We start from the raw sequence: 57,671 nt of genomic DNA on the forward strand, positions 1-57,671 counted from the left end.
TGCACGGTACACCTTGAACCTCACCTGTCCCCGACAGCTCCACTCAACCACCACCCGCTCTCCCTCTACACGAGCGCTGAAACCCTTGACCCACGGCTCGGACAGAAAATCATCCGAATACCGAGCCCAGATGTCATAGTCGCTCCCACTGGGACCACCGCTCCGCTCCCACACTACCCATACCCTCCCTCCTGCACCTACACCAACCTCAGGACACTCGTCCACTGCAGTGAGCTCGCTGTCAGGCTCCGTCACCATCTCCTCCCCCTTCCACCAGCAACCCGACCAACGGCTTATGTACACGTCCCCACGATACACGTCGTTATGATCTTCCCTCGCCCACACAACTACCGGGCCGCTACTCTCTACACCACTCATCCTAGGCCAGTAATCTGACTGACTAGGAAGATCGAGCGGCAAAGGAATAGGACCACTGAAACTCCAATCCTCACCATCCCAGAAGGCACCGCAAATATCAGAAGTGCTGTCAAAATACACTATCCAAGGTCCCTCACCACCACTGAAACATATCGAGGGGGCCGCCCCCTTAATGGAGAGAAGGGACTCCGACCAACCTGTGTCACCCCGATAAATGCAGTGAAGCGTATCTATATAGTCCATCGCTTGCCATACAACCCAAGGTACACCTGCGTCAGATACCGCTATGTCAGGACTCACGTCCTCGATCTCCGGGTGATCGATGTGCTCCAATGATGACCAAACCCCATCCACACGACTACGAAAGAAAAGGTCACCATCGTAACCAGGGTGCCTGGCCACATAAGTGCTTATGACAGCCCAGACCAAGCTCGTGTCCCTGCTGGCTATCTCATACATCTGTCCTTCCCCGCCTCCCGCATACAGCGTCTCAGGCTCACACCAAGCATCACCAACCCAGTGCGTCGTCAACACGTCACAGTACGGCGACGTCCCACCTCGATACCGCTCCCACACTACCCACGGAATACCATCCCGCCCCATGGACGCTCCCCCCAACCACGCATCCTTCTGCACGTTGTCCGGGTGCACCCTCTCCTCGGGTGTCCAACCTTCCCCTGTCCAACGAGAGTACATAATCTCAAAATCACCCTGACTAGCGTCAATACCCATCCAAAACACCCAAGCCGTCCCTGCACTGTCAACAACCACCATGGGGTTCCAATCAGCAGACGTATCCTCCACATTGACCTGCATCTCAGGACTCCACGTGGCAGCAAAGGCAGGCGATGCTGTTGGAAGGAGAAAAGCAGAAGACAGAACAAAGATCGTCAAGAGCAGTACTGTGCGGTCGAGCAGATGTGTGCGGCTAACACCGCACCCAAGCCAGTGGGCACGCCCATGGCCGAGACCACTCAAACTTAGCCTCCCGCCTTGCCTGCGTGAAATAGCCCCCTGACGACCGGACCACATCTGACAGACCTCGAGTGAAACCAGGGTGCACTTCGTCGTAACCAAACTTCTGCCGCAGCACAAAGCTACTGCCATCTAGCCCTCCTGTCAACACATTTTTGCGAGTGCAGCAGGAATGGCCTGGCGTGTGTGTCGCTACCGGTGATGTCGCGGTCACCCAGGACCCTTGAGCGGGACGAGGATTCAGAAATCACACAACCTTGGTAATTGAGATGTCATACCACAACAACCCCCCGAACTTGACACTCCGAACCCCGCTGTGGTAGCATCTCGACGGCTGGCTCTGGTCACGCCTGTTTCTTCGCAAGGGATTCTTCCCGCACGCTTTTCTTGTTTTCTTGCGACGGTTGTTGGTATGCGGAGGTGCGATTTTGAAAGAATACGATGTGGCCAAACTCAGAAACGTAGTGTTCGTTGGTCACGGAGGGGCAGGGAAGACCTCGCTCTGCGAGGCTCTTCTGTTCAATGCTAAGGCCACTAAGAGGCTCGGCAAGGTCGATGACGGCACTTCTGTTCTCGACTACACGCCCGAGGAAATTCAGCGAAAAATCACCATTTCGCTTTCTCTGGGACACCTGGAGTGGAAGGATCATTTTTTCAATCTCGTTGACACACCTGGGTACGCCGACTTTGTGGGCGACGTGAAGGCCGGTCTTTCCGTTGCGGACAGCGCCATGATCCTTCTGCGGGCCGCGGGAGGCGTCGAGATCGGCACGATGAAGGTCTGGGACTTTGTCGAGGAGAACTCGCTCCCCGCGTTTGCCTGCGTGACCATGATGGATAAGGAACACTCGGATTTCTGGGCGTGCGTGGAGGGAGCGTCTGAGTCGTTGTCCAGAAGAGTGATTCCGGTGATTCTGCCCATCGGAACAGGCGATTCTTTCGCGGGAGTTGTGGATGTTCTCTCGATGAAGGCATACCTGTATGACGATCAGGGGCAATTTACCGAACAGAAGGACATTCCTGCCGATGCAAGAAAGCGCGCCGAAGAGGCCAGAGAAAAACTGTTAGACGGGATCGCGGAAAGCGACGATGGCCTTCTCGAGAAGTATCTTGAGAAGGGGACGCTGGAGCCGAAGGAGATAGTCGAGGGGCTGCGGAAAAGTCTCGTGAAAAGGGCCATACTTCCCGTGGCTGCCGTTTCGGCGCACAAAGGGATAGGCATTCCTCAGTTGCTCGACCTGCTTGTCACCGTTCTCCCTTCGCCGGTAGATAGGGGGGTGATCAAGGGCACGGTTCCCGGGACCGATAGGCAGGTTGAGAGAAAGCCGCTCGTCAGCGAACCGCTCTGCGCGATGGTCTTCAAGACGATTTCGGAACCACACGTGGGAGAGCTTTCCCTCATGAGAGTGTTCTCAGGCACGCTGGAAGCCGGTTCCGAGGCCCTCAACTCCAGAAAGAGCAAGAGCGAGAAGATCGGCCAGCTCTTTAGGCTCCAGGGCAAGGAACGGACGGAAGTGACTTCCCTGAAGCCGGGAGAGTTTGGTGCGGCAGTCAAGCTTAGAGACACCTCGACGGGAGACACTCTGTGTTCCTCGGCGAGCCCGATTCAGCTTGAACGTATAAAGTTTCCCGAGCCCGCACTTTCGGAGGCGCTGAGACCGAAGGCGAAGGGCGACGAAGAGAAGATAGCAAATGGACTCTCGCGTCTCAAGGAAGAGGATCCGACTTTCACGGTCTTTGTCGACCCGGAACTCAAGCAGACTCTTCTGAACGGCATGGGCGAGCTACACCTCGAGGTCATCGTGCGCAAGCTGCGCGACCGCTTCGGCGTAGAAGTGGACATCGTCAAGCCCAAGATACCTTACAGGGAAACCATAAAGGGTAAGGCAGAAGTCCAGGGCAGGCACAAGAAGCAATCCGGTGGCAGAGGTCAGTTCGGAGACGTCTGGATAAGGATAGAGCCGAGAAAGAGGGGAGAGGGGTTCGAGTTCGTGAACGAAGTCGTGGGAGGCTCCATACCCACGAAATATATTCCTGCGGTGCAGAAGGGAGTCGAGGAGGCGTGCAAGGAAGGAGTTCTCGCGGGCTACCAGATCGTTGATTTCAGAGTCTATCTGTTCGACGGTTCATATCACACGGTGGATTCTTCTGACCTTGCTTTCAAGATCGCGGGTTCCCTGGCCTTCAAGAAGGCGGTGACCGAGTCCAAGCCGATTCTGCTTGAACCAATAATGGAAGTGGAGGTCACCGTTCCCGATGATTGCATGGGTGACGTGATGGGCGACCTGAGCAGCAAGCGCGGCAGGATTCTTGGGATGGATTCTTACGGCAAGATGCAACGTGTGAAGGCGCTGGTCCCTCAGGCTGAGCTTTACAAGTACTCCACGAACTTGAGGTCGTTGACGCAGGGAAGGGCATCTCACACTGCGAAATTCGCTTCCTACGAAGAGCTTCCTCAGGAGATGACCGAGAAAGTAATCGCAGAGGCCAAACAAGAGAAGGAGTGACGGCGCATGTCTGGTCATTCAAAATGGAGCACGATAAAAAGGAAGAAAGAGAAGGTCGATCAGCAGCGTGGTCGGCTCTTCGGTAAGTGCATCAAAGAAATCACCGTTGCTGCCAGACAGGGCGGCGGCGACATGAACGCGAACGCCCGGCTGAGAGCAGCCGTGCAGTTGGCGAAAAGCTTCAACATGCCGGCCGACAACATTGAAAGGGCCGTCAAGAAGGGTACCGGCGAACTGCCTGGCGTGAACTACGACGAAATTTCCTACGAGGGATACGGTCCCCACGGTATAGCCATCCTGGCTGAGACCGTGACGGACAACAGAAACCGGACGACCTCCGAGATAAGACACATTTTTTCCAAGAACGGAGGCAACCTCGGCGAAGTCGGCTGTGTTTCTTGGATGTTCGACCTGAGAGGCCTCATTACTGTTGAAAGAGGTTCTGCCGACGAAGAAAAACTGATGGGTGTGGCGCTCGACGCAGGGGCCGACGATGTCAATGACGAATCGCCGGAGTACTACGAAATAACGACAGAGCCTTCCAAGCTTGACGCCGTGAGAGATGCTCTCAAGAAGGCCGGCATCGCTCTTACCGGAGCAGAACTCTCGCGCGTCCCGCAGTCGGCCATCACGGTCGGCGAGAAAGAGGCGGAACAGATCCTCAAGCTGATGGAGGCACTCGAAGAGCACGAGGACGTCCAGAAGGTTTTCGCAAACTTCGACATCCCTAATGAAATCATGGCGAAGCTTGGAAAGTAGTGGCCAGGCCAGAGAGTTCACGGTACTCGGGATCGATCCGGGAAGTCTCGTCACGGGCTACGGCTTGATCCACAGAGTGCAGCCGGCGCTCGAATGCCTCGATTTCGGATGCGTGCGGCTTCCTCCAGAACACTCCCTCACACTCAGACTGGAACAGATTTACGATAAGCTTTCAGAGATTGTTGCCGCGTTCAAGCCCGACAGGATGGCCGTGGAGACGATATTCCACAGTCGCAGCGCCAGGTCGGCTCTCATCATGGGTCACGTGAGAGGGGTGGTGCTCCTCGTCGCTGCGAAGGCGGGCCTCGAGATTTTTGAATATACGCCCTTGGAAATCAAGCTATCGGTTGTGGGCACAGGGGCCGCATCAAAGAAGCAGGTGCAGTTCATGGTTTCGAGGATACTCTCGATCTCAGGGAAGCTTCCTCTGGACGCCTCCGACGCTCTGGCCGTGGCGCTCTGCCACGTCAACAAGTGTGCGAGGGGACACTACAGTGGCGTGTCCCGTGTAGGAGCCTCGGGGATGTGGGCCGCCTTGGGAGTGAACGGAGAAAAGAGCGCGAAGGGTGGACTGTGAGAAGGGCGCGTGAAGGGTACGCGAGGTCGCGCGAGAAATAGGGAAGGGTCATCATGATATTCTGTCTCAAAGGCACGCTGATGGAAAAGACCCCCACCAGGGTCGTCCTGGACGTGGGGGGCGTGGGCTACGGGGTCAACGTGCCGCTCTCGACGTACGAGAAGATCGCCGACGTCGGTAGTCCCGTCGAGCTTCTCACGCATCTACACGTCAGGGAAGATTCCCTGGATCTCTATGGTTTTGCGACCCCGGAAGAGAAAGAACTCTTCGAGCTCCTCATTCTTGTTTCGGGAATAGGGCCAAGACTTGCGCTGGGGATACTTTCCGGCAGTGCAGTCCACTCGTTCGCGGAAGCCGTCGCCTCTGCAAACACGGCCATGCTGACAACGATTTCGGGCGTCGGAAAGAAGCTGGCGGAGAGGATTGTCGTGGAGCTGAAAGACAAGATTGCTGCTCTTGTCCACGTGCGTGAAAGGGCAGTCGCCTTCGGCGGCGAGTCTCCTCAATTCAACGACGCTATCCTCGCTCTGGTTTCGCTCGGCGTCACGAGAGCTTCAGCCGCAAAGGCCCTGAAGCGGGTTGTCGCCGAGGCCGGAACCGACCTCACACTGGAAGAGATGGTGCGGCGCGCGCTCTCCCTTGCCGGGGGATAGGGTTTTTCGGCACGCCGCCGGCGAAGCGACTCTTGGCCACGTCCCTACGACGCCTGGTCGGCAAACTGAAGCTCCCACAGTCTCGAGTAGATGCCGCGCTTTTCCATGAGCTCTTCGTGTGTGCCTTCCTCTTTGACGCTTCCCTTGTGAAGTACGATTATTCTGTCGGCGCTTCTTATCGTGGAAAGTCTGTGAGCGATGACGATTGAAGTTCTACCCGAGAGAAGAGACTTCAGGGCCTCTCGTATTCTGAACTCAGTCTCCGGATCGACGCTGGACGTGGCCTCGTCGAGTATGAGAATCGTTGGCTCGTGAAGAAGCGCGCGGGCAAACGAGATTAGCTGTCTTTGTCCCGCAGAAAGCGAGATTCCTCTTTCTCCAACCTCTTCGTCGTAACCGTGGGGGAGTCTCGATATGAACTCGTCGGCCTGCACTCTACGCGTCGCTTCGACGATCTGCTCTCTTGTCAGGTGTGTCTTTCCCAATCTAAGGTTTTCTTCTATTGTAGCGGAGAAGAGAAACACGTCCTGCGGAACGATTGCTATGTTCCTTCGAAGTTCCCTCTCCGGGATCTTCCGAATGTCAATATCGTCCACCCTGATCGATCCTTGCCGTAACTCGTAGAATCTGGAGAGTAGGCTCATGAGAGTGGTCTTGCCCGCGCCCGTGGCCCCCACGATGGCCAGCGTCTTGCCTTCTTCGACTTTGAACGAGACGTTTTTCAAGACTTCCTCGCCCCTGTCGTAGGAAAAAGTGACATCATCAAATTCCACTTTCCCTTTGAGCCTATCAACGTGGATAGGAGTTGAGGCGTCCTTGATTTCTGGCTCCGTATCGAGCAGGTCGAATATTCTCTCCGCCGAGGCCATCGCCGCCTGCATGGTGTTGTATTTCTCGCTCAGGTCGCTGATCGGTCTGAAGAACCTCTGCGTGTATTGAAGGAAAGCAACGAGGGCGCCGATTGTCAAGGCGCCATGAAGTGCTCTCCCCCCGCCGTACCACACGATCAGCGCGACCGCCACGGCGCCGACGAGCTCCATCACGGGAAAGAAAATGGAGTGATAGAGAACGGACTTGAGGTACGCCTCCAGGTGCGATGCGTTCAGCCTGTCGAATTGAGCCATGCTCCTTTGTTCGCGCACGAAAACCTGGACGATCCGGATGCCGCTCAGAGTCTCCTGCAGAAACGCATTCAAGCGGGCGATGCGAGCCCTCACCATGCTGTAAGCCACTCTCACTTTTCTTCTGAACACCATGGTGGCCACAAAAATGCAAGGCACGACTGTGAACACCACCAGTGCCAGCCTGAGATTCATCGCGACAAGGACGACGGCTATTCCGATGAGCGTGAAGATGTCGCCGAATATCGCGACCACTCCGCTCGTGACCAACTCGTTCAGCACCTCGACGTCGTTTGTTACCCTGGTGAGAAGCCTTCCTACGGGGTTCTTGTCGAAAAAGGAAATCGAGAGCCGCTGCAAGTGCGAGAAGATCTCCGCTCTTAGGTCGGCCATGACCTGCTGCCCCGTCTTGTTCATCATGTAGACCTGCCAGTAGCGGAACAAGAAGCCGACGATGAGAGAGAACACGTACAAAGCTGAAAGAAGTGGGAGCCCCCTTGAATTCCCCGCTGAGATATACTTGTCTATGCCAATCTTCACGAGATATGGTCCGACCAACTCCGACGCCGACACGAGAAGGAGGAGCAAGACCGACACGGCCACGACGGCCTTGTATGGAGCCAGATACCCGAGCAGTCTTCTTGCGAGGCGCGAGTCGTAGGCCTTCAGCAGGATTTCCTCTTCTTCATGAATGCGCGGCGGCATGTGTTGGTTACCTTCCAGCGTTCATCATGTGCGAAGTGTCCGTTGGCTTCCCTGTGCCAATCCTGACGAGTCTATTCAGTCGGTTTCGAGCTCTTCCGTGAGTTGCTGTCTTCTGTAGAGCTCCTTGTATAGTCTTCCGGTTCTCAGAAGCTCCGCGTGGGAGCCCCGTTCCGCTATTCTTCCGTTCTCCAAAACGATGATCTCGTCGGCCTCGTTGATCGAAGAGATGCGATGGGAGACGATGATCCAGGTCCTGTCTCCGAGTCTGTCTCTCAGGCGCCTCAGGATTTCCCTCTCGGTGGCCGCGTCCACGCTGGAGAAGGCGTCGTCGAGAAGGAGAATGGCCGGGTTGATGATGACCGCCCTCGAGATGGCAGTCCTCTGTTTCTGACCTCCCGAAAGTGTGATGCCCCTCTCGCCGATCAGTGTGTCGAACTTTTCTCCGAACTCCTCAACTTCCTCGGTCATTCTGGACATGACCGTCACCTCGGCGATCTCTTCGTCTCTTGCGGAAGGCCTTCCGTATGCGATGTTTTCCCTTATCGTGTCCGAGAAAAGAAACGACTCCTGCGGCACGTAGCCTATTCTGGTCCTCAGAACGTGAAGCGGAATTTTCCGGGCATCGACGCCGTCTATGAGTATTTCGCCGGACGTTGGGTCGAACAATCTCGGCAACAGATTGATGAGGGTGCTCTTCCCCGAGCCGGTCCTGCCCACGACCGCCACCTTTCTCCCGCGAGGGAGCTTGAAGCTTACGTCCTTGAGTATCGCCGGACCTCCCTCGAAGTAGGAGAACGACACGTTTTTGAATTCCACCTCGCCGGCTATCTTTGTGATGGAGAGAGCATCTACGTCCGAGATTTCGGGCTTCTCGTCGAGAATCTCCGCCACCCTTTGCATCGAGGCCGAGCCTCTCTGTACAAGATTCACGACCCATCCGAGCGATATTGCGGGCCAGGTCAACATTGCGAGATATCCGCTGAAGGCCACGAAATCTCCCAGCGAAATTTTTCCTCTGACTACCTCCGTCCCTCCTATCCACAGCACTATGACGGCGCCGAGACCGCCGACGAGTGCGATCAGCGGGTGGAATACTCCCCATATCTTGACGAGTCCGAGGTTCTTGGAGATGTATTCCTCGTTCAGCTTTCCGAATTGCTCTTTCTCGAACTCCTCGTTCCCGTAAGCTTTCACTATTCTGATTCCCGACAGATTCTCGTGCACCCTCGCCGTGAGCTTCGAGAATTGTCGCTGTACCTGTTCGAACCTCTCCCTCACGAGCCCTCCGAATCGATTCACAAGCAGGGCGAGGGCGGGGATGGGTAGAAGGGCGCAGGCCGTGAGAAGGGGATCTATGTAAAGCATCAGCGACGTCGCGGCCGCAAACGTGATGACGGTGTTTATCGAGTACATTATCCCTGGGCCGAGAAGCTCTCTCACGGCGTTCACGTCGTTCGTCGCCCTGGCCATGATGTCCCCTGTCTTGGTGCGCGTGAAGTAGGAAGGAGACAGTCGAACGAGGTGTGCGAAGAGATCGTTCCGCAACTCGTATTCCATTTCGCGCGACGCGCCGATCATCAGCTTCCTCATGTAGAACCTGAAGACCCCCTGCACCGCCGCTGCGGCCACGATGAGAAGGGCGTATCTCAAGAGAACTCCGGGGTCGGCCCTGCGGGAGATGCTGTCCACGGCGAGCTTGCTGAGCCAGGGGATGAGAAGGGCAACGGCTTGAAGGGCCGCGATGCATAGAGAGCCGATGACGAGAACCTTCTGGTGTCTCTTGACGTATTTCGAAAGCCTGAGCAGTGCCCTTGACGACTTCATGGTCATGTCTTTGTGGTCAAGAGGAGGGAGCGCTCGGGAGAGCGGGATTCGTTGATGTTGGTCACGTATATGGCAGGCTCGTCCGAAACGGGGCACTTGTACTCGCAGATTCCGCACCCTATGCAGAGACCGGGTACCACGACCGGCAGCTTCAAAGTGATCTCCTCTCCGTCGGGGCCGACTTTGTTCACTTCTTCGAAGACTATCGCCTTCTTGGGCGTGGGACAATGTTCTTCACACACTATGCAGTTTACGTTGAACGCGTGGGGGAGACACCGATTCTTGTTGATGAAGGCGAGACCGATGATCGTCCTTCTCTTTTCTTCGACGGGAAGTTTCTTTATGGCCCCGGTGGGGCAGATCTGCCCGCACAGCGTGCAGGAATACTCGCAGTAACCTATTCTCGGAACCAGCACGGGAGACCACATCCCCTCCAGTCCGGCCTCGAGGAGGGTGGGTTGAAGCCCGTTCGTAAGACACACTTTCATGCATTCCGAGCACTTCACGCACCTTTCCAGAAATGCCTTTTCCGGAAGGGCGCCCGGCGGTCTTATGAGACGAGGATTAGGTTTCACAAGACTGGGAGAAACTCGTAGAAGGGGAATTGCCAGCACTCCCGCCCCCGCGGACCAGAGAAAAGCACGCCTGCTCAGGTCTATTCGTCCCTCCTCCCTGCGCGGCAAAGCAATGCCGAAAGAGGCGGCTCCCTTTGGGCAGGCTTCCACGCAGTTCCAGCAGAAGATACATTCCGCCTTTCTCCATCCGTCGCCCATCGCGGGGGAGGCACCCGTCGGGCATGCCCGTACGCACTTTCCGCATTCGTCACACGCGTTGCTGACCCGGAGCCTCACGAGCGATGCCTTTGAGAACACCCCAAGCAGTGCGCCGAGAGGGCACACGTATCTACACCAGAACCTGCTTCTCGAGAGATTGAGGACGAGTAGCCCGACAAAAAGCGTTCCCAGCAGGGCCCCTTGCAGAAAGCGGGGCTGGTTAAACGCAAGTACGTGTTGCCGCAAGAATGCGTAGATCGTCTCGGTGAAGCGCGAGATCCACAGGGGACCGCGAGCGTAGATGCCGTCGAAGACACTGCGCGTCAGAAACTCGATGGCGGGCCCGATGCCCGCGGCAAGAGAGCGCACAGTGAGAGAAAGCGGATCCAATACCCCAAGAATAGACATCGAAAAAAGCCCGCTCAGGACGACGGCGACGAGCACCACGTACTTCCACCTGAGGCGACTGGTGTAGAGTCCGTGCTCGATCTTTCTGGGTCTGCGCGCGACCTCGCCCGCCGCGTTGTGAAGCGTTCCGAAAGGACAGAACCAGCCGCAGAAAAATCTGCCGAATAGAAGAGAAATACCGACGGTGACAAGGCTGAGCAGCAAGATGGGCTTTATCGAAAAGGAAGACAACAGCAGGAGACCCGCAAAGAGAGGGTCGAGATCCAGAAAGATTTTGACGGGATAGCTGATTTGATCCTTGCCCGAGTACTGGGTCTGTGTCAGGAGAAAGAAGAAGGCAATCACAAAAACTACTTGTGAAACTCGCCTCAGGTTCGCCATCAACCTTCCTATGTCACCTCAATTGAGGAGAACCGCACCTTCTTGAGATCGATTTCTCCGACTCCGGCCTTCGCAGCCTTGACGAGGTAGCCCAGATCGGATCCCTTCAGGCCGAAGAACGTGGCTCCGTAGGAATCAACCGCCAGTTGGTCCGTCCCCACGACAAGAGTGTTCAGTCTCCGCACGTCCTTGATGTTTCCTCCCTGGGGGCCGTTCGCGACCAGAATCCGAGTCGCATCCAGAACTGTGAGCGTGGGCTTGAAGAAATGCGCCAGGTCGGCAAGGCTGAGGTCTATTTGTTGATGAAGCTTGCCTCGGGGGTCCCCGATGACTCCCATCCAGTTCTTCACGGACATCGACAATCGAGACATTCCGTGCTGCTTGGCCACGGGGACGTTTATCACTTTGTCACAATCCAAGACTGCTGAATAGATGGGCCATTTATCTAGCACGGCACCGTGCATGTTGATTTGTCTGAAGTCTCTCTCGTCCACAAACTTGACTTCCGCTCCCGCCTTTCGGGCGGAGTCGGCGATTCCGCTTTTCACGTAGCAACGCCTGGGGTCGTCGCAGCTCCTGTCAAAAACCTTCACTTTCTTGGCACCGGCCTGGAAGCACATTTCAACCATGGAGTAGACGAGAGCAGGATCTGTATTTGCGGCCTGTTCCGGCACGCGGTCCCAGCCGATGTTGGGTTTTACGACGACGACGTCTCCCCTGGAAATGTACCTCGAAATGCCTCCGAGGGCGTCGACGGCCGAACGAAGGTTCCGCGCCACAGACGGGCCGTGCGCGACGACAAACGTGGGAGGAGGCGCCTCCTTCGCGTGTGCGAGAGGGCCAGCCGAGGCCAGAGTGGCAGCGGAAGTGAACGGCGCTCGCAGTCCGGCAAGAACACTTCCTGCTGCACCGGCCATGATCAGTCGTAAAAAGTCTCTTCGGTCCATGTGACGCGCTCCGTGTGTTGATACGCTCCGTCTGTTGATGCGCTTCGAGTGTGTTTGGCTTGAGTCAGGATACCACTTCGCCGTTCCCCGTGTCAAATGACCGGACTCCGCCGAAGCCTGCCCCGCGCCCGTTTTCTCTTTGCAGACGTGAGTTTGGTGTGCTAGTCTACGACCTGAAGGGAGAGAGACTGCGTGGCTGAAAAACATCTCACTTCCCCGGCCCTGGTCGAGGAAGAACTGGCCATTGATAAGGCGCTCAGGCCCACAAGCTTGGACGAATTCGTGGGCCAGACTCAGCTCAAGGAAAACTTGAAAGTATTCCTGCAAGCTGCTGTACAGAGAGGAGAAGCGCTCGACCACATTCTCTTTCACGGTCCTCCGGGGCTTGGGAAAACCACCCTCGCCAACATCATGGCGAACGAGATGGGCGTGGAAATCGTCCATGCCACGGGACCCGTCATCGAGAGACCCGCAGATCTCGCGGGTCTTCTTACAAACCTGACCGAGAGAGCCATTCTCTTCATCGACGAGATTCACAGGCTGAACCACGTTGTGGAAGAGTACCTCTACCCGGCGATGGAGGATTTCAAGATTGACATCATGATTGACAGGGGTCCGAGTGCCCGTTCGGTGCGCCTCAAACTCCAGCACTTCACCCTGGCGGGCGCCACAACGCGCGCAGGTCTCATCACTTCGCCCTTGAGAGCCAGGTTCGGCATGATGTGCCGCATCGGTTATTACAGCGCCGAGGAACTCTGTCAGATTGTGAAACGCTCCGCACGAATCATGGAAGTTCCCATCGACGAAGAAGGGGCAAGAGAGCTTGCCGCGCGATCTCGAGGAACTCCCAGAATCGCAAATCGTCTCTTGAGGAGGGTTCGCGACTTCGCGCAGATAAAGGCGAGTGGGAAAATCACAGGACGAGTGGCCGAAGATGGCCTGCAAATGCTGGAAGTTGACAAACTCGGGCTTGACGACATGGATAGGAGAATGCTGGAAGCCATTATTATGAAGTTCGGCGGAGGTCCCGTGGGGCTCAACAACCTCGCAGTCGCGGTCGGAGAGGAAGCAGAGACGCTTGAAGACGTGTACGAGCCCTTCCTGATACAGGAAGGGCTTATCAAGAGGACGCCCAGGGGAAGGGAAGCCACGAGTCTCGCCTACGAGCACTTGGGCATTGCTGGCCGCGACAAAGAGACGGAACAGAACGGCACTCAGAAAGAGCTCTTTAAGGAATAGCTGCGTTCGCGACTCGCTGCGCCCCAGGTCATTCATACTGTCAAGCACTCTTCCAGATCGAACTGACGCGTTGGAGGACGATCGGCGCTGACGGAATAGCTGTGTCCGTGTTGCGGAGGGAGATTGGCGGAAAAAATCCTGCTCCATGCCTGCTGCGCTCCCTGCTCGACTGTTCCCGTCCCTGCACTTACGGAGGACGGGTTCGAGGTGGTGGCCTTTTTCTTCAACCCGAACGTCCATCCCCATTCGGAGTTCGTAAATCGGTTGAGGTCAATGCAGCAATTCGTTAAAAATAGGGAGATTAGCGGTTTCTTCTACAAGGGCTACCCTCTCGAGAGTTTCCTGCGGATGCAACTGTCGCAGCTCGAATCCAGATGCGAGGGTTGCTACGAACTGCGCCTCACGGCAGCAGCGAGAAAGGCGAAGGAAGAGGGGATAAGGGTATTTTCCACCACCTTGCTTGTCAGCCCGTACCAGAAGCACGAGTTGATCAGAGATCTGGGAAAGAGCGTTCAGAAGGAAAGCCGGATAGAGTTTCTCTACAACGACTGGCGGCCTCGGTGGCACGAGACAAGAGATCTGGCGAGAAAGGAAGACCTCTATCTTCAGAAATACTGCGGCTGCATTTTCAGCGAGACCGAACGATACCTGGAAAAAGAAGGACGGCAGCACAAGAGAGGAAAAGCTGCACAAGCAGATTCATGAGTAACAATGAGCTTGCTGCCTTTGAATTCGAGCTTCCCGAGAGCTTCATAGCCAAGAGGCCTGCCGTCCCTCGCAGTTCGTCCAGGCTGATGGTTCTGGATCGGGCCGCCCTCAGTATTGAGCATTCTGTGTTCGAATCGTTTCCCTCCCGTCTTGAGGAGGGAGACTGTCTGGTCTTGAACGAGACGAAAGTACGACCTTGTCGAATGTCAGGAGTGCGGAAGGAGACGGGCGGGAAACTTGAGCTACTGTTCGTGCGCGAGAATGAGGGAACCGGGGACGAGAGACCTCGATGGGAAGCGTTGGTTAGACCCGCCAGACGTTTGAAAGACGGCACGGCGGTCTCTCTCAGCGGTGGGGCAAGCGCAAGGATAGTGGAGAAGCTTTCTGGAGCCTCCTTTCTTGTCGAAGTACCCGAGCAGTTCGAGGACTACCTCGAGAAGCATGGGCAGATGCCCATTCCTCCCTACATAAGACGCAAGGCGGACGCGGATGACAAGGAGCACTACCAGACCGTCTACGCTCGCGTTGCCGGATCTTCGGCCGCGCCGACCGCAGGCTTGCATTTCACACGAGAAATACTACGCAAACTCGAGGCTAGAGGCGTTGGAATCGCAACGCTCACATTGCACGTGGGTCCCGGAACATTCAGACCCCTGACGCCGGGCACGCTCTCTTCTCAGAAACTGGATCCCGAGTCCTACGAAATAACCGCCGAGGCCTGCCAAATCATCAACAGAACCAGGGGAAGGGGAGGGAGAGTGTTCGCCGTGGGCACCACGAGCGCACGCGTGTTGGAAACGGTTGCGAATAGCGCCGGCGGCGCGAGAGGGGAGGCTCTTGGCCCGGCCAAAGGATGGACGGACAGGTTCATCTATCCGCCCTACGATTTCAAGAGCGTGGACGCCCTTATCACGAATTTCCACCTTCCGGGTTCCAGCGTCCTGCTTCTGGTCTGTGCTTTTGCCGGGCGAGAGTTTATCCTCAAGGCCTACGAAGAGGCAAAGAGGGAGGGATATAGGTTCTATAGTTACGGCGACGGAATGCTCATCGTCTGAGTCTTTCAATCGAGTCTGTCACACACGTGCTTGTTCTTGGGAAGTGGATTAGAAATGGAATTCCGTCTGGAAAAAAGCGACGGCGAATCAAACGCCAGGGCGGGCGTTATCGTCACCGGCAGAGGCGAGATAGAGACTCCCATTTTCATGCCCGTAGGTACCCAGGCGACCGTCAAGACAGTCTCCCCTCAAGAGCTGGCCGAGATAGGCGCCCAGATCGTGCTTGCCAACACGTATCATCTTTACCTGAGGCCGGGGCATGAGTTGATTCGCGAAATGGGCGGACTTCACAAGTTCATGAGCTGGCCCAAGGCCATCTTGACGGACAGCGGAGGTTTCCAGGTCTTCAGTCTTTCGAATCTCCGCGTCGTTAGAAGAGAAGGCGTGGTTTTTCGCTCCCATCTTGACGGATCCGAGCACTTCATTTCGCCGGAAATTGCCGTGGAGATACAGAGAGCGCTTGATTCGGATATCGTGATGACGCTGGACCAGTGTGTCGGGTATCCCGCGGACATGCCGTCGGCCAAGCAGGCGATGGAGAACACGCTCGATTGGGCGGAACGCTCGAGATCGGCTTGGAAAGACCTGGATGCTCCTCCTTCTCGTGCTCTGTTCGGGATTGTCCAGGGAAGCACCTACGATTGCCTCAGAAGGCAGTGCTCAAAAGCGCTTGTTGGAATGGAGTTTGACGGATATGCTATTGGCGGACTTTCGGTGGGAGAGCCGAAGAGTGCGACTTTTGAGATGACGGCCGTCACCGTAGATGAACTTCCTCGGCAAAAGCCCAGATATCTGATGGGGGTGGGTTTTCCGCAAGACATCATCGCGGCCGTTTCCCTGGGAGTGGACATGTTCGATTGTGTGATGCCGACCAGGAATGCAAGAAATGGTACGGTGTTCACCTCCACGGGGAAGCTGGTCGTCAAGAACGTCGAGTACGCAAAGGACGAGAGACCCCTCGACCAAAACTGCGATTGTTACACGTGCAGAACATTCTCGAGGGCATATCTGAGACACCTTTTTCAGGCCGGAGAACTGTTGGGGCCGCGGCTCGCTACAGTTCACAGCCTCTGTTTCTTTTTGAGAATGATGAAGGAGATGCGAGAGAGTATACTGGAAGGGCGATTCTCCCACTGGAGCAAGGAGTTTCTGGAAAGATACGAATCGGGCGCAGAAGCAAGAGCAAGTTGAGCCGGCCGGCCAATCAGAAAGGGCCGGGCGGGCAATGAGCTTGGCCGGTAGGCACTCGAGATGAATCACGAGAGCAATCGTGGTTCCGATGGTGAATCCGAGCTGGACTCGGGCGTCTAACAAGGAGGGTTTGATGCTAGACGTAGCTTACGCGATGGGTACTTCTGGAGGAGGTCAGGGGCAGTCAGGCAGTCCTTACGGCGGCCTCCTGATGATACTTGTCATTTTTGGCATTTTCTACTTTCTTCTGGTGCGGCCACAGATGAAGCGGCAGAAACAACACCAGACGATGGTGAATTCTCTGAAGAAAGGTGACAAGGTTGTGACTACCGGCGGCATTCACGGCACGATAGTGGGCATCAAGGACGACGTTGCGATCATAAAGATAGCCGAGGAGGTAAAGATCGAGGTGTCCAAGAGCTGTGTGGCCGCGATAAAGGAGCAAGGCGAGTAAATGGCTCCCAAGTCCGTCGTCACCTACGGAAACCCGCTTCTCAAGCGACGCGCGAGAGAGATAACCGAAATTGACGACTCGGTAAGGAAACTTGCGGAAGAGATGTTCGAAACGATGGAGCGCTCGCGAGGCGTAGGACTGGCGGCTCCTCAGGTGGGCGTTCCACTGCGAGTCATTGTGTTGAGTGTCCCGATGGACGATGGGACACGATGGAAGTGTGCTATCGTGAACCCCGAGCTGGTGTCGAAGAACGGGAAGATGACGTCGGAAGAAGGATGTCTCAGTGTACCTGGTATCTACGAGGAGATCACGAGAGCCGAAGAGATCGAGGTGAAGGGGCTCGATCTTGAGGGGAAGGAAATAAGGGTCAAAGGGAAGGGGCTCTTGGCCAAAGCCGTCCAGCACGAAATGGACCACATCGATGGCATTCTGATTGTAGACAGGCTGAGCGCAATAAAGCGGCACGTGCTCCAGAGGCGCCTTCGTAAACTTGAGGAAAATGCCAAGGGGAGGGCGTCTTGAGAATCGTCTTCATGGGCACGCCGCGCTTTGCGGTTCCATCGCTTTCCAAATTAGTGAGCGACGGACACGACGTAGTGGCCGTCGTGACGCAGCCCCAAAGACCCAGCGGAAGAGGCCTCGAGCCGACTCCACCCCCGGTCAAGGTCCTGGCGGACGAAAAAGGGCTGAGGATTCTCCAGCCGGAGAACGTAAACCTCCCCGAGTCCATCCAGGAGCTCACTGCACTGGAGCCGGAGCTCATAGTCGTCGTGGCGTACGGCGCCATACTTCGCAGGCCACTCCTCGAACTCCCCTCCTTGGGGTGCGTCAACCTTCACGCTTCTCTGCTTCCGAAGCTGAGAGGAGTCGCCCCCATCAACTGGGCCATAATGGAAGGCCACAGGGCAACGGGCGTGACGACCATCTGGATGAACGAAAAAGTCGACGCCGGCGAGATCATTCTGCAGAGATACGTCGCGATACTTCCCGAAGAGACCGCTGGTGAACTTGAAGAGAGGCTCTGTCACGCGGGAAGTGAGCTGCTCTCCAGGACGCTCCTCGCGATCAAGGACGGAAATGCACCCAAGATTCCGCAAGACGCCGCGCTTTCAACGTACGCGCCGATGCTCAAGAAAGAGGACGGCGTCATTGATTGGAGCAGGGACGCCGAGGTGCTTTCGGATCACATAAGAGGCGTGACTCCGTGGCCGAGCGCTCAGACGACGATTCACGGCGAACCCCTCAAGATTCTCAAGGCCAGAGTGATTGAGCCGATGAGTGCGTATCACGCGGGCAGCATCCTCAAACTCGACGAGGATGGCGCGATCGCCGTTGCTGCAGGCCACGGCGTACTTCAAGTCATTGCGGTTCAGCCCGCAGGAAAAAAGCCCATGGCCGCGGTCGACTTCGCCCGAGGAAGGCGACTGCGCGAGGGCGAAAGATTTGGGACGTGAGATGCAGTCCCGTGGCCACAGAGGTAACAGGCGCCACAGTAGCGCAAGCGGCGACAACATGGCCAGACGCCACACGGGCCGCAGGCGAAAGACGACTCGCGAGACAAGCGCGAGGGAAATCGCTGCTTCAATACTCTCCGCAGTAGATTCACGCAGTGCCTTCAGCGATCGCCTTCTGTCTTCCTACCTCAAGAAAGTCGAACTGAGTTCTGAAGACCGCGGCCTTCTCACGTATCTCGTCAAGGGAACACTCCGATGGAGGGGACGAGTTGATTGGGTGCTTTCGGGCGTTCTCAAGACTGAGCTGGCCGAGCTTCCCACGTGGATTCGGAACGTTCTTCGTCTTGGCGCATTTCAGATTCTTTTCATGGACCGCATCCCGGTCTCGGCGGCAACAGACGAAAGCGTGAAGCTCGCCCGAAAGAGAGGGCATCCCGGTACCGCCGGGCTTGTCAACGCGGTGTTGCGCAGACTTGTGAGCACGAAAGACGCCATCGAGTACCCTTCCGTAGAGAAGGGCGACGTCGGCGCCGTCTCGATTCTTTACTCTCACCCGGAGTGGATGCTGGAGAGATGGGTCCGGCGATTCGGTCTGGAAAGAACAATCAAGATCTGTGAGGCGAACAATCTCTCCGACCATCTGTGCATAAGACCTAACAGGATTCGCGTGGAGCCCGTGAAACTGATCGCGAGGCTTCGAGAGAGCGGAATCGCGGCCGAAGCCGGCGTCCTCGACCCCTCGATGATAAGAGTGAGGGGTGAACTCTCTCCTGCAACCGACTCGAATTTCAGGGACGGACTCTACACCCCTCAAGACGAGGGTGAGTCACTCGTCTGTCGTCTCCTCTCGGTAGAGGGCGACGCGACGCTTCTTGATTTGTGCGCGGGCCCGGGTGGAAAGGCCACCCAGCTTGCGGAGATGACTGATGATGCGAAGCCTGTCTATTGCCTCGAGATTCATCACTCGAGGGCGGCGCAAGTGCGAGAGGCGGCAAGAAGACTTGGTTTGGGTTCGATAGAGGTGGTGACCGGAGACGGCAGGCACGCCCCTTTCGGAGCGCGATTTGACAGGATTCTTGTCGACGCCCCCTGTTCGGGTCTCGGTGTAATTGGCAAGAGGGCGGACGCCAGATGGAGGAAGAAGGAGGCGTCTCTCGCCATGCTTTCCCAGCTTCAAGGAGAGCTCCTGGACTCGGCATCGAAGCTTCTTGATGATGGCGGTATTATGGTCTACAGTGTCTGCAGTTTTGAACTGGAGGAGACGAGCGAGGTGGTGTCTTCTTTCTTGAAAAGCCATCGCGGATTCGAGATTGAGCCTGCGTCCAGTTTTGTGGGCGGAGACGTGGTTGACGAGAGCGGCGCCATGTTGATACTTCCCGACAGATATGGTACGGATGGCCTGTTCGCCGTGAGGGTGAGAAGAGTCCGATAATGCCTTTCTTCCTCCCGCGGCGTGCGGCACGCGAGAATGAAATGAAGAGTAGAGTCAAGATATCACCTTTCTGGACTATCGTTCTGCTCGCTCTCGCGGCTTTTGTGGGAGGAGTGCTCATTTTCAATTTCGGCATCATGCCTCTTCTTGTCGGGCATGGCGGAGAAGCCAAGCTACCCGATTTGACCCTCTGCACCGTTCCGGAGGCGGAGCGAAGACTCAAGGAAGAGGGGCTGAGGCTTGCCGAGACTGGTTCGGTCTTTAGCGCCGACGTGCCCAAGGGATGTGTTGTTTCACAGTATCCCCCGGCCTTTGCGACCGTGAAGAAAAGCAGAGGCGTGAAGATCAACGTAAGTAGTGGAGAATCTGGCGTGTCGGTGCCCGAGATCGTGGGACAATCGCTGAGACATGCCGAAATCGTGCTCGGAAGGGCGGGTCTTCAGTTGGGACGCGTGTCGCAGGTGTACTCTGCCGAAATCCCCGCGGATGCCGTGATCTCGACTTTTCCTGGGCCCGGTGCACTCGCAGAAGAGGGAGGAACCGTTGACGTTCTTGTGAGCCTTGGCCCTCCCGCGGAGGAGTTCGTGATGCCGCAACTAGTGGGCCAGAACGTCAACGTCGCGCGGAATGTCGTCGAATCGGCCGGGCTGGTTCTGGAAATCGAGTCCGGCTCCACGCGCACCGGCGGCAAGGTCGTGGACCAACGGCCTCCTTACGGGACCAAGATCAGCAGGGGGTCGGTGGTATATGTCAGCGTCAGGAATCCAGGTTAGACCACGGGCCGGCCGGCGCAGCGTCCTGAAGCGTGGCCGAGGCTACACTGAACGGAGAGCCGAACGATGATCAAAATAGCACCTTCAGTTCTTTCCGCTGACTTTGGCAGACTCTCGGAGCAGTTGCGGAGCGTGGAAAGTGGCGGCGCCGATTTGATTCACGTTGACGTGATGGACGGCCATTTCGTCCCGAACATCACGTTCGGGCCCATCATCGTTTCCGCCATACGCAAGCTCACGAAACTTCCACTGTGTGTCCACCTGATGATCAGCGAACCGTGGAGATACGCGAGCAACTTCTGCGACGCTGGGGCGGATTACCTGAGTTTCCACTGGGAGGCGTCGTCGGACAGAGGTGTTCGAGCGGACTTGATTGAATCCACGATCAGCCTTATAAGAGAGAAAAGCGTGAAGCCGGGCCTTGCCGTGAACCCTGAGACGCCGGCCTCTGCGATCTTCCCGTTCTTGGAAACACTGGACCTCGTCGTCATAATGAGCGTTCATCCCGGTTTCGGCGGCCAGGGCTTTATCAAGGAAGTGCTGCCCAAGATACGCGAGATGAGTCGTAAGCGCCAGACTCACAACTTCGAAATAGAGGTCGACGGCGGCGTGAGCCTGGAGACGGCGCCTGCAATAGTGGAGGCGGGCGCGACCATGCTGGCCGTCGGTTCCCACGTCTTCGGCTCTCCGGACCCCGCCTCGCAGGTGAAGGCTCTGCGCAAGAGTGTTGCCGGTATCTGCGGCCGGAGCTAGGCAGACTCAAGCGGAACCACGTCTCTGTTGCGCGATCTCTGTTGCGTGTGACGTCCGAAAATGCTAAACTACGAAATTGCGGCCGGAAGGTTCGAGCACACAGTCCCGCCTTCCGGCACAATGATTTAATGGGGAATTTGGGCCAAGCGCGATGTTTGACGAACTCACTTCAAGACTCGACGCGGTTTTCAAGAAGCTTCGCGGCTACGGGAAGCTGAGTGAACAGAACATGCGGGAATCTCTGAGAGAGGTTCGCCGAGTTCTCCTCGAGGCTGACGTCAACTATAAGGTCGCGAAGGATTTCGTGGCGCGGGTAGAAGAGAAGGCCCTGGGCCGCGAGGTGCTTAAGAGCTTGACGCCCGGCCAACAGGTCATCGCCGTCGTGCACGAAGAACTCGTCGAGCTCTTGGGTCAGAAGGCGGTGGGTCTTGCCCCCGTCTCAAAACCTCCTGCCGTGCTTCTGATCGTCGGTTTGCAGGGCTCGGGCAAGACCACCTTCACCGTGAAGCTGGCCGCACATCTTCAAGGAAAGGGTGCAAGACCGATGGTCGTGGCGGCGGACCTGAAGAGACCCGCGGCCGTAGAACAGCTCAAAATCCTCGCAGACTCTGTCGGAATCAAGGCGTTCCTTCCTCAAGAAGGTGACTCGGTGCTCGCAACCGCTCCGAAGGCCGTTGCCCAGGCCGTCGAGGGTGGATACGACTGGGTGCTATTCGATACGGCGGGAAGGATGCACGTAGACGAAGAGATGATGGACGAGCTCTGTGAGCTCAAGAAAGCTGTGTCTCCTCAAGAGATTCTTCTCGTCCTTGACGGTATGACCGGCCAGGACGCGGTCAACGTCGCCAACACGTTTCAGAAGACCGTGGATTTCGACGGTGCCGTCCTCACGAAATTGGACGGAGACGCAAGGGGTGGTGCGGCTCTCTCCCTGAGGGCCGTGACGGGTAGGCCCATCAAGTTTGTGAGTGTGGGCGAGAAACTTGATGCGCTCGAGGTCTTTCATCCCGACAGAATGGCCTCTCGCATCCTGGGAATGGGCGACGTTCTCTCGCTCATAGAAAAAGCGGAAAAGACCGTCGACGTGGAACGGGCAAAGGAGATGGAGAAAAGGCTCAGAGAGGCCGATTTCACGTTGGAGGACTTTCTGGGACAGCTCAAAGAAGTCAGAAAGATGGGTCCGCTTCAAGACCTGGTGGATATGATCCCGGGTTTTGGTAAGATCAAGAAGGCCGGGCTCAACGTTGACGAGGGAGCGTTCAACAGAATCGAAGCCATCATCAATTCCATGACTCCCATGGAGAGAAGGACGCCGACTGCCATAGACGGAAGTAGAAGAAAGAGGGTTGCAAAGGGCAGCGGCACGAGCGTTCAGGAGGTGAACAGGGTTCTGAAGCAGTTTTTCGAGATCCAGAAGCTGCTCAGGCAGATGAGACGTGGAGGCAGAAAGGGGTTGAGGTCTCTGCCGTTCTAATGTTACCTTTATACGTGGAGGTGAACTGAGTGTCAGTAAAGATTCGACTCACGAGAACAGGTGCGAAACACAGGCCATTCTATAGAATCATCGTCACGGATTCGAGAATGCCGCGTGACGGTAGGTTCATAGCAACGCTTGGCACGTACGATCCTCTCACCGAGTCAGGGAACATCGAGGTTGACGGCGAACTGGTGAAGCATTGGATGAGCAAGGGCGCAACGCCTTCCCTAGCCGTGAAGCAACTGCTGAAGAGGGCGGGCGTGGTGACGGTTGAAGCGCCGGCGGCCTCAGCCAAGAAATCCCCTGAGGCGGTGTCCCTCGAGGCTCTACGAGAAGGCGAAGGGGAGGAAGTTGAAGTGACTCCGTCGGAGATTCCGCTAGAGACTTCTTCCGGGGAAGGGGCTCAGAAACCGTCGCGTGCCAAGAAGGCGCCCGCGAAGCCAGGCAAGCCGTCAGGCAAAGCGGCTTCGCAGAAGGAAAAATCAAAGCCGACGTCGAAGTAGCCATCCTTTGGCGGGTGGGGTAGATTGGGCCAGCCGTGGGCCGGCTTCAACGGTTTCGGGCGATTAGACGATCCCCAGTCGGACTACGTCGAGCCTGATGGAATTCTTCCGCCAGTCGGTTCCTCAGCAAGTCGGGGAGGATTTGTATCGTATGAAAGAACTTATTGAGTATATCGCGAAGCGCATCGTCGACAAGCCGAACGACGTCGTCGTCAGAGAAGTCACGGGCGAGAGAACTACCATTTTTGAACTCAAGGTCGCTCAAGAGGACCTGGGAAAGATAATCGGGAAACACGGAAGAACGGCCAGATCAATCCGCACTCTTCTGAGCGCCGCCGCCACCAAAGCCGGCAAGAAAGCGGTCCTGGAAATACTGGAGTAGCTCTGTTGCGGCCGGAGTTGTGGCAGAACCTGCCTCGCGCATGGCGCTGCTGCGTGGAATCCAGACACCGTAGCAGCTCTCTTTGCAAGCCCAGTTGTGACAGACGTTGACGCGCGCTTTGCGCTCAACAACACGGGAGCATTGCGATTGGTCAGCTTTGTTGTGGTCGGAGAGGTGATGAAGGCCAGAGGAGTGAGAGGCGAGCTCCTGGTCCGCCCCGCGACGGCGAGCATAGAACGTTTTCTCTCCATACGTTCGGTCTGGCTTGGAGAGACGGAACGGCGGAATTTCCTTGTGGAACGGGCCAAGGCTCAGGGCGAACTCGTACTGGTCAAGCTGGAAGGGATTGACTCCAGGGAAGAGGCGACGCAACTGAACGGGCTCACGCTTGAGATTCCTCGTTCGGAGGTGCCTCCCCGTCCTGAAGGAGAGCACTACATGTTCGAGCTCGTCGGGATGAGAGTAACTAGAACCGACGGGATTGATCTGGGCAACGTGGCCGACGTGATGGAGACCGGAAGCAACATCGTTTACGTCGTGAAGAACGCGGACGGGAAAGAGACCCTCGTACCGGCAACGCGAGACGTGGTCGAAAGGCTCGACTACGAGAATCGCCAGATTCTTGTCAGACCAGTACGAGGTCTGTTTGATGAGTAAAATTGGCGGTATCGTATGAAACTTGTGATAGGTTTGTTTGATGACTGAGAGCCTCAGATGAAAATGACCGTCGTCACTATATTCCCTCCACTCTTTGAGGGACTTCTCTCGGAGGGAATAGTAGCGAGGGCAATCACAAAAGGCCTCGTGAAGATAGACGTTCTCAACTTGAGGGACTTCTCGACTGACGGCTACAAGACCGTTGATGATTATCCCTACGGAGGCGGCCCGGGCATGGTGATGAAGGTCGAACCGATCTTGAAGGCCGTCTCTTCCGTGACCGGCCTTGACTATCTGGCAGGCTCCACTGAGGGACGATCTTCTTCTGCCGGCGTCCAACACGGCGTCAAGGTAGGGACCGAACCGACGACAAGGATTGTCGTTCCGTCGCCGCAGGGAAGAAGGTACGACCAGAACGTGGCAAGCGAACTGTCCTCCTGTGATTCTATCGTTCTCATCTGCGGGAGGTACAAGGCCATCGACGAGAGAGTCGTCGAGATACTCGGTGCCGAGGAGATTTCGATCGGAGACTACGTGCTTTCCGGCGGTGAGTTGCCCGCCATGGTGCTTATCGAATCGGTTGTTAGACTCATTCCCGGAGCCATGGAGGACGAGGATTCCGCCGCAGGAGATTCGTTCGAGGAGGGAATTCTCGATTGCGCGTACTACACGAGACCCGAATCCGTCGCGGGGAGGAGCGTACCGGAGATTCTTCTTTCGGGAAACCACGAAGCAATCAGAAAATGGAGAAGGAAGAATCGTCTCTCGAGAACACTTCAGAGAAGATCAGACCTTCTGGACACAGCAATCCTCGGCGACGAGGACAAGAAGCTCTTGCGAGAATGCAAGAAAGAACTTGAAGCGGGAGGATGAGCCTGCAACTACCCAGTTGGAAGTTTGCTCCAAATGTGAGAGAATTTCCCCGTATGCGAGAGATTATGACGCAGAGGATTTCGACAAGAGATGGGAACCGGAGGTAACACATGGATGCAATAGACTTCGTTGAATCAAGGCACGTCACGAAGAAGGCCGACAATTTCAGGCCCGGCGACACCGTACGCGTGCACGTGAGGGTTGTTGAAGGTGACAAGGAGAGGACGCAGATTTTTGAGGGAACCGTCATCAACAAGCGTGGCACCGGTGCGCGCTCCACTTTCACCGTGCGCAAAGTGAGCGGTGGCGTGGGAGTCGAGAGAATATTCCCGCTGAACTCTCCGGCCGTATCGAGCATTTCCGTTGTGCGAGAAGGCAAAGTGAGAAGGGCAAAGCTCTTCTACCTCGGAAGAAAGAAGGGCAGAGCGGTTCGCATTGAAGAGAAGCAGGAAGAGAGGGAGTGAGGAGACGCAAGGCTCCGGCAAGATCGACCTGGCAGGACCGCTTTCTCCTGCTCAAGAGAAACGAAGAGCGCTACCTGACAAAGACTGCCGGATTTGTTGCGGGAGTCGACGAAGCTGGGAGAGGGCCCTTGGCGGGTCCGGTGGTGGCCGCGGCAGTGATACTTCCATCCGATTTCTGCGCAGAACACATTGACGACTCCAAGCGACTGACTCATCTTCAGAGGGAGAAGCTCTACGCCGAGATCTCTGCGGGAGCTCTTTCTGTTTCGTGGGCTTCGGTGAGCGAAAGAGTCGTTGACGGCGCGGGAATTCTGAACGCCACCCACATCGCCATGCGCGACGCAGTCGGCGCCCTTTCCGTCGCACCATCTCTGGTTCTAGTCGACGGCTGGAAGATCCCCCTCCTCGAGGTTCCACAGGCGGCCTTTCCCAAAGCGGACGGCACATTTCTTTCCGTTGCCGCCGCGTCGATAGTCGCTAAATTCGTGAGAGATAGTCTGATGGCCGACGCCCACGAGAGGTTCCCTCAGTACGGATTTGACGTCCACAAGGGTTACGGGACTCGACAACACATCGAGGCACTACTCCGCTACGGCCCGTGCTGTCTCCACCGGTTTTCCTTCAGGCCAGTCAAAGAAATACAATTCATGAGACGTAATTCAAGCTAGGCCGGCGTTGTGAGGAAGTGGGGAGGGGGTGTGGCGAATGCGACGTGAGGTTGTGATTGTGCGGATGTGATTGGGAGGTGGTGGGAACATGACCGAAAGTGTCCACTCAGGCCGGATCGGCGAAGAGATCGCCGCCCTTTTCCTCAGACTCAAGGGCTACCAAATAATCCGCAGAAATCTCCGAACTAGAAGAAGCGAATTGGACATTGTTGCGTGCAGGGGCGACTGCCTGGCGTTCGTCGAGGTGAAGCTGAGAGGGCCCGGATCCATCTCGCGGCCCGCGGAATGCGTGGACGCAAAGAAGAGACAACGCGTGACGAGAGGAGCCATGCTGTTTCTTCAAGGGTACCCGGCGAACTCGTGCCACACAATTCGCTTTGACGTCATCGCAATCACGTGCACGGGAGAAAGGCTCATCGTAGACCACATCGAAAACGCGTTTGGGGCAGAGGGGCCGGTGGGATGGTGACGCCACTGGACTAATGTCAGTTTGAAGTGGGGGGTGGTTGTTGTGTTGGCAAGGGTTAGAAGCTGCGCGCTTGTGGGTATCGATGCATATTTCGTGGAGGTGGAAGTTGACGTCGGTAGAGGTCTTCCGAGTTTCTCGACGGTCGGCCTTCCTGACGCTGCCGTGCGCGAGAGCCGGGAACGGGTTATTTCCGCCATAAGGAACAGCGGGCTGGAGCTTCCTCCGAGGAGGATAGTCGTGAACTTGGCTCCGGCAGACACGAGGAAGGAGGGCGCCGGGTTTGACCTCGCCGTCGCCGTTGGCCTTCTCAAGGCAACGGGTCAGCTCTGCGGTGGACACATTTCTGATGATGGCGCCACCAGCGGCCCCTCTGCCGGCGCCGAGGTTATCTCGGACCAGATGGGCGACCGCACAGACGGCTGCGTCTTTGTGGGTGAGCTTTCGCTCGACGGCAGGGTGAGGCCTGTTCGCGGAGTCCTTTCGATGGCCCTTCTGGCGAGAGAGGCGAGCGTGCGTAGCATGATAGTGGCGGCGGAAAACGGAGACGAGGCGTCGGTTGCGTTGGAAGAGAAGGTGCTCACTGCGGGCACCCTCATAGAAGTAGTGCGATTCCTCAGGGGAGAGCTGAAACTGGCTTCGCCCGCGAGAGCAGGCGTCGGCGAGGCAGCGTCTCCTCGCCCGCGTTCAGGTACCGCCGCCGCGTCGCCTCCGCCCGGTGAAGTGACGGCGAAGCGGACGCGCTCACTTCCCGACTTTTCCGAAGTGCGTGGCCAGCAACACGTGAGAAGAGCCCTCGAAGTTGCGGCGGCGGGAAATCACAACCTTATTATGATCGGGCCTCCTGGTTCCGGCAAGACCATGCTCGCGAGAAGAGTGCCCTCGATTCTCCCGCCGCTCACTACGGACGAGGCGATCGAAACCACCAGAATATACTCTGCCGCGGGGAGATTGCGCAGGGGTGTCGCACTCCTTTCGTCGAGACCGTTCAGGTCACCGCACCACACCGTGAGCGTTGCAGGCGCGATCGGGGGCGGCAACGTCCCTCGGCCGGGAGAGATCAGTCTTGCTCACAACGGTGTCCTTTTTCTGGACGAACTGCCGGAGTTCAGGCACGATGTGCTTGAGGCTCTGAGACAGCCGCTCGAAGAGGGAAGTCTGACCATATCAAGGGCAGGCGGGACGGTCTCGTTTCCCGCCAGGTTCATGCTCGTTGCCGCCTCGAACCCGTGTCCCTGTGGTCACCTCACCGACCCCTTGAAGGAATGTCACTGCACTCCGACACAGATTAGAAACTACGTGGGAAAACTCTCCGGCCCGCTGCTCGACAGGATAGACATCCACGTCTCCGTGCCGCGGGTCTCGTTTCGAGAGATCTCTCAGACCCAGGCCGGCGAAAGCTCGAGTAACGTGAGGGAGCGCGTGCTCGAAGTAAGAAGACTTCAGTCGGAGCGTTACGCAGAGGTTGCAGGCGTGCGCACGAACTCCGACCTGGGAGAGAGTCTCGTCACACATTTTTGCATTGTTGACGAGTCCGGACTCTCGATTCTCAGGGCCGCAATGGAGAGGCTTGGGTTGAGCGGGAGAGCGTTTCATCGGATTCTCAAGGTTGCTCGCACGATAGCCGATCTCGACGGCGCCGAGTTGCCACGCGCAGAGCATGTGGCGGAGGCGATCCAGTACAGGAGTCTTGACAGAGTGCAGGGATAGGCAACGTTGACACGCTCCATCTCGCGTTGCTATACTTAGGTCGATGTGACCCGACCAGAGAAACCGAAACCCACAGGAGGAGCGCCTTGAGAACAACTAATTGTACAAGAATGAGTCGGACGAAGCTGAACGGAGAGCCAAAGCCAAACAGGGGGCGACGCGTTCTCTTGCCAGTCGTTTTCCTGCTCGCCTTGGCGATCCTTCTCGGCCACGCCGTTTCTCAGGCAGACGATAACTCGCCGAACAAGCGGCCATCCGCTTCAGGGCAACCGCCTGCGTCCCAGGAGCCTTCTCCCGCCCAGCAGGCGATAGAGGTCATGCGCGCAGAGATAGCGATCGACTCTCTCAATCCGCAGCTTCACTATGAGCTGGCAAATGCGCTGAGCGAAACAGAGAACAAAGACGGAGCTCTCTTACACTACGATAAGGCTTTGTTGCTCAAGCCCGATTTCAAGGAAGCCCTCGTCAACAAGGGAGCCGTCCTGAACGAGATGGGGTTTGTAACGGATGCGATAGCCTCATTTGAAAAGGCGCTCGCGTTGACCCCGCACGATACGAAGGCCTTGGTCAACTTGGGCAATTCGTTCTACGCCCTCCAGCGGTATGATGAGGCCGTCAAGCAATACGAGCTTTCCGTGGAGGCTGACAGCACTTTTGGTGAAGGTTACTATTACATCGGTGTTGCCTTCGCGGATGCCGGCATATTTCGGGAAGCCGTAAGAGAGTGGGAAAAGATAATCCAGGTCGCACCGAACTCTGAGGCCGCCAAGACCGCCAGAGAGAACATTGACACGGTGAAGAAGTTTCTCTCATCGGAGACGCAGCCTCGTAATAAGCCCACGACGGAGTAATCCGGGCAGGACGAAGTAACGTGAGCCGGGAGCAATTACTTTTGGTTTCCAGCCTTGAGAAGCTCAGGCGGAGGTACGGCCAAGCAGGGCTCGACAGGCTAACGCGCTCGCTCGAAAGATATCGAGACTGCCTTTCTAAGAGAAAGATCGGGCTCACAGCCGCGTTTATTGACGACGGGGCCTCGATCACACAGTTTGGTCTCAAGCCTCTGAAGGCAATCACGTCTGCCTCCGCAAAGAATGCGATCGATCACATAGTTGCCAGGCTCTCGACGTCGCGTGATGCCGGTCCGGACTCGGCTCGCAACACTAGTCCCAAGACTGCACGCGATGCGAGACGAGAACCACCGCGGACAGTCACGCCAAGGCCGTCGCACGACTCCAACGTCTCGATATTGATTCTTGGAGGAGGTGAAGTGATCCCGTACTTCAGGTTGTCCAACCCCGCTTTTGATTCTGATAGTTTTGTGCTCTCCGACAATCCTTATGGTTGTCCAGGCGGGATCGTGAGCACCGAGAAGTGTCTTCTCCCGGAGAGGCCCGTGGGGCGCATGCCTGATGGAAGCGGGTCGGACGTTCACGTTCTACTGACCCAGATAGACACTGCTTGTGAAGGGGCCGTCTGGCTCTCCACCCATCCTCTCGGCCGGAAGAAGAGTTCGCTCGGTTACACGGCGGCGATCTGGAAGAGAGCGTCACGAGAGGTGTGGCGAGACATCGGCTTCACAGGGAATCTTAAGGTGTGTCCCCCTCTTTCTCACGTTGACGTCACGGCGGAGTGGTTTGGCGGCAAGAACTTTCTGTACTTTAACGTTCACGGCTCTGACACCGCCCCCTACTGGTTTGGTCAGGCCGGCTCGAGCTTTCCGACGGCACTCTCGCCCGTAAACGTCAATCGCTTGAGTCACGAGAAAAGCATGATTGTGACGGAGGCCTGCTACGGCGCCATAGAAATGGACAGAAACAGGGACACGTCAATCTCGCTTGCCTTTCTATCGTCCGGTTCTGCTTGTGTGGTCGGGTCGACTTGCACGGCTTACGGCGCACTCGCACCGCCAGTGAGCGAGGCGGATCTGATCGCACTGAACTTTTTCAGGAATGTGCACAAGGGCATGGCCTTCGGGAAGGCGCTTACCGGCGCCAGGGCACAGCTTGCCGCCCTGGCAGTTTCGAGACAAGGCTATCTGGACGAGGACGACAAGAAGACGCTTCTGCAATTCGTTCTGTTCGGAGATCCTACCGTAAGTATTTTACCTATTTCCCCAGGAAGTGGTGAGGATGCCAAAGACACTAGGCCCAACAGGGGGCTCAGGAAAGACCGAGCCAGCAAGAGTTTCAAGAAGGAGTGAAATCCGGAAGGGCGCGAAGAAGTCCGGCCCGAGAGAGGGGGCGAGAAGGCCCGCGGCAGGCGGGGTCGCGACGAGCCTCAGGGTAGAAGGAGGCGCGGGCAGACCGAAAGCCGTTGCCCCCCGTGTTCTGGACAGCGTCAGGAAGGAGATAGTCTCCAGGTTTCCAGAAATGAAAGGTGTGCGTCCTTCGGTCGTAAGACGCAAGGTGCCTGCCGACGTCGGCATAGTCGACATGATCGGAAGGATAAACGGTGAGCTCGGCGCAACGCTCGCAAGAATGAAGACGACCGCTCGCAAAGTAGAACTCTACTGCGCTTCTTTTGAGAAGAAGATCAAGACGTCGGGCGGCAGTACATTTCAGAAAATCGTGCGTGTGACCTTTGACAAAGAGGGTCACATACTCAAGCTGATCTCGTCTAAGTGACCGGACGCGCAGCACGGCACTCGTGCGCTGCTCGTGCCATCGCAGCAAGGGCACGTCGGGAAATGGTAGCGTCCAGTGTTTTGTGCAAGAGTCACTTTTGAGTGCGTGCGGCTTGACAAAGAACCAGGACCTCTGTTAGGTTTGTCGAAAGGCGAAAGTCTACTCTTTAGAGGCCAGACTGCAGAGGCTAGACTGCGGAGGTGCAGTCACGAAAGGAGTGAAGGAGATGCCTAGATTTACGGTGAGAGGTGTGCACCTCGGGTTTGTACTCCTGTTGGTCGCCTTTCTGATCTCCTGCGGATGCGGTCCTCGTGCAGCAAGTGTCAAGCCTTCCTTTGCCGCTGATACCGCAGTGGAGAAGAAGCCTGCCTCGGAGTCCAAAGAGACGGCGAAGCCGGTTACCTCCTTGCAGGACGAAGCGCGGAAGGCGTATCAGATGGGGGCGCAGTATGAGATCGACAAGAAGTACGTCGAGGCTGCTGCCGCCTTCAGGGACGCCATCGAACTGGACCCTGAATTCGCCGACGCCTACGCTCATCTTGGCTTCGCTCAGATAGAGCTCAAGGATTATCCCGAAGCCATTCATGCCTTCAAGAGGCTGTTGGAGATAACGCCGCAGGAGCCCGACAAACTGGCCGCTGTCCACTCGGACCTTGGTTACGCATACGGACTCAACAGGGATCTGGACCGTGCCATAACAGAGTACAGGAAAGTGGTCGAGCTCACTCCCCACAATTCCGAAGCATTTGCAACGCTTGCCTTCACGTACGGAGAAAAGGGACTCATAGCCGAGGCGGTCGCCGCATATCAGAGGTCCCTCGAGATCAGACCTGACAACAAGGAGACGATGAGGGCATTCGGAACGCTGTGCAGGGACAACAACCTGTTCGTTGAAGCGACCAACGTCTACGAACGACTCTACCGGGCCGACGAAAACGACGTTCAGGCCATACGGTCGCTGGCGTGGCTTTACTTGAAGCTTGAGGCGTATACTAGAGCGATCGACATGTACAAGAAGCTTCTTACTCTTGAACCCGAAGGCGCCGGCGAGAGGCTCAACCTGGCAATCGCATACGAGAAAAACTCGCAGCCCGACTCGGCTATTGTCCAGTATGAGAAGGTGATTCAGGTTCAGCCGGAAAACTCACAACTTTACTGTAATCTCGCTTTCCTTTATTCGGACGCCAAGAAGGCCGCGCAGGCGATCGAAGTCGCCAAGAAGGGTCTCCAGTTGAAGCCCGACGACGCGTGCCTGACGTGCGCTTGGGCAAGGGCGCTCGAGAAGATGACTGACTATGAGGGTGCGATCGAGAAGTTCCAACTCGTGGTGAATGATGCTCAGTGGGGCGATTACGCAAAGAAACAGATAGACAGACAGCAGAAGCTCATCAAGAGAAGAGAGGCATTGAAGGAGAAGGAAGAGCTCGGCTACTAGCAATTGTGCGCGGCCCTCGAGACCGGGTGCTCAGGGCGTTGGTTCGGCGACTTCCAGTCTGTTGTCTAAGGATCCGGCCCTCCCGGCCGACGGAGGAAACGATGAAACGCATTCTTGCTCTCGCTCTGATCGTGTCCGTCCTTCTTTTTCTGATCGGTCTTGCGGCTACCTGCACGTCCGCGGACGAGAAGGAGCAGCCCAAGAAAACGGAGCCTTCGGCCAAGTCCGAGGCAAAGGAGACTGGAAAGAGTACAGCCATGCAGAAACCCAACTCGGCCGACGAAGTAGCCATACTGGAAACCAACTACGGAACAATGGTGGCAGAGTTTTTCCCCAAGGACGCTCCTGGTCACGTGGCGAACTTCAAGAAGCTTGCGAGACAGGGTTTCTATGACGGAACCAAGTTTCACAGAATCATAAAGGGTTTCATGATTCAGAGTGGAGATCCGAACACGAAGGGCCCGAACGTTGACACCTACGGCACGGGCGGTCCCGGCTACACGATCAAGGCCGAATTCAACGCCAGAAAACACGTCAAGGGCATCCTGTCGATGGCAAGATCGCAGGACCCAAACAGCGCCGGCTCACAATTCTTCATCTGTCTGGCCGCACAGCCGGGGCTTGATGGCAAATACACGGTATTCGGGCAGCTCATTAGAGGTGCGGACGTGCTTGAGACTATCGGAAACGTCAAGGTAAAACCCGGTAAGTTCGGCGAGAACAGCGTTCCCGTGAATCCGGTATTGCTCAAGAAGGTGACGATCGCACCCAGATCGGAGCTCCAGAAGGCCAAGAAGACGGGACCGGAAGAGGGCACCAAGTAGTCGCGGTTCGACCGCGCCGGATGCCCCCCATCTTCAGAAAGGGAGAACGGCAAGTTCTCCCTTTCGCATTGCCCCAGGAAGTACTTGACGAAAATTGTCAACTAATGTATCCTGAGTGGCGCTATGGGACCGGGAAGGGTGTGTCTGGTCTATCCCGCCGCTAGAGACGGCGTCTGCAGGCTCGTGTATACATCCATCGGCATCCGCAAGGGCAACATCTAAAGAGGCACATTATGAGGCTCTCGACTGCGGCCGGACGCTACGGAGTCCGTGCAATGTTCGACCTCGCGCTTCACTACGGCGACGGACCGGTGCCCGGGAAAACGATCTCGGAACGGCAGAATATTACTCTTCCTTACCTCGAGCAACTCATGACGTCGTTGAGGAGAAGTGGGCTTGTGCGCAGCGTCCGCGGTCCGCACGGCGGCTACGTTCTGGCGCGGAACCCGTCCACCGTCAAGGTCGGAGAGATAATCAGATCCCTCGAGGGTCCCATCGAAATCACCTACTGTGTGGGTCAGACAGACCGGTCGAACAAGTGTTTGAACGCCGAGGGTTGCGTGAGTCAAATACTCTTGAGGAAGCTCAACGTACAGCTCAAGGCGGCGCTCGACAGCACAACGCTCAGCGATTTGTGTGCAGAAGCAGGTTCCGGTGTCTGTCCCACCGGAGGTTCTGCCAAGCGCGGAGTGAGGAGGAAGTAGTCTGTGCGTAAGGTGTATCTGGATCACAATGCCACGACGCCGGTACGCCCCGAAGTGATAGAAGCGATGCTTCCGTTCATGAGCGAACGCTTCGGCAATCCCTCGAGCGTTCACTCTTTTGGACAGGATGCGCGTGAAGTGATGGAAAGAGCGAGAGAGACCGTGGCCGGTGCCCTCGGGGCCAGGAAGGACGAGATCGTATTTACGAGCGGCGGAACCGAGTCCGACAACCTCGCAATCACCGGAACGGTCGGAGCTCTCTGCAAGAAGGGGAAGCACATAGTTACCAGCAAGATAGAGCATCACGCAGTCCTTGCCACGTGCGAGCATCTGGCAAGCATCGGCTTTGAAACAACCGAGGTGCCGTGCGACAAGTACGGCATCATTGACCCCGAGGACGTACGGCGTTCGATAAGGACTGACACCATTCTCGTCACTATTATGCATGCCAACAACGAGGTTGGAACAGTTCAGCCCGTGGAGCAAATCGCCGAGATCGTGCGAGGGAAGGGTATCGTATTTCACAGCGACGCGGTTCAGTCTTTGGGAAAAGTGAACCTCGACACGAGCAAACTCGCGGCCAATCTTCTTTCCGTCTCGTCGCACAAGATTTACGGTCCCAAGGGCGTGGGCGCGCTGTACGTGAGAAGAGGCACCCCCTTGTCTGCCACCACCTTTGGAGGCCATCACGAAAAGAGAAGAAGAGCCGGCACGGAGAACGTCCCCGGAATCGTAGGCTTTGCCAAGGCCGTCGAGCTTGCTTCTCGGGACATTGAGCCCAGAAACACGAAAATGCTCTCTTTGAGGAACAGACTCGAAGATGGCATAATGTCCACCATAGCCAACGTGAGGTTGAACGGGCACCCGACAAAGAGACTTCCCAACACGCTCAATGTCTCGTTTGAGTTCGTTGAGGGAGAATCTCTGGTCTTGAGCCTTGACATGGAGGGGATTGCCGTGTCGAGCGGCTCCGCGTGCACCTCCGGTTCCCTCGAACCTTCGCACGTACTGCTCGCCATGGGCGTGCCTCCGGATGTCGCACAGGGTTCGGTGCGATTCAGCCTCGGGCAGGACAACATCGAGGCCGACATAGATTACGTTCTCGAAATTCTGCCGCGCATTGTGGAGAGGCTGAGGAGTATTTCTCCTCTTTTCAAGAAGAGTGGCGCGGGAACTGGTGGAAGATAGAAGAAGGAGAGCAGGGGCATGTATAGCGAGAAAGTGATGGAGCATTTCAGGAATCCCAGAAACGTGGGAAGTATCGAGAATCCTGACGGAGTCGGCCAGGTCGGCAATCCGGTCTGCGGCGACATCATGAGGCTGGAAATCAAGGTCAAAGACAATCGCATCGAGGACGTCAAGTTCAAGACGTTCGGTTGCGGCGCCGCCATCGCTACGAGCAGCATGGTCACCGAGCTGGTCAAGGGCAAGACCCTGGACGAGGCGCTCGCCATATCCAACAAGACCGTGGCGGAAGCTCTAGAGGGACTGCCTCCGGTGAAGATGCACTGCTCGAACCTCGCCGCGGACGCTCTGCACAAGGCGATAGAAGACTATCTGGCAAAGCAAAAATCTCAGGGCACGACACCTTGAGTAGTTCATCGCGTCCACACCCCGCTCGCGTCGCGGTTGCCATGAGCGGCGGCGTTGACAGCTCCGTTGCCGCGGCCCTTCTCGTCGAGAAGGGCTATCACGTATTTGGCGTCACGATGAAACTGTGGTGCTACGGGGAGGCGCAGGCGAACACCAAGCCCTGTTGTTCGCTCGCCGCGATAGAGGACGCCAAATCAGTTGCGGCAAGACTCGGCATCTCCCACTACGTAATCGACCTCGAGAATTGCTTTGAGACTGAAGTCGTTCGCCCGTTTTGCCTGGACTACTCACGAGGGCGAACCCCGAACCCCTGCGTGCTGTGTAACGCGCGTGTGAAGTTCGGGGGTCTCATGGACAAGGTCCTCTCGATGGGGGCCGATTTCCTGGCCACCGGCCACTACGCAATCCTGGGGCGGAGTGAGAGCCCAAGTCCCGATCAATCGCGGGGGACGTCCGGCTCCGATTCTGGCGGAAGATGGCGCCTGCGCCGCGCCGTGGATCCCACCAAAGATCAGAGTTACGTGTTGTGGGGGATAGAAGAGTCCCGTCTTTCCAGGATTCTGTTTCCCCTGGGTGAACTCACAAAGCGGCGAGTGCGCGACGTTGCATCACGAATGGAACTCGATTCCGCGGAGCGCCCCGAGAGTCAGGACGTTTGTTTTGTAGAATCCGACTCTTGTGGCGAGTTTGTCGCGCGGCGGCTTTCTCAGATGGGTTTCCGGGTCTCCCCTGGACCCGTGACCGACGTCTCGGGCACTCAGCTCGGAACTCACGACGGACTCGTTCACTTCACCATTGGACAGAGGCGCGGCCTCGGTGTGTCCTCGAGTGAACGACTGTACGTCGTGGCCCTGAAACCGGAATCTCACACGGTGGTGATAGGTGAGAAAAGACATCTCTTGGCCAGAGAATTCGTCTGTTCCGACGTCAACTGGGTCACGGAGTTAGACTATCGGTTTCCGCTCGAAGCTTTTGTTCAGATTCGCTATACGCACGCCGCGGCGGAGGCGGAGATTAGCGTAGAGGAGAAGGTTGAGTCGGGTCGGCACGTCGGGGCAATAGAGGATGGGGCGAGCCCACACAAATTGAAAACGAGGCTTCGAGTCAGGTTCGAGAAAGAACAGAGCGCCATAACGCCTGGCCAATCGGCCGTCTTCTACAGAGGGGACGAAGTGTTGGGCGGGGGCATCATCGAACGAGTGTGTGGATGATGGTACGCCCAGGAGGATTTGAACCCCCAACCTTCTGATCCGTAGTCAGACGCTCTATCCAATTGAGCTATGGGCGCACCGGCGCTAAGGAACGAAGTGTTTCGCCTGTTAGTCTGGAGCTCTTCGCCAAGAAGATGACGGCCGCAAGTCGAATCTGGTTCGACAATCTTACGTGGCGGAGAGGGGGGGATTCGAACCCCCGGTGAAGATTTCGCCCCACAACCGCTTAGCAGGCGGTTGCCTTAAGCCATCTCGGCCACCTCTCCTGCCAGAGCGACTTGAAAAAAACTAACTGGCGGAGGGAGTAGGATTCGAACCCACGGACCTTGCGGTCAACGGTTTTCAAGACCGTCGCCTTAAGCCACTCGGCCATCCCTCCAAGCTTGTAGTTCTTTCGAACTCGCCCCGTGTGCTTCCTAAACTAGCAGCTAGAGAGCCCACTGTCAAGCCTCGTGGGTTTGTGGGGCGAGGTGCGGCGCCTCTTCGGTTTGTCGCCTCCGGTGTTGCCTCCGGTAGAGTTTGACAGCGCTCGCCTGGCGTGTTATTTTCCTTAGGACGCAGTGGCTAATTCAAACATTTGGTGGAGGCTTGCCATGAATAAGCTCGCATCTCTGTTGGTTCTTGTGGGACTGGGTGTTGTCACGGCACTTTTTCTTACGGGTTGCGCGGCCAGAGAGGCGGTTCATCCTCTTTTTAGCTACGTTGCTCCAGATTTCGGCAGCAGGGGGGTCAAGACCATAGCCCTCATGCCCCTTGTTGACCGCGGCGAGACCCAGAAGGCATCATCTATCGTGCTCCCCCTACTTGAAGCGCAGGCACTTCAAAAGAGCGCATACATCTTTCTTTCCCAGGAGGAGGTTGTCGGAAGGGCAATGAGCACGGGCTCAAAAGAGCAGTACGACAGGCTTGTTCTCAACTGGAGGAAGCAGAGCGAGCTCGGGAAGGAGAACGTCGTTTCCCTGGGGAAAGGAGCAGCCGCCGAGGCGTTTCTGTTCGGAGAAGTCTTTCGTTGGAGCAAAGAACAGATTGCAGGCAACGTCGAAGGCGCGTCGCAGACTCAAGTGGGAATAAAGCTTATGCTGATCAGCACCACGACCGGCGAGAAAATCTGGGAAGCCTCCGACGAACAAATGCTGAAGAGCGCATTCTACAGCCCCATATCCGGGATCGGGACGCACGTGGACGAGGCCGGCATGGTTAGGCAATCGTCTGGCGCCAGTGTACCTGAGCCGCCACCTTTTGAAGAGGTTGCCAGACGCGTGCTCGACGCTATTTTCAGAGTGTTCCCCTGATGCACGATGTACTCAAGCACTGAACAGAACGACGTCCGGTGGATGAATCTTGCTCTGGCCGAGGCTGAAGAGGCTCGCGGCAAGGATGAGGTCCCAGTGGGGGCAGTCATCGTCCTGGACGGCAGGGTGATCGGGAGGGGACACAATCAGGTTGAGACTCTCAATGATCCTACCGCCCACGCAGAGATAATCGCCATTGGTGCTGCCGGCAGTTTTCTCGGGTCGTGGCGTCTCGAAGATGCTACCATGTATGTTACTCTAGAGCCCTGCGCCATGTGCGCAGGAGCGATTGTACTTGCAAGGCTCAAGAGGCTTGTGTTCGGCGCCAGGGATCCGAAGGCCGGAGCCTGCGGGTCTGTGATGGAGGTTATCGGCAACGCTTCTCTCAATCACAAGGTAGGTGTAGAGTCGGGCGTGCTTCAGGATGAAGCGGCCTTGCTGCTGAAGGAGTTCTTCGGGAGAAAGCGGAGAGATGCGAGAGCGGTTGAATCGGGCGGTCTCGAAAACCGCTAGGCGGGTAACTGCCTCGGGGGTTCGAATCCCTCTCTCTCCGCCACGATAGACCGGAGAGATGTCCGAGTTGGCTGAAGGAGCACGATTGGAAATCGTGTACTCAGGAGACTGGGTCGGGGGTTCGAATCCCCCTCTCTCCGCCAGAACACTTGTGTGGGGATGTAGCTCAGTTGGGAGAGCGCCTCGTTCGCAATGAGGAGGTCGGCGGTTCGATTCCGCTCATCTCCACCAGCGAAACTCGCGGGTGGATGACCGGCAGACATGCTCGGTAGCAGCGCATCTGACGCCGGTTATTCCTCCAGCAATGTGTTTCGGCCGTGCTAGGCGGGGAGTCAGCGGTGCCCTGTAACCCGCAATCCGCTATAGCGGGGCTTAATTCCCAGCCCGAGGCTTTCTTTTTCGGAAAGGCCTTGCGGGCAAGTGGCGTTGATAGCCAGGACCTGCGCAACCATGGCCCATGAACCCCGTCAGGACCGGAAGGTAGCAGCGGTAAGTGATCACCCTGGTGTGCCGTAGGCCTCCCTGACTGGAGTTAACTGCTCGCGCGGCCCCCGGGAAGTGAGGTCGAGGATGGGTGCACGGCCTAAGTAAACAAAGAGCCAAACGCGTCCGGGCGCGACCGTGACGAGCAAGGAGCCAAACTTGTCCTATCTCGTTCTCGCAAGAAAATGGAGACCCTCGACGTTCGAAGAGGTCGTGGGCCAGGCTCACGTCACAAGGACACTGGCCAACGCGATTGAGTCCGGCCGGGTAGGGCACGCCTATCTCTTCTCGGGTCCCAGGGGCGTGGGGAAAACAACGACGGCCAGGCTTCTTGCGAAGGCTTTGAATTGCCCCAATGCGAAAGGAGCCGTCCCCTGTAACGCCTGCGATGTCTGTCGCGAGATCACGATCGGAGTGAGCCTCGACGTCATCGAGATCGACGGCGCATCAAACAGGGGCATCGATGAGATACGCAATCTCAGGGAGAACGTGAAATACGCACCCACTGGGGGAAAATATAAGGTCTACGTCGTTGACGAAGTACACATGCTTACGGATGCCGCCTTCAACGCGCTTCTCAAGACTCTCGAAGAGCCTCCCCCTCACGTGAAGTTCATTCTGGCGACGACTGCTCCGCTCAAGGTGCCCGAGACGATTCTGTCTCGCTGCCAGCGCTTCGAGTTCGTTCGCATCCCCACACGAGACGTTTCCGCGCGACTCAAGGACATCTGCTCGGCGGAAGGCTTCAAGGTCAAGGACGATGTGCTCATTCTCCTTTCTCGAAGGGCGAACGGCAGCCTGAGAGACGCCGAGAGCATGTTGGATCAGCTCATTTCCGCCGGCCTTGAAGAAGCTCCGGAACTCGACGTTGCCCAACTACTGGGCTTGAGCGGCGCGGAGTCCTTCTTTTCCGTGATCGATGCAGTCAAGGCCAAAGACGCCCGTAAGGCTCTGGAAGCCTTGGGAGCGCTCTTCGACAAGGGTGCAAACCTCGACGAGTTTGCCGACGGCCTCATGGAACATCTGAGAAACCTCCTTCTCATCAAGATTCATCCGAATCTTGCTTCTCTTGTCGAAGCGAGCACCGGCCACGTGAAACGCTACGAAGAGCAGGCAAAGCAATTTAGTGAGGGAGACATTCTGCGCTTGATCAACATCGCGTCGCGAGCCTCCTTTTACGTAAGGCGAGGTGCCATGCCGAGGCTCCATCTTGAGATGGCAATAGTGGAAATGGCCTACCTCGATTCGACAACGCAGTTGAGTGAGTTGATTGATAGACTCGAACGTCTCGAGGTGAGCCTGTCGGGTCGAAGCGATGCCCCCGGTCAAGTCGACGGCCCAGGGCGAGCCGCGATGCGCCCCGGCCGATCCGAGGCGAGCGCTACGCCCGCGGGCGAGGCTGAGGGTACGACTGGCAAGACGACTCCGCCTGCTCAGGCTGAAGAGCCTGGGCGAACGATCGCGAGGGCGGCCGCCCCATCCGCAGAGGCTGAGGAGCCTGCACCGGCGATCGCCGAGCCGACCGAGACTGTCTCGACAGGAGAATCTGCGCGAGCGATTCCCAGGTCACCCGTCGAAGACCCCCAAGCCCGCGGCGAGGGAGTCACGCCGGAATCTCTTGAGAAGTGGAACCTGGTCTTGGCCAGAATAACCTCACGCAAGAAGTCGCTCGGTGTTTGTCTCTCCGTGGCGCGGTTCCTCGGGATTTCCCAAGGAAGAGTGCTTCTCGGTTTCAGGGAGGACAAGAGTTTCGAGCAGAGCATCGTCGAGCAAAAAGTGAACAAGAAGGTTTTTCAGGAGGAGTGCACCGAGGTTTTCAAGGCGACTCTTCGAGTGAGTTGCGTTAAGATTGAGCCGGATTCGGAAGAGACGCCGGAGGAAGTTTCTGCAGCCGAGAGCGGCAACAACAATGCGGAATCAAACGCAGGCGGTTCCCTAAAAACCATAATCGAGTATTTTGACGGAGAGATTATTGAGGAATAGTGTCGAAACCCTGGCGGGATAGTTTTCCTCGCGTCCCGCGCGTCATGAGGAGAAGATGAAAAACATTTCGTCGATAATGAAACAGGCGCAGAAGCTCCAGGAACAGATCGTGAAGCTTCAGGACGAGCTTGCCGACAAGACCGTTGAGGCGTCTTCGGGCGGCGGCATGGTGATCGTCGTGGCAAACGGCAAGCAAGAGATAGTCTCCATCAAGATTAATCCCGAAGTGGTCAACAAGGACGACGTCGAGATGCTTGAGGACTTGATACTGAGCGCCGTGAACGATGCCAAGAGAAAAGCGGAAGAGCTTGCCAAAGAGGAGTTGGGGAAGATTACGGGCGGTATGGTGCCGCCTGGGATGTTCTAAGATGAGCGCGAAGTTTGCGTCCGAATCCATCGAGAGACTCGTCGACGAATTTGTGAGGCTTCCAGGCATCGGCAGGAAGTCGGCGCAGAGGCTTGCGCTTTACATTCTCAAGGTCTCGCGGCCTGAAGCTCAGAGGTTCGCTTCGGCCATAATGGACGTGAAGGACAAGGTCGGATACTGCTCCGTTTGCGGCAACATCGCAGAAGCGCAAACATGTTCTATCTGCGCCGACGGGCGTAGAGAGACAGGAATGCTTTGTGTCGTCGAACAGCCTTCCGACATCATCGCCATAGAGAAGGCCGGCGAGTACAGAGGACTCTACCACGTGCTGTTGGGCGCGATTTCTCCGCTCGACGGGATCGGTCCCGACGAACTGAGGCTTCGGGAGTTGGTGAAGCGGGTCGGCGAGGAGGAACTCGACGAGATCATAGTCGCCACGAATCCCACGGCACAGGGCGAAACCACCGCGGTTTACATCAGCCAGTTGCTGAAGCCACACGGGGTCAAGGTGACTCGAATAGCGCGCGGACTTCCCGTGGGTTCTGATATCGAATATTGTGACGAGCAGACCCTCGCGAAGGCATTCGAAGGTCGAAAGGAAATATAGCGACTAGCTCAGCAGCCTTTTCTCTCCCTTCAGGTTCTGGATCTCGGTCACGTCCTGTGCGACTTCGAGGCATCCCAGGTACTTCTTCTTCTGATCGCGAACGGCAAAGTATCGGATGTAAATCACGCGCCCGCCTTGATTGATCCAGAACTCGGCCACGTCCTTGAGACCGCTCTTGAAGTCACTCACCAACTGATTCACGACGTGCACGCTGCTCTGAGGATGGCACTGCTGGACTGACCTGCCAATCACTGCCTTCGTTCTGGGAAAGATACGATGCTCGGGTTCGTTGAAGTATCTCACCGTGTCTTTGTCGTCTACAAATGTGACATCAACGGGCAGGGTGTTAAGAAACGGCTGAATCGCCTCTGCGGGCAGGGAACCTGTCTCCAGTTGTATCGCAGTCTCCGCCTCGATGCCCGCAGCCGGTCTGCCGAAGCTTGGACGGGCGGTTGCGGCGCCCACTTGAGCGGCGGCTATCTTCGCCGATTGCGGTGTGAACGAGCAATAGCCAAGCTCGTCAAACTGCTGTCTTATGTCTTTCCATTCGTCCTGCGGTATGACCTTCAAGGCCATCTGAAAGAGGATGTTGTTTTCCTTGTAGAAATGGTTTGAGAGCATCTGCCCGAGAGCGGTTGCCGTTTCCCTGAGTTGTCTCACCGAATCTGCGCTCGGTGCCCCTTTCAGCGTATCGACGAACCCGTAGAGCCGTTTCTCGATTTCCCTGATCTTGTTGTGATCCATCCACATGACGGCCGGAGGCTCGGTGACACCGTGCTTCTCTAGGTAGGGGAAGAGCACGTTCTCTTCCCTCACGTAGTGACTTGCCGAATCCTTGAAACGCCCTACGAGTTCCTCAATCTCTTCCATTTGCTGCCGGGCGGCCTCGAACCCCTTTGCCTTCTGTCCGCCAGGGGCGAAATCTTTCGTCTCGCTCAAACCGTCGGTCACACATTTCAACTCCTCGGCGAACTTGAGAATCATCTTGTGCTCTTCCATGAGAATGTGAATCGGGTGACCGGGAGGCGCCGCGGTTTTTTCCTTATCGAGCGAGTCCTTGAAAACGGCCAGGTGAACGTCGCAGAGCCTGTGCACTTCTTCTCTTGGCATGCCGTCCTTTATCATCTCCTCCTCGAGCTTGCCGATTTCGGTGGCGTCGATGTCCCCCGCGACCTCCTTGAATCTCTCCTTCATCGACTCCGGGTCGGCGCCTTCGTGGAGCCTCTTGATGAGGCCCTTGAGAGCTGCCTTCTTGTCTTGTTTGTTGTTCGGGACATTGGTCACGATTACCCCCTCGCGTTGTCGATTAGCTCGTCGTCGGCAAGATCGCGTCGCGTGAACATGTAGTTACGAATGTCGATCATCGCGTCATTTTACTACCGCGCCGCCTTCTCCTGTGCCTCGAACTTGGGCATGATGAATTGGACGACGTCCTTGTGGACCGTGAACTCGAGCATCTTGAGCTTGATATAGTCTTCGCGGAAGAAGAAGTATCCCTTCTGCTTGCCCCAGTATGCGCGATTCGCGGAGTCCTTGATGAGGAACCAGTCCCGTCCCGCGACCTTCATCGAGGCGAGCAGGTGCACGCCGTGGTCATCCTCCGTGGTATGGTTGTCGAATCGGAACTCCCGCGCATCCTGATCGATGTACTCCTGGGGAATGTCGAACGTCGGCACGATTGCGGCGTCCTCGAAGCCGTAGAGCCCGGGTTCGGATACGTCGCCGCCAATAGCGACGGTATACCCTCGGGCCGTGGCGCGGGTGAGGATTTCGTAGAATTCCTTGAGCGGCACGTTGCAGTAGTCTTCGGTCGGCCGCCAGTTATCGGGGACGTCGTATTTCCCCTTCGTGTAGAACGGGATCGAGAGGGTCGACATGACGTCCACGTAATCGTCGAGCTTGAGCTTGAGGACCTCGTCGAAAAATCGTTTCGGAGTGTAACGGTCGCCTCCGTACTCGAATTCCTCAGGCGGTCGCTCCATGTAGCGGTCGAGAATCGCCCTGATCTCGCTTATCACTATTCCCTCATCCCAATAGTTGTGATTCTTCGCGAACTCCAGATAGCGCGCCATCTCGCTCGTCATGCCCTCGTCGTCGTACTTGTCTTTCCCCGGGGCGTGACCAGAGTACGCCGAGGCTGGGACGACGCCGTATTTCTTCCAGATGATTGAAACCGCATCCGACTCGGAACCCTGTGTGAAAGGCTGGCATCCGCGCTTCGTGATGTACCCGAGTGCCTTCTCGACGTACTCCCAGTAGACCGTGTACATTTCTGAGAGCTTGATCTCCTGCCCGGTGAGGCGCTTCACCTCGGATTCGAAGAAGGAGGTCGTCGAGAAGCACCAACACGTTCCCGTCCGATACTGGCGGCGCGGCGGAAAATGGAAGGGTGGCTTGAACGCCTCAGGGGACGCCGGCTTGACGACGCCGCTCCAGTCGAGGCGGATTACGAGCTTCTCGTCCGACTTCTTCTTTTCACTATCGCGGAAGTCTTTCTGTATTTTCGCCGAGGCGCTATCGTCCACCGCCTTGAGACTGTCCGCTTCGTGTTCCATAGCCTTGATGACAGGGTCTAGATAGTTCTTCTCGTAGCGGACGTGGTCGCGGCGGCTGCGCTCGCTCGCCTGGGCAAGGACGGACTGAGCGAAGACGGGAAGAGAGCACGCGGTCGCGAGAAATCCGATCACGCACGCGCGAAAGACACCGTTCATAAGAACCTCCCGGAATTGTGAACCTTTCCTTGAACTTTCCCTAACTTGTGTACCCGTGCGGAATTGTTCACATGATACACGAGACGCCGTGCGGAGTCACGGACGATGATAGCGTATTCGTCCGAGGCACACGTCGGCCTCAGCACCCGGCCACTCCCAGCCCGCCTTCGGCTTGCTTTTCAAGGTTCAATGATTCTCCTTGCTGAGAACGTCGGCCAGGCTTAGAATGCCTCGGGTGTGAGGTTGTGATGGCAGTCGTCAGTCCGCACACGGTTGAGGGTCATGGCTCGCTCTACTTCGCGACACCAGCGGCGTGCTTCAGCAAAACGCTCGTCTCTTCACACACACCGGGACCCGCTTGGTCTTCGTGGACCGGGTTCAGCGAAGATTGTTGCCTGGCACTATCGGATTGCGATGATCGTCGTAGTGCTGGCTGCAGGCCTCCTCTTGTGGGTCGTACTTGGACCCCACAAGATCGGTGATTACTACACGGAAACCGACTTCTACGGGAGCTACGCCGAGGGAGCACGTCTGATCCAGGCAGGCCATCTCGATCCGTCGCGATACGCCGTCGTGGGACCCGTCTTCGACGCGGTAGTTGCTGCCGTTGGGCTGGCCACCCGAGACCTCTTCACGGCAGCGGAGTTGGTTGCGGTTCTTGCAGCGTGCGGCACACTCATCCTCTGGTTCCTATTGGTCGCGCGACTCGCTGGATCAGGACTCGCCTTGTGGACCATGCTGTTCCTCGCGGTCAACCCGACGTTCTTTCGCTACGGATATTCCGTCACGACAGATGCATTGGGCACATTCGTGCAGGCGGCCGCACTTCTTGCTCTCCTTGTCGGGCGACGGGGGCTTGCGCCGCTGTGGGCCGGGGCACTGGCTGCACTTGCGGCGCTTACACGTTATAACGCCGTCTATTTGTTCCCCGGGGCTCTCCTCTACTACGCGTGCTTCGATCGAGGCCGCTCGGGTTCTCGCCTACGCGCGCTGGTCCTCTTTCTAGTCGGTTTCGCCGTCGTGATACTGCCCTGGCTGGGTTTATCGCTTCAGTCCGGCCAGATGCCCGGAGGGGCGCTCTTTCATAACATCGCGTACGACATCTATTCGTCCAAAGGCATCTCGTGGGAACGATACGCGGTGCAAGTTCAACCTGAGATTAGCTCGCTCCGGGATGTGGCGCTCCATGCCCCGGCCGTCGTGCTGCGCCGTGAGTTCACCAATCTTTTTCGGCACCTGGCTCTGGACGTCAAGCTGCTTCTCGGGTGGCAAGTGGCAGTCTGGTGCATGTTCGGTCTGATTCTCTCGCTGTGGGACGGAACCTGGCGCAGGTTCCTGCCCGTGTGGATGATGGGCGCTCTTCTCTTCATCACCCTGGTGCCTGCGATTCATTCTGAGCGCTACTCGCTGCCGCTCGCCCCGGTCTACCTCACCTTGGCTGGAGTAGCGGCTGCATCGCCTCGTCTGGTCCCCGTTGTCAAAGGATGGCTATTCCCGCTCAAGTGGGTGTTGGCCCTCCTGCCGCTCCTGATTTCTGGAGCAGCCAGCCTCAACACCCAGCGCGAGGTTCTGCACAAGCTACCAGTGGAGGTCCTGGAAGCTGCCAAGGTGCTTGATCGTGCTGCCCCGCGGGGAACTCGAATTCTAGCCCGCAAGCCACACATCGCCTACGCAGCAGGATTTACGCTAGTTCCATTTCCAGCCGTCGGCACTTTACCGGAGCTCGCTCAATACTGCCTTCGTGAAAAGGTGGAGTTCATCTATTTCTCATGGCCCGAGGCAAACACGCGAGCCTATTTCACGTATCTGCTTGACCCGGAAGCACAAGTACCTGGACTCCGGGTGGAACGCTTCTTCCCGAGCGGACCTGCGGTTCTGTATCGCATCGAACCTGGGTTCGGGACCACACCGGAATGGTTCGCGAGCGATTCTCTGCGAACGGTGCACGTTACGCGCGCCATCACCTCGATGGGTGCCACACCCTGGCGAGTGCCGTATATCTGCGGCACCTATGCTTATGAGCAGGGGCAGTTCGCAGCGGCACTTGGGCACTTCAATCTTCTGATGCAGTCGCGCCCCGGCTTCGCTGAAGCGTACTTCCTGGCTGGCCAGGCCTACGCCGGTCTCGGCCAACTGGAGAACGCAGCCGCAGCCTACGCCCGCGCCCTTGAGCTCCAGCCGGACTACCCCGAAGCTCGATTGCGTCTTGGGTGGACTGAGCTCAAGGCAGGGCGACCCCGGAACGCGGCCCGCACCTGGCGCCCGATCGTTGGAGCGGTCAGAGATTCGAGTTCGCTCGTGACCATGATCGGGCTCTATGAGAGACTGGGCGATAGACAGGCCGCTCTCAAGGCTCGCGAGACCTTTCTGCGCCGGCGGTTGCCTCGATAGGCAGGTGCAGAGTAAATTCCAACGAGTTGTCCACCGAATCTGAAGGAAGGACGGGAAAATGCGAAAGGAGATTGCCATGAAGCGATCTTTTCTGCCGGCGTATGTTCTGCTGTGTTTGCTGGCTCTGGTCCTCTTCACCGCGCCGTCGTACTGCCAGACGAACGATATGACGCAGGGGATGAAAATGGGCGATCAGGCGCCTGACACCACGAAGAGCACGGCTCGAGAGATGGACGTTGCCCATCCCTTCTTCACGCACATGGGTATGCCCGAAGGTGTTGGCAATTACACGCTCCGACTGGACGGGACCGCCACCACAGGTGAAGGAAAAACCGAGGGGGATTTCGGGTTCCATTTGGAGACCGGATTATCAGAGACCATCGGCCTTCATATCAGAAATGACCGGGTATCAAGCAACCCACATACAGAGATTACCTTTCAATTCGCCGCCCTCAGCAGCCATGATAGAATGAGCGGCTTCTCTCCCTTCATGGAGTTTGAGATACCAACTCATGAAGGTGAGAAAACGATCTATACTCTGGTCGGTTTCTCCACTGCCTGGGCGACCAGCGGGTTCGCACTTAACCAATCCTTGGAGTACAGTCCGAAGGAAGAGGACGTTGAGGGTAGCGCATCGGCAGTGGTCAAGCTCAGTGAACGGTTTTTCCCGGTCGTGGAGTTCATCGGGGAGGCAGTGAAAGGATCGCCGCCCTTGTATACCATGCTGGGAGGGCTCAAAGGTCGGATTAGCAGACGTGTCCTCATCGGAGCGGCGTATAAGGTGCCTTTATCAAGCGAAAAGGAGTTCGACTCTCAAGTCTTGGTCGAAACCGATCTCGAATGGTGATTTTCGCTTGCCGTCATTCCACGGGGGTTGATCTTGACGCACTTGGCACGCGGCGCGCACATGGCAAAGCAATAGGAGTGGCTCCTCGGGCTGGACTCGAACCAGGGGCCCGGTAGTTTGAACTTAAGAGGAATTATCCGAGGATCCCTGGAGGAATACAGGATTTGTGTTCTGCTCTTTCGAGATGAGTCAACTTACCACTTTCAGCACTCGCCATGAACCCCCGTCGAGCGGTACGAGACCCAGGAAGTAGGTATGTGCGCTGGTAAGGATGCGCTCCGGATTTCCCAAAAGCTCAAGCGGAACGTCAAGGATTACTTCTTCTGCTCTGCGCTGAACCCTTATCGCGTCCGTCGGAAGGGTGCGGTCCTGGTCGTAGATTCGATGTTCAAGTTCACCCAGCTTAATATGCAACTTTGGCATCTGTTGGAAGGAGAGGTCCTTTCGATATCCGAACACGTAGACGGAAGCTCCTACTTGTCCCCCCAGAGGTCTGGACCACCTAATAGATAGCACAAATCGCCCATTTTCAATGTGCACGAAGCGTTCCTGAATGCCGACAAATGCCTCTCGGTTCTCTTCAAGAAGCTGTTCGGGTAGCGCTGTTTTCAAGTCATGGTATTCAGGCGAAATCGCAATTGCGCCGGCATTGAGCGACAAAGTGGTGTCTGGAAAATCTCCGAATATCTCGTTGGAACGAACAAAAGAGAGAAGATACCTTCTATTTGCTTCGTACTGTGACCGATGCTTCCTGAGAGCATTGCGCTTGCGCTCTATCTCGGTGGAATTCAAATCATGATCCTGCCACTGTATCCTCGACTTTAACTCGTGAGGAGGCAACAGGCTATCACTGGGACGATATCCCCTCGGTGTGGGCCACTGCCTGTAGTGCACCAGGTAAGGATAGACGACAGGGTTGATCTCATTCTCAAGATCCCAGAGGACGACACGAAGGAAGAGGTAGAGCGATTTGTGATCAGAATTGTGGTCACCGGGGTGAGAGACAAATATCTTCGTCGGCCTGAACTCGAGTAATGTCTTCTCAAGGTCAGCCAATATTTCCTCTCCCTTGTACGGCGCTCCTGGCCGAAAGGCATTTGGATATGGCACCGCTCCCGCGTGGGTGAGAATGCTTTCAACGGGTGGTCGATCGCCCCAGTGAGAACACCAGATGTCCAGCGTTCCAAAGTCAGGATATCCGAGAAACGTTAGCTGCGGGGGCGGCACTCCCAGTGCCTTGGCTGCCTCAAGCGCTTCGTCATGTCGCACTAGCCCCATGTTCCTGGCACCTTTCGGAAGTAACACGGGATGCCTGCGATAAAGCAGGAATGACCACTCATTGCTGTCGCCATAGGTAAGAAACACAATTCGTAGCGGTAGGTTCAGTTTCATTGCTTCTTGAATGATTCCGCCGGTGCCCAGGACCTCGTCGTCCGGATGCGGTGCGAGTATGAGAATGCGATCTTGAGGATCGAACATTATTGCCGTTGACATATGACTCTCCAGCGGCACCCCCAGCTGGGGCGCATCGCGTAATCAATGTGTTCGCGTTTCTAGGCCGAGCGCATTGTGCAGTCAACCTCCGATCTCACAGTCTCTTCCCGAGAATGTAAAACGGCAGGTCTCTTCTCAGGCAGTATCTCAAAAAAGTTCGCTTCCCTTCAGCCAGCAGGCCGAAGCCCTGCTTCTGAAAAAAACTCCTTGCTCTTTCTGACATTGTGTTGACATGGACGCCTGGTACCGCCTCGCTTTTCAGAAATCCAAGATAGCGATCCATCAACTGCGTTCCTACCTTCGTCCCTCGGAACCTCGCATCCACGTTGATATGCAGCGTAGCAGGATACTCGCGTGAGACGTCCGGAGTACAAAACTCCCCTCTAAGAAAGCTCATCATGACATGAAAGAGGAATCTCCACGCCTTAGGTCTGAAGCAAGTCCCCGTGAGCACGGCCTTCCTGAAAAGTCGGGGCATTACTTTCGCTCTGAATACCCGTCGCATCGTCGCTGAGTTTTTTGCCCCGGTAACGTAACCCACAACCCTGTCCTCGTCAACGGCGACAAGACAAGAGTCTGGCTCGTAGTCTGTGAAGTAGAGGGTCAGGGCGTCAGCCAGAATCTCGTCGTCGTCAAAGCAAGAGGCCAGTGATTCTCCCAGAAAAGCGGTCTCACAGGCTATTCTCCTGACGTCTGCCCTGTCATTATGATCAAGTTTTCTGATAGATATCATGCTCTGTTGCCGTGAGTTAGTCATACATTATGTGCGCGTAACCTGTGTCCTCTATCTTCCGTCAAATCGTCCTCGGTCGTTTCCGATTATACTTGCGTTACGCGTCGAAGCCAAGAGTGATGGGCGCTGCCCCACGCTGATCGAAACGCGGTGACCCCGGAAAGAGAACATCCTGCTGCTCGAGCAAGGAACAGACTAAGCCGGAAGTAATACTCATAAATAGACAGTTCGGGTATACTCAGTCGCAGATCTCAATGATGAACAAATGAAGACACAGGAGGGGAAAATGGTATGAAAGAAACCTTTCGTTTCATACTCAATGACAACCCCACGGAATTGACATCGGATGGGGAGCGGATGCTCCTATGGATATTACGTACAGACTTAGGTCTGACCGGAACTAAGTATGGGTGCGGAGAGGGACTCTGTGGAGCCTGTACAGTTCTGGTGAATAACGAACCTGTCCGGTCATGCCGGTTTCCGATGCAAGCTATCAATGGGAAGGAAGTCATCACTATCGAGGGACTGTCTCGAAACGGGAATCTACATCCTCTACAGAGAGCATTCATAACCTGTGATGCCATGCAGTGTGGATTTTGCACCTCAGGGATGATCATCAATGCCTACGGTCTGTTGATCAAGAACCCTCAACCCACTCGTGCAGAAATCATCGAAGGCATGGACGGTAATCTATGTCGATGCGGTTCCTATCTCAGAATAATCCAGGCCATCCAAGCCGCAGCTCAGGAGATGAGAGGGGGAGTGACCGGATGAGAGACGATGAAGTCCTGAAGTTGGATTTTTCTGACATGAATGTCGGGTTTCCTCTCAGCCGTCGAGCGTTCCTGAAAGGTCTTGGCGGGGGGATATTGATCCTGTTCGCTGTTGGAGATCTTTCAGTGCTCCAGGCACAAGAACGTCGAGGAGGTATCGAGTATCCCAGCGATTTCAATGCCTATCTTTTGATCGGAGAGGACGGTCGGGTTTCGTGTTTTACCGGGAAGATCGAAATGGGTCAGGGAGCGGTTACCTCTCTGGCGCAGATGTTGGCGGATGAGCTTGAGGTGTCTCTGGATTCAGTTGACATGATCATGGGAGACACGGATCTGTGTCCCTGGGATATGGGCACTTTCGGATCCATGACCACACGTTTCTTTGGTCCGCCCCTCAGGGCCGCCGGCGCAGAAGCTCGAGCTGTGCTGATGGAATTGGCTGCAGAACACCTCCAAGCGCCAATGAGCCGGTTGAAAGTAGAAGCTGGAGTGATATTCGATAAGAACAATAGCAAGAATCAAGTGACCTACGCTCAGTTGGCGAAGGGAAGAAGAATCGAGAAACATCTTGAAACAAAGCCACACACAAAAGAATTCTCGGAATTCAAAATCATAGGCAAACCGGTTTCACGTCGAGATGCACCGGAAAAGGTCAGCGGAAGAGCTAAGTTTTCTGGAGACATTCGATTACCCGGTATGTTGTATGCGAGACTCCTAAGACCCCCGGCTCATGGCGCAAAATTGAAGGGCGTGGATGTTTCGGCTGCAAGAGAAACGGAAGGGGTGCAGATAGTCCAGGATGGTGATCTTGTGGCCGTTCTTCATGAATATCCTGATGTGGCCGCGGAGGCCATCGATAGACTGAAGGCTCAGTACGATTCGCAGGAAGTGAATGTAGACGACAAGACTATTTTCGATCACTTGCTCAAGGTTGCCCCGAAAGGCGAGATGGTTTCCCACGGGGGGGATCTTGCGGAAGGGAGAAAACTGTCTGTCTCCACTTTTGAGAAAAAATACTTGAACGGTTATGTTGCTCATGCTCCCATCGAAACTCATACGGCTACGGCTCAAGTCGAGGGAGGCAAAGTCACAGTTTGGGCATCCACGCAAACGCCGTTTGGCCTCAAGGAGGAGATTGCTGGTGCACTAGAGGTTCCCCCTGAGAATGTCCGCGTCATCACTCCCTTTGTAGGAGGTGGATTCGGTGGAAAGACCAACAACCAGCAGGGTGTGGAGGCAGCCCGTCTGGCAAAGCTAACCGGGAAGCCTGTCCAGGTTGCTTGGACCCGCGGGGAGGAATTCTTTTATGATACCTTCCGACCGGCGGCAGTGGTCAAAATAACATCGGGAATTACCAATTCCGGTGGAATTTCACTGTGGGATTACGGTGTCTATTTCGCAGGACAGAGGGGCTCTGAGCACTTCTACGATATTCCTCATCACCAAACGGTGGTCTATGGATCGGGATGGAGAGGCGCCCCAGGATCGCATCCTTTTGGCACGGGCCCGTGGCGTGCACCCGCCAACAACACAAATACCTTTGCGCGCGAATCACAGATGGACATCATGGCTTCCAAGGCGGGGATGGATCCCTTGGAATTTCGCTTGAAGAACTTGAAAGACGAAAGAATGATCAGAGTTCTCAAGGCGGCAGCGGAGAAATTCCGTTGGACTCAGTCAAGAGCGCCAAGTGGTCGAGGCTATGGCGTAGCCTGCGGTATTGATGCAGGCACCTATGTCGCGCACATGGCCGAGGTCGAAGTCGACAAGGGGAGTGGGCTTGTGCGGGTCAAGCGTGTCGTCTGCGCTCAAGACATGGGTCTGGCGATCAACCCGGAAGGGGCAAGATTGCAGATAGAAGGATGCATCACGATGGGATTGGGTTATGCCCTGAGCGAGGAAATTCACTTTAGAGGCGGAGAAATCCTTGACCTCAATTTCGACACCTATGAAATCACGCGGTGTTCCTGGACGCCGGACATCGATACGGTGCTGATCGATGGGGCAGATTCGCCTGCACAGGGAGGAGGGGAACCAGCAATCATTTGCATGGGTGGAGTAGTTGCCAATGCCATCTTCGATGCCACCGGAGCGAGACTGTTTCAGCTTCCCATGACCCCCGAAAGAATTCGGGACGCAAAGAGCGATTGATTGAGGACTTATTTTGGACGCCCTCACGAATCTTTCACGTATTCAATAGCCCCTTATTTGTTAGCTCGTTTTTTGTCACGACACCGTTGTTCAGGATGGGGTCTTTCGTCTGATCAATGATCTATCTATTGACTGGTCCTGTACATTCCGGAAAAACGACCTTCTTGGCACGGATCATCCGTTCGTTGAAAGAGAGGGGGGTTGAGGTTGGTGGTTTCCTGAGTGTGTCGATCTGGAATGGTGACGAGTGCACAGGCTACGATCTGTATGATTTGAGCGAAGAGGAGGCGGTCCCCTTTATCCGCGCGACGGGAGAAAGAGCTTGGCAAAAGCTAGGCCCCTATTTTTTCATCCCCGACGGTCTCGAAAAGGCCAAGAACGTCCTTCTTCGAACCCGGAATGCCGATCTCTTGGTAGTGGACGAAGTCGGCCCTTTAGAACTATCAGGGGAAGGGTTGTGGCCGGTTCTGAGAGATGTGATTTCCCAGTGCAAAACGAACTGTCTCATAGTTGTCAGGGACAGCATTCTCAGGGATTTCGTGGAAATGCTGAACGACTCTGATGCAGAAGTGTTCCATGTTCAAGATAGCGGCATCTTTGCTCGGATGATAGATGAATTCACGGATCAACGCAGGAGACCCCCTCTTGGGGACGCCCGCAGCGGCAAGCAACTTCGTGATGGACACACTGCTTAACCGGAAATGGATCCGTTATTACAGGAACGTTTCGGCATCCGCTAGGCATCCCCTCGCTGTTCACGACTTGCGTTGAGGTAGACGCAGTAGAACTCATTGTGGCTCCTCAAGTTGTACGATTTGCGAACCATCGCCGTAGATCTACCCAGAGTTCGATGAACCGTCCAGAGTGCTCCTCCAGTTGTACGATTTGCGAACCATTAGGGTTGAAGTGGCCAGAAGTGGATGACGCCGTGGCTGTTTGAACAACGGCAAAACGCCACGGTCCACCTTACCGAGCACGCTCAGCGAGATTCCATTGACTTGCAGATATGACAGATTTACTCTTGAGTCTGGATTGCGAAGGCTGCTTGAGGGCAGGTCTGGCGTTTATCATCTCTGAGCTGATTTTTGGCTTTTTCTGGCGCCGCAGGTTGGGCTGGGCCACCCAGAAAATTGCACTGTGAATATCCACGAAAGTGCAACACCGTCCAGTTTCACACACTACGTATACAAGCACACCTGAGGAGACGACTATGGCAGAGGAAAAGTTCCCGATCGTAAACGATTTTGAGGCGTTTATTCAGGAATTCAAAGACGAATCCGACAGGGCAATCGTCGTACTTACAGCAGCACGTCTCGATTTTCTCCTGTCCTTAATCCTTCAGAAATACCTGGTTGCTAATGCCGGTACGGTGGACGAGTTCTTCGAGAATCAGGGACCCGGATCAACTTTTAGTAACAAGATAATGCTCGTCTTCAGACTGGGTTTGATAGACTCCGACTTCGCTCGTACGCTCCACCTAGTTCGCAAAATCCGCAATGATTTCGCCCACGAAACCGCCGCGTGCTCCCTCGAAAAAGGAAGTCACAAGGACCGAATCAGGGGGCTTGTAGCACCCTACAAGGACATACCCTTCTTCGCTCGTTTCAAGCGGGTGTACTTCAAGGACATCGGACCATCGCGAGCTGACTACATGACCGTTGTTGGTCTTGCGATCCTCAGGCTGCACTATCTGTTCGAGGTGCTAGGAACAATTCCAACAGAGACAGCATTGTCACTGTTCAGCTCCAAGATGCGAGCGTCTAAGGAGAAGGAGAAATAGATCGAAGAGTCGAGAGACCCGCTCCCCAAATTGTACGATTTGCGAACCGTTAGGATTCAGGTAGCAAGAAGTATTGCAGGATAGCTGCCGGATAGAACCTCAGTTCGTCGGCGCTACGATTCCTAGCTTCGTGGCAGCCTTAATCAAAGGAACTTCGAGGGAATAGCGCAGAATCAGTCGTACCGCCAAGGTCACCCCGGCTCTGTGTGTCAGAAGTTCAGCTTGAAGAAACAGCCGAATCAGAGCTATAGTCCAAATATGAGCTCTATCAGCAAGAACCTCGGTCACAAAAAAACAGTCCCCGCCCCCCCGTGTGATTTGGGCCAATTCCAGATTCTTCCGATCTCCGATTGGGAAAAATTCGAGCGGTTCTGTAGGGATCTGTGGGCGGACCTATGGAAGAATCCAGAACTTGAGCGTCACGGCCGACAAGGCCAACCACAGGCCGGCGTTGATGTGTACGGTGAATCGAGGCCCGATAGGAAATTCGGAGGCATCCAGTGCAAACGCAAGGATGCTTATGCCGACAGTTCTCTCACAGAGAAGGAGCTTCGGAAAATAGTCAATGCGGCGAAGAAATTCAAACCTCGCCTAGATAAATTTGTTGTCGCCTATACAGGTAAGCGAGATGTCAAACTTCAAAGGGTGGCCCGGGACATAACCCAAAAGCACAAGGCCTCCGGATGGTTCACCGTTTCTGTGGCCTCATGGAACCACATTGTGGACCTTCTGGGAAGCCATCGAGAGGTCGCGGACAAGTATTTCGGTTTCCTTAATCCGCCCAACGTCAACAAAGCTGCGGTTGACGACTTGAAGCAGATCGTCTTGGATCGAATGGAAGACATGACCAAGGCAATCTCAGAAATGCCGCAGACCATCGTTCCCATACAAGACGCTTCCCCAGGCGTACTAAAAACACTCCAGACGGATGCTTCTGTAACAGCAGAATTCAACGCAGAACTGGATCTTGCCAAGAAGCTGATAGATGAATTCAGGCCCAAGTCAGCATTGGAGTTTCTAGAGGACCTAGGGAAGCGCATTCGCGCGGACGCGGATAAGATAGTGAGGTATCGCTTGCTCACCAACAAGGCAGCTGCGAAAGGCCTGATCGGAGACAAGCGGGGAGCTGGAGAGCTTCTCATAGCGGCGCATCAATACAACCCTGATGATGAAAAAGCTCTGTGCAACCGTGCGCTGGGCCACGCCCTCTTGGGACAGAACGAAGATGCTCGGGAATGGATAGACCAGGTATTGAAGAGAAATCCTGCCAGTCGGCGGGCCTACGGAATTCTCGTTCACTGCGCTCCTTCGGAGGAAAGTCTTGACCAAATCATCCAGAAGATTCCCGAGTGGATGAGGCAGACCGAAGAGATTACATCCGCCCTGGGCTATGCCGCGGCCTCACGGGGCAAGCCGGAAGAATCTGCCCGCTGGTTAGAACTAGCACTCGAAGCTGCGAATAAGGACATCCCCCAACCCGATCTGTGGGCAGACCTTGCAGGAAGTCTTCTTCAAGCCATTTCTCATAAACTTGAGGTGATCAGCAGGATTCAGGTAACTGCGGCAGACGGAGAGAAAATCCAGCGAATTATAACGCTATTGAACCAGGCAATTGAAGCAGTTAGAGAAACGGAAACCATCAAATTCAGATCAAGCTGGTTCGTGAACCGCGGCTCGGCCCATCGCCTGTTAGGGGAATTCGATCTTGCTTTGTCCGACATCGAATCGGCACTCAGTCTTGACCGCTCGGACGCCAGGTTCCTGAAACATAAGGCGATCATTCTCTATGAACGAGGTGATGTTGACTCGGCGGTCAGCATCTTTCGCCGGATAATCTGTGATCCCGCCACCCCGGAGATCTCCATTATTCTTGCAGGAATTCTGCATGAAAAAGGTCAAGACGAGGAAGCTGTAAAGATTCTAGAGGAGTCGCCTTTCAAGATCATTCCCGATGCATTGCGAGAGGGGAAACAGCATCTTCTTATCGAAATTTATCTTGCCCTAGGGGATTATGATAAAGCCCGCGCGACTTTGGCGGCCATGCGCGCTTCCTATCCGGGGAACATTCTTAATCTAGTTGAAGCCGCACGAGTCGAAAAAGCAACAGGAGACGAGGTTGCCGCTAACCGTCTTCTGGACGAGGCATTCACGTACGTTTCCGAGAAAACGCCGTTTAGCCACCGGGTCGAGCTTGCTAACGAGCTTTATGTTCGTGAACAATATACGAAGACCTGGCCACTTCTGGAGAAAGTCGTGGATGCCAAGCTCGAGACTCCTCTCACCAATCAGCTTCTGTACTCCTACTACCGGGCCGGAGAAGTTGCAAAGGGCTTGGCCGCCTGCCGCTCGATACCAGAGGCGAAAAAAAGCAGGTTCGTTACCCAAATCCACATAGCGATTCTTGAGGAAATCAGAGACCTTAGCGAAGCAGTTCGGGTCGAAGAAGCATACTTGAGCCGGAACCCAAACGACATAAAGATACGGATTCGTTGGGCGGCAACTTTGTATCGGCTGGGAGAGCGGGAGAAACTGGACGCCTTCTTGAAGTCCCCGGTGGATCTGAAATCGCTCCCTTTGGACGCCGGGTTGCAGCTAGTCGCACTCTATCTAGAGCAAGAGATGCCGGAGAAAGCGCTCGATTTGGGTTATGAACTGCGACGCAAGTACTATGAAGATCCAGAAGCGCACTTGAAATATGTGGGCCTTTTTTTCACCTGCGAGAAGAAGCTCGACCGAGAGAAGCTCTCACCGAGGGAAGTAGGAGAGAATACGGCGGTCCAGGTGGATGATAACGGGTCGAAGGAATGGTATGTCATCGAGAATCGTCAGAATGCAGAAGTGGCGAGAAATGAGCTCGACTTGAATAATCCGTTGGCTCAGAGACTCTT

At 56.0% G+C, this 57,671-nt stretch carries 53 protein-coding genes, 6 tRNA genes and 1 other RNA gene (1 of these 60 running past the window's edge); 48 read left to right on the forward strand and 12 right to left on the reverse strand.

Annotated elements, in window-relative coordinates; genetic code table 11:
- Nucleotides 1-1,194: hypothetical protein (locus NTX17_02705; protein ID MCX5800283.1), on the reverse strand; the 1,194-nt coding region annotated here is incomplete at its 3' end.
- Between the two features lie 587 nt (nt 1,195-1,781).
- Here NTX17_02705 and fusA point away from each other — a divergent pair.
- Genes fusA through ruvA form a run of 4 tightly spaced genes read left to right on the forward strand, consistent with a single transcriptional unit; the run spans nt 1,782 to nt 5,849 of the window.
- Nucleotides 1,782-3,860, forward strand: coding sequence for an elongation factor G (gene fusA, locus NTX17_02710; protein MCX5800284.1), 2,079 nt, complete (start codon nt 1,782-1,784; stop codon nt 3,858-3,860).
- A gap of 6 nt (nt 3,861-3,866) precedes the next feature.
- On the forward strand, nt 3,867-4,619 hold the full coding sequence (locus NTX17_02715) for a YebC/PmpR family DNA-binding transcriptional regulator (GenBank protein ID MCX5800285.1): 753 nt from the start codon (nt 3,867-3,869) through the stop codon (nt 4,617-4,619).
- Complete coding sequence (ruvC, locus tag NTX17_02720) at nt 4,591-5,196, forward strand: crossover junction endodeoxyribonuclease RuvC (GenBank protein MCX5800286.1); 606 nt, start codon at nt 4,591-4,593, stop codon at nt 5,194-5,196. Before NTX17_02715 ends, ruvC begins: the two co-directional genes overlap by 29 nt.
- Nucleotides 5,197-5,249: 53 nt before the next feature.
- A complete protein-coding gene (gene ruvA, locus NTX17_02725; GenBank protein ID MCX5800287.1) occupies nt 5,250-5,849 on the forward strand; it encodes a Holliday junction branch migration protein RuvA in 600 nt (199 codons plus the stop codon).
- A 44-nt stretch (nt 5,850-5,893) separates the two neighbouring features.
- Here the strand turns inward: ruvA and NTX17_02730 are convergent, their stop codons facing one another.
- From NTX17_02730 to NTX17_02745, 4 genes are all read right to left on the reverse strand, one after another.
- Complete coding sequence (locus NTX17_02730; protein MCX5800288.1) at nt 5,894-7,675, reverse strand: ABC transporter ATP-binding protein; 1,782 nt, start codon at nt 7,673-7,675, stop codon at nt 5,894-5,896.
- Nucleotides 7,676-7,750: 75 nt separating this feature from the next.
- Entirely contained in the window at nt 7,751-9,499 is a 1,749-nt protein-coding gene (locus NTX17_02735) for an ABC transporter ATP-binding protein (GenBank protein MCX5800289.1), read from the reverse strand.
- 2 nt (nt 9,500-9,501) lie between these two features.
- The gene (locus tag NTX17_02740; protein MCX5800290.1) at nt 9,502-11,061 is read right to left on the reverse strand and encodes a 4Fe-4S binding protein; all 1,560 of its coding nucleotides are present in this window, start codon (nt 11,059-11,061) and stop codon (nt 9,502-9,504) included.
- 8 nt (nt 11,062-11,069) lie between these two features.
- A complete protein-coding gene (locus tag NTX17_02745) occupies nt 11,070-12,008 on the reverse strand; it encodes a DUF362 domain-containing protein (GenBank protein MCX5800291.1) in 939 nt (312 codons plus the stop codon).
- A gap of 192 nt (nt 12,009-12,200) precedes the next feature.
- Between NTX17_02745 and ruvB the strand changes: the two genes are divergently transcribed.
- The 28 genes from ruvB to mnmA all read left to right on the forward strand — a co-directional run bounded on the left by ruvB (nt 12,201) and on the right by mnmA (nt 36,658).
- Complete coding sequence (gene ruvB / locus NTX17_02750; protein ID MCX5800292.1) at nt 12,201-13,247, forward strand: Holliday junction branch migration DNA helicase RuvB; 1,047 nt, start codon at nt 12,201-12,203, stop codon at nt 13,245-13,247.
- 123 nt (nt 13,248-13,370) lie between these two features.
- Nucleotides 13,371-13,952 (forward strand): epoxyqueuosine reductase QueH, encoded by a 582-nt coding sequence (locus NTX17_02755; GenBank protein ID MCX5800293.1) that lies wholly within the window; start codon nt 13,371-13,373, stop codon nt 13,950-13,952.
- A complete protein-coding gene (gene queA, locus NTX17_02760) occupies nt 13,949-15,010 on the forward strand; it encodes a tRNA preQ1(34) S-adenosylmethionine ribosyltransferase-isomerase QueA (protein ID MCX5800294.1) in 1,062 nt (353 codons plus the stop codon). Before NTX17_02755 ends, queA begins: the two co-directional genes overlap by 4 nt.
- A gap of 54 nt (nt 15,011-15,064) precedes the next feature.
- The gene (gene tgt, locus NTX17_02765; protein MCX5800295.1) at nt 15,065-16,201 is read left to right on the forward strand and encodes a tRNA guanosine(34) transglycosylase Tgt; all 1,137 of its coding nucleotides are present in this window, start codon (nt 15,065-15,067) and stop codon (nt 16,199-16,201) included.
- A 133-nt stretch (nt 16,202-16,334) separates the two neighbouring features.
- Complete coding sequence (gene yajC, locus NTX17_02770; GenBank protein MCX5800296.1) at nt 16,335-16,655, forward strand: preprotein translocase subunit YajC; 321 nt, start codon at nt 16,335-16,337, stop codon at nt 16,653-16,655.
- The gene (gene def / locus NTX17_02775) at nt 16,656-17,177 is read left to right on the forward strand and encodes a peptide deformylase (protein MCX5800297.1); all 522 of its coding nucleotides are present in this window, start codon (nt 16,656-16,658) and stop codon (nt 17,175-17,177) included.
- The gene (fmt, locus tag NTX17_02780) at nt 17,174-18,109 is read left to right on the forward strand and encodes a methionyl-tRNA formyltransferase (protein MCX5800298.1); all 936 of its coding nucleotides are present in this window, start codon (nt 17,174-17,176) and stop codon (nt 18,107-18,109) included. Before def ends, fmt begins: the two co-directional genes overlap by 4 nt.
- 58 nt (nt 18,110-18,167) lie before the next feature.
- A complete protein-coding gene (rsmB, locus tag NTX17_02785) occupies nt 18,168-19,541 on the forward strand; it encodes a 16S rRNA (cytosine(967)-C(5))-methyltransferase RsmB (protein MCX5800299.1) in 1,374 nt (457 codons plus the stop codon).
- 41 nt (nt 19,542-19,582) lie between these two features.
- Nucleotides 19,583-20,314, forward strand: coding sequence for a PASTA domain-containing protein (locus NTX17_02790; protein ID MCX5800300.1), 732 nt, complete (start codon nt 19,583-19,585; stop codon nt 20,312-20,314).
- Nucleotides 20,315-20,380: 66 nt separating this feature from the next.
- Nucleotides 20,381-21,067 carry a ribulose-phosphate 3-epimerase gene (rpe, locus tag NTX17_02795; protein ID MCX5800301.1) on the forward strand — a complete coding sequence of 229 codons (687 nt, stop codon included), beginning with the start codon at nt 20,381-20,383 and terminating at the stop codon, nt 21,065-21,067.
- A gap of 151 nt (nt 21,068-21,218) precedes the next feature.
- A complete protein-coding gene (ffh, locus tag NTX17_02800) occupies nt 21,219-22,541 on the forward strand; it encodes a signal recognition particle protein (GenBank protein ID MCX5800302.1) in 1,323 nt (440 codons plus the stop codon).
- A gap of 29 nt (nt 22,542-22,570) precedes the next feature.
- Nucleotides 22,571-23,047: a 30S ribosomal protein S16 gene (gene rpsP / locus NTX17_02805; GenBank protein MCX5800303.1), complete on the forward strand. Its 477-nt coding sequence runs from the start codon at nt 22,571-22,573 to the stop codon at nt 23,045-23,047.
- Between the two features lie 151 nt (nt 23,048-23,198).
- Nucleotides 23,199-23,429, forward strand: coding sequence for a KH domain-containing protein (locus NTX17_02810; protein ID MCX5800304.1), 231 nt, complete (start codon nt 23,199-23,201; stop codon nt 23,427-23,429).
- A 96-nt stretch (nt 23,430-23,525) separates the two neighbouring features.
- Complete coding sequence (gene rimM / locus NTX17_02815) at nt 23,526-24,086, forward strand: ribosome maturation factor RimM (GenBank protein ID MCX5800305.1); 561 nt, start codon at nt 23,526-23,528, stop codon at nt 24,084-24,086.
- Nucleotides 24,087-24,143: 57 nt separating this feature from the next.
- Nucleotides 24,144-24,959, forward strand: a complete 816-nt coding sequence (gene trmD, locus NTX17_02820; GenBank protein MCX5800306.1) for a tRNA (guanosine(37)-N1)-methyltransferase TrmD — start codon at nt 24,144-24,146, stop codon at nt 24,957-24,959.
- Nucleotides 24,960-25,069: 110 nt separating this feature from the next.
- The gene (gene rplS, locus NTX17_02825; protein MCX5800307.1) at nt 25,070-25,423 is read left to right on the forward strand and encodes a 50S ribosomal protein L19; all 354 of its coding nucleotides are present in this window, start codon (nt 25,070-25,072) and stop codon (nt 25,421-25,423) included.
- Nucleotides 25,420-26,091, forward strand: coding sequence for a ribonuclease HII (locus NTX17_02830; protein ID MCX5800308.1), 672 nt, complete (start codon nt 25,420-25,422; stop codon nt 26,089-26,091). The genes rplS and NTX17_02830 overlap by 4 nt, the downstream gene beginning before the upstream one ends.
- A gap of 88 nt (nt 26,092-26,179) precedes the next feature.
- On the forward strand, nt 26,180-26,560 hold the full coding sequence (locus NTX17_02835; GenBank protein MCX5800309.1) for a YraN family protein: 381 nt from the start codon (nt 26,180-26,182) through the stop codon (nt 26,558-26,560).
- Nucleotides 26,561-26,602: 42 nt separating this feature from the next.
- Nucleotides 26,603-28,267, forward strand: a complete 1,665-nt coding sequence (locus NTX17_02840) for a YifB family Mg chelatase-like AAA ATPase (protein MCX5800310.1) — start codon at nt 26,603-26,605, stop codon at nt 28,265-28,267.
- 86 nt (nt 28,268-28,353) lie between these two features.
- Complete coding sequence (locus tag NTX17_02845; protein MCX5800311.1) at nt 28,354-29,118, forward strand: tetratricopeptide repeat protein; 765 nt, start codon at nt 28,354-28,356, stop codon at nt 29,116-29,118.
- A gap of 20 nt (nt 29,119-29,138) precedes the next feature.
- The gene (locus tag NTX17_02850; protein MCX5800312.1) at nt 29,139-30,467 is read left to right on the forward strand and encodes a C25 family cysteine peptidase; all 1,329 of its coding nucleotides are present in this window, start codon (nt 29,139-29,141) and stop codon (nt 30,465-30,467) included.
- On the forward strand, nt 30,397-30,891 hold the full coding sequence (locus NTX17_02855; GenBank protein MCX5800313.1) for a hypothetical protein: 495 nt from the start codon (nt 30,397-30,399) through the stop codon (nt 30,889-30,891). The genes NTX17_02850 and NTX17_02855 overlap by 71 nt, the downstream gene beginning before the upstream one ends.
- A gap of 226 nt (nt 30,892-31,117) precedes the next feature.
- On the forward strand, nt 31,118-32,326 hold the full coding sequence (locus tag NTX17_02860) for a tetratricopeptide repeat protein (protein ID MCX5800314.1): 1,209 nt from the start codon (nt 31,118-31,120) through the stop codon (nt 32,324-32,326).
- Nucleotides 32,327-32,427: 101 nt separating this feature from the next.
- Nucleotides 32,428-33,150: a peptidylprolyl isomerase gene (locus NTX17_02865; GenBank protein MCX5800315.1), complete on the forward strand. Its 723-nt coding sequence runs from the start codon at nt 32,428-32,430 to the stop codon at nt 33,148-33,150.
- A gap of 233 nt (nt 33,151-33,383) precedes the next feature.
- Nucleotides 33,384-33,854, forward strand: a complete 471-nt coding sequence (locus NTX17_02870) for an RrF2 family transcriptional regulator (GenBank protein ID MCX5800316.1) — start codon at nt 33,384-33,386, stop codon at nt 33,852-33,854.
- Nucleotides 33,855-33,857: 3 nt separating this feature from the next.
- Nucleotides 33,858-35,042 (forward strand): cysteine desulfurase NifS, encoded by a 1,185-nt coding sequence (gene nifS, locus NTX17_02875; protein ID MCX5800317.1) that lies wholly within the window; start codon nt 33,858-33,860, stop codon nt 35,040-35,042.
- 18 nt (nt 35,043-35,060) lie between these two features.
- The gene (nifU, locus tag NTX17_02880; protein ID MCX5800318.1) at nt 35,061-35,447 is read left to right on the forward strand and encodes a Fe-S cluster assembly scaffold protein NifU; all 387 of its coding nucleotides are present in this window, start codon (nt 35,061-35,063) and stop codon (nt 35,445-35,447) included.
- Nucleotides 35,444-36,658 (forward strand): tRNA 2-thiouridine(34) synthase MnmA, encoded by a 1,215-nt coding sequence (mnmA, locus tag NTX17_02885; GenBank protein ID MCX5800319.1) that lies wholly within the window; start codon nt 35,444-35,446, stop codon nt 36,656-36,658. The genes nifU and mnmA overlap by 4 nt, the downstream gene beginning before the upstream one ends.
- On the opposite strand, the gene NTX17_02890 is transcribed toward mnmA, so the two are convergent.
- From NTX17_02890 to NTX17_02900, 3 genes are all read right to left on the reverse strand, one after another.
- Nucleotides 36,659-36,735 (reverse strand) — tRNA-Arg (locus tag NTX17_02890).
- A gap of 96 nt (nt 36,736-36,831) precedes the next feature.
- A tRNA-Ser gene (locus NTX17_02895) sits at nt 36,832-36,924 on the reverse strand.
- Nucleotides 36,925-36,951: 27 nt separating this feature from the next.
- Nucleotides 36,952-37,037, reverse strand: a tRNA-Ser gene (locus NTX17_02900).
- A 214-nt stretch (nt 37,038-37,251) separates the two neighbouring features.
- Between NTX17_02900 and NTX17_02905 the strand changes: the two genes are divergently transcribed.
- From NTX17_02905 to recR, 9 genes are all read left to right on the forward strand, one after another.
- A complete protein-coding gene (locus tag NTX17_02905) occupies nt 37,252-37,950 on the forward strand; it encodes a hypothetical protein (GenBank protein ID MCX5800320.1) in 699 nt (232 codons plus the stop codon).
- 6 nt (nt 37,951-37,956) lie between these two features.
- Nucleotides 37,957-38,463, forward strand: coding sequence for a tRNA adenosine(34) deaminase TadA (gene tadA, locus NTX17_02910; protein MCX5800321.1), 507 nt, complete (start codon nt 37,957-37,959; stop codon nt 38,461-38,463).
- Nucleotides 38,417-38,506: transfer RNA gene (locus NTX17_02915), tRNA-Ser, on the forward strand. The genes tadA and NTX17_02915 overlap by 47 nt, the downstream gene beginning before the upstream one ends.
- A gap of 9 nt (nt 38,507-38,515) precedes the next feature.
- A tRNA-Ser gene (locus tag NTX17_02920) sits at nt 38,516-38,606 on the forward strand.
- Nucleotides 38,607-38,618: 12 nt separating this feature from the next.
- Nucleotides 38,619-38,694: transfer RNA gene (locus NTX17_02925), tRNA-Ala, on the forward strand.
- A gap of 84 nt (nt 38,695-38,778) precedes the next feature.
- Nucleotides 38,779-39,045, forward strand: an RNA gene (ffs, locus tag NTX17_02930) — signal recognition particle sRNA large type.
- Nucleotides 39,046-39,105: 60 nt separating this feature from the next.
- Entirely contained in the window at nt 39,106-40,929 is a 1,824-nt protein-coding gene (dnaX, locus tag NTX17_02935) for a DNA polymerase III subunit gamma/tau (protein ID MCX5800322.1), read from the forward strand.
- Between the two features lie 55 nt (nt 40,930-40,984).
- On the forward strand, nt 40,985-41,296 hold the full coding sequence (locus NTX17_02940; protein MCX5800323.1) for a YbaB/EbfC family nucleoid-associated protein: 312 nt from the start codon (nt 40,985-40,987) through the stop codon (nt 41,294-41,296).
- Nucleotide 41,297: 1 nt separating this feature from the next.
- The gene (gene recR / locus NTX17_02945) at nt 41,298-41,903 is read left to right on the forward strand and encodes a recombination mediator RecR (protein MCX5800324.1); all 606 of its coding nucleotides are present in this window, start codon (nt 41,298-41,300) and stop codon (nt 41,901-41,903) included.
- A 3-nt stretch (nt 41,904-41,906) separates the two neighbouring features.
- On the opposite strand, the gene NTX17_02950 is transcribed toward recR, so the two are convergent.
- Together NTX17_02950 and NTX17_02955 are read right to left on the reverse strand one after the other, a co-directional pair.
- On the reverse strand, nt 41,907-43,187 hold the full coding sequence (locus NTX17_02950; GenBank protein ID MCX5800325.1) for a DUF438 domain-containing protein: 1,281 nt from the start codon (nt 43,185-43,187) through the stop codon (nt 41,907-41,909).
- Between the two features lie 92 nt (nt 43,188-43,279).
- Nucleotides 43,280-44,614 (reverse strand): peptidase C1, encoded by a 1,335-nt coding sequence (locus tag NTX17_02955; GenBank protein MCX5800326.1) that lies wholly within the window; start codon nt 44,612-44,614, stop codon nt 43,280-43,282.
- 414 nt (nt 44,615-45,028) lie between these two features.
- Between NTX17_02955 and NTX17_02960 the strand changes: the two genes are divergently transcribed.
- Complete coding sequence (locus tag NTX17_02960) at nt 45,029-47,005, forward strand: glycosyltransferase family 39 protein (GenBank protein ID MCX5800327.1); 1,977 nt, start codon at nt 45,029-45,031, stop codon at nt 47,003-47,005.
- Nucleotides 47,006-47,189: 184 nt separating this feature from the next.
- Nucleotides 47,190-47,852 carry a hypothetical protein gene (locus NTX17_02965; protein MCX5800328.1) on the forward strand — a complete coding sequence of 221 codons (663 nt, stop codon included), beginning with the start codon at nt 47,190-47,192 and terminating at the stop codon, nt 47,850-47,852.
- Nucleotides 47,853-48,041: 189 nt separating this feature from the next.
- Here NTX17_02965 and NTX17_02970 read toward each other — a convergent pair whose 3' ends face one another.
- Together NTX17_02970 and NTX17_02975 are read right to left on the reverse strand one after the other, a co-directional pair.
- Nucleotides 48,042-49,346: a PIG-L family deacetylase gene (locus NTX17_02970; GenBank protein MCX5800329.1), complete on the reverse strand. Its 1,305-nt coding sequence runs from the start codon at nt 49,344-49,346 to the stop codon at nt 48,042-48,044.
- A 94-nt stretch (nt 49,347-49,440) separates the two neighbouring features.
- Nucleotides 49,441-50,079: a GNAT family N-acetyltransferase gene (locus NTX17_02975; GenBank protein ID MCX5800330.1), complete on the reverse strand. Its 639-nt coding sequence runs from the start codon at nt 50,077-50,079 to the stop codon at nt 49,441-49,443.
- Nucleotides 50,080-50,370: 291 nt separating this feature from the next.
- Between NTX17_02975 and NTX17_02980 the strand changes: the two genes are divergently transcribed.
- From NTX17_02980 to NTX17_03000, 5 genes are all read left to right on the forward strand, one after another.
- Complete coding sequence (locus tag NTX17_02980) at nt 50,371-50,853, forward strand: (2Fe-2S)-binding protein (protein ID MCX5800331.1); 483 nt, start codon at nt 50,371-50,373, stop codon at nt 50,851-50,853.
- Nucleotides 50,850-53,003 (forward strand): molybdopterin-dependent oxidoreductase, encoded by a 2,154-nt coding sequence (locus tag NTX17_02985; GenBank protein MCX5800332.1) that lies wholly within the window; start codon nt 50,850-50,852, stop codon nt 53,001-53,003. Before NTX17_02980 ends, NTX17_02985 begins: the two co-directional genes overlap by 4 nt.
- 116 nt (nt 53,004-53,119) lie before the next feature.
- Nucleotides 53,120-53,698, forward strand: a complete 579-nt coding sequence (locus NTX17_02990) for a DUF2478 domain-containing protein (protein MCX5800333.1) — start codon at nt 53,120-53,122, stop codon at nt 53,696-53,698.
- 515 nt (nt 53,699-54,213) lie between these two features.
- Nucleotides 54,214-54,783 (forward strand): hypothetical protein, encoded by a 570-nt coding sequence (locus tag NTX17_02995; GenBank protein MCX5800334.1) that lies wholly within the window; start codon nt 54,214-54,216, stop codon nt 54,781-54,783.
- A 222-nt stretch (nt 54,784-55,005) separates the two neighbouring features.
- A protein-coding gene (locus NTX17_03000; protein MCX5800335.1) for a hypothetical protein crosses the window boundary here: on the forward strand, nt 55,006-57,671 show its 5' portion. 1,318 nt of this gene lie beyond the right edge of the window; the window shows 2,666 of its 3,984 coding nt (coding positions 1-2,666); its start codon is at nt 55,006-55,008; its stop codon lies beyond the right edge, outside the window.

The sequence above is a fragment of the Candidatus Eisenbacteria bacterium genome (assembly GCA_026388185.1).
In the GTDB taxonomy this organism is placed as follows: Bacteria; Eisenbacteria; RBG-16-71-46; order JAFGJU01; family JAFGJU01; genus JAPLKG01.

What these genes read in the sequence shown, in the direction of transcription:
- NTX17_02715 (MCX5800285.1), top strand. Translation starts at nt 3,867, where the DNA reads ATGTCTGGTCATTCAAAATGGAGCACGATAAAAAGGAAGAAAGAGAAG.
- ruvC (MCX5800286.1), top strand. Translation starts at nt 4,591, where the DNA reads ATGAAATCATGGCGAAGCTTGGAAAGTAGTGGCCAGGCCAGAGAGTTC.
- ruvA (MCX5800287.1), top strand. Translation starts at nt 5,250, where the DNA reads ATGATATTCTGTCTCAAAGGCACGCTGATGGAAAAGACCCCCACCAGG.
- NTX17_02730 (MCX5800288.1), bottom strand. Translation starts at nt 7,675, where the DNA reads ATGCCGCCGCGCATTCATGAAGAAGAGGAAATCCTGCTGAAGGCCTAC.
- NTX17_02735 (MCX5800289.1), bottom strand. Translation starts at nt 9,499, where the DNA reads ATGAAGTCGTCAAGGGCACTGCTCAGGCTTTCGAAATACGTCAAGAGA.
- NTX17_02740 (MCX5800290.1), bottom strand. Translation starts at nt 11,061, where the DNA reads ATGGCGAACCTGAGGCGAGTTTCACAAGTAGTTTTTGTGATTGCCTTC.
- NTX17_02745 (MCX5800291.1), bottom strand. Translation starts at nt 12,008, where the DNA reads ATGGACCGAAGAGACTTTTTACGACTGATCATGGCCGGTGCAGCAGGA.
- queA (MCX5800294.1), top strand. Translation starts at nt 13,949, where the DNA reads ATGAGTAACAATGAGCTTGCTGCCTTTGAATTCGAGCTTCCCGAGAGC.
- tgt (MCX5800295.1), top strand. Translation starts at nt 15,065, where the DNA reads ATGGAATTCCGTCTGGAAAAAAGCGACGGCGAATCAAACGCCAGGGCG.
- yajC (MCX5800296.1), top strand. Translation starts at nt 16,335, where the DNA reads ATGCTAGACGTAGCTTACGCGATGGGTACTTCTGGAGGAGGTCAGGGG.
- def (MCX5800297.1), top strand. Translation starts at nt 16,656, where the DNA reads ATGGCTCCCAAGTCCGTCGTCACCTACGGAAACCCGCTTCTCAAGCGA.
- rsmB (MCX5800299.1), top strand. Translation starts at nt 18,168, where the DNA reads ATGGCCAGACGCCACACGGGCCGCAGGCGAAAGACGACTCGCGAGACA.
- NTX17_02790 (MCX5800300.1), top strand. Translation starts at nt 19,583, where the DNA reads ATGAAGAGTAGAGTCAAGATATCACCTTTCTGGACTATCGTTCTGCTC.
- rpe (MCX5800301.1), top strand. Translation starts at nt 20,381, where the DNA reads ATGATCAAAATAGCACCTTCAGTTCTTTCCGCTGACTTTGGCAGACTC.
- ffh (MCX5800302.1), top strand. Translation starts at nt 21,219, where the DNA reads ATGTTTGACGAACTCACTTCAAGACTCGACGCGGTTTTCAAGAAGCTT.
- NTX17_02810 (MCX5800304.1), top strand. Translation starts at nt 23,199, where the DNA reads ATGAAAGAACTTATTGAGTATATCGCGAAGCGCATCGTCGACAAGCCG.
- trmD (MCX5800306.1), top strand. Translation starts at nt 24,144, where the DNA reads ATGAAAATGACCGTCGTCACTATATTCCCTCCACTCTTTGAGGGACTT.
- rplS (MCX5800307.1), top strand. Translation starts at nt 25,070, where the DNA reads ATGGATGCAATAGACTTCGTTGAATCAAGGCACGTCACGAAGAAGGCC.
- NTX17_02835 (MCX5800309.1), top strand. Translation starts at nt 26,180, where the DNA reads ATGACCGAAAGTGTCCACTCAGGCCGGATCGGCGAAGAGATCGCCGCC.
- NTX17_02855 (MCX5800313.1), top strand. Translation starts at nt 30,397, where the DNA reads ATGCCAAAGACACTAGGCCCAACAGGGGGCTCAGGAAAGACCGAGCCA.
- NTX17_02860 (MCX5800314.1), top strand. Translation starts at nt 31,118, where the DNA reads ATGCCTAGATTTACGGTGAGAGGTGTGCACCTCGGGTTTGTACTCCTG.
- NTX17_02865 (MCX5800315.1), top strand. Translation starts at nt 32,428, where the DNA reads ATGAAACGCATTCTTGCTCTCGCTCTGATCGTGTCCGTCCTTCTTTTT.
- NTX17_02870 (MCX5800316.1), top strand. Translation starts at nt 33,384, where the DNA reads ATGAGGCTCTCGACTGCGGCCGGACGCTACGGAGTCCGTGCAATGTTC.
- nifU (MCX5800318.1), top strand. Translation starts at nt 35,061, where the DNA reads ATGTATAGCGAGAAAGTGATGGAGCATTTCAGGAATCCCAGAAACGTG.
- NTX17_02905 (MCX5800320.1), top strand. Translation starts at nt 37,252, where the DNA reads ATGAATAAGCTCGCATCTCTGTTGGTTCTTGTGGGACTGGGTGTTGTC.
- tadA (MCX5800321.1), top strand. Translation starts at nt 37,957, where the DNA reads ATGTACTCAAGCACTGAACAGAACGACGTCCGGTGGATGAATCTTGCT.
- NTX17_02940 (MCX5800323.1), top strand. Translation starts at nt 40,985, where the DNA reads ATGAAAAACATTTCGTCGATAATGAAACAGGCGCAGAAGCTCCAGGAA.
- recR (MCX5800324.1), top strand. Translation starts at nt 41,298, where the DNA reads ATGAGCGCGAAGTTTGCGTCCGAATCCATCGAGAGACTCGTCGACGAA.
- NTX17_02955 (MCX5800326.1), bottom strand. Translation starts at nt 44,614, where the DNA reads ATGAACGGTGTCTTTCGCGCGTGCGTGATCGGATTTCTCGCGACCGCG.
- NTX17_02960 (MCX5800327.1), top strand. Translation starts at nt 45,029, where the DNA reads ATGATCGTCGTAGTGCTGGCTGCAGGCCTCCTCTTGTGGGTCGTACTT.
- NTX17_02965 (MCX5800328.1), top strand. Translation starts at nt 47,190, where the DNA reads ATGGGCGATCAGGCGCCTGACACCACGAAGAGCACGGCTCGAGAGATG.
- NTX17_02970 (MCX5800329.1), bottom strand. Translation starts at nt 49,346, where the DNA reads ATGTCAACGGCAATAATGTTCGATCCTCAAGATCGCATTCTCATACTC.
- NTX17_02975 (MCX5800330.1), bottom strand. Translation starts at nt 50,079, where the DNA reads ATGATATCTATCAGAAAACTTGATCATAATGACAGGGCAGACGTCAGG.
- NTX17_02980 (MCX5800331.1), top strand. Translation starts at nt 50,371, where the DNA reads ATGAAAGAAACCTTTCGTTTCATACTCAATGACAACCCCACGGAATTG.
- NTX17_02985 (MCX5800332.1), top strand. Translation starts at nt 50,850, where the DNA reads ATGAGAGACGATGAAGTCCTGAAGTTGGATTTTTCTGACATGAATGTC.
- NTX17_02990 (MCX5800333.1), top strand. Translation starts at nt 53,120, where the DNA reads ATGATCTATCTATTGACTGGTCCTGTACATTCCGGAAAAACGACCTTC.
- NTX17_02995 (MCX5800334.1), top strand. Translation starts at nt 54,214, where the DNA reads ATGGCAGAGGAAAAGTTCCCGATCGTAAACGATTTTGAGGCGTTTATT.